The sequence below is a fragment of the Nocardia sp. NPDC051929 genome, from assembly GCF_044548645.1.
Lineage (GTDB): Bacteria > Actinomycetota > Actinomycetes > Mycobacteriales > Mycobacteriaceae > Nocardia > Nocardia sichangensis.
Window position 1 is genome coordinate 1 of sequence record NZ_JBIUCG010000035.1, and the last position, 54,772, is coordinate 54,772.

Consider the following 54,772-nt stretch of genomic DNA (forward strand, 5'->3'; position numbering starts at 1 on the left):
TGGCCCCGGTACTCACGAACCCGCTTCTGCTGCGGACCAATTCCCACCTCGACACCTCCACGATCGAGGTGTTGCAACGATCAGTTGAATCCGGCTTGACTGCCTGCGTCGGTATGAAATATCAGGCCGGGCTCGACCGGATGCCCGTAGCGCTCACGCCGCCACACGGCCATGTTGAGAGCTTTGGACACCAACGCGGTCGTCTTCGTGGCCGCGGCGGTCCAGCCGACGATCGCGCGGGAGTAGGCATCGAACACGAACGCCACGTAGGCCCATCCCGACCACGTCGAGACATAGGTGAAGTCCGCGACCCACACCAGGTTCGGAGCTGCGGCGGTGAAGTCGCGGTTGAGCTTGTCGGTGGCGCGCACGCCGTCCTTGGCCGGGATGGTGGTGCGATGCGTGCGGCCCCGCACGATACCGTTGAGCCCGAGTTTACGCATGATCCGGTCGACGGTGCAGAACGCCACGTCATGACCCTGGCGACGCAGATAGCGGGTCATCTTGCGGCGCCCGTACATCTGCTCGGGCCTGCCCTCGAGATCTCGTAACGCGTTCTCCACGTGAGCGTCGGCGATATCGCGGGCCGAGGGCGGCCGACGGCGGGCCTTGCGGTAGGTCCTCGGCGCGATCTGCACTCCGTGCGCGCGCAACGCACGACAGATCGACTCGACACCGTAGACCCGACGGTATTCATCGATGAACCCGACGATCACCGGTGTCGCGGGTCGAGTTCCCGCGCGAAGAAAGCCGACGCCAGTTTCAGGATCTCGTTGGCCTGCTTGAGGTCTCGGACCTCTCTGCGCAGCTTCGCCAACTCCTCACGCTCGGCCGAAGACAGGCCGGGGCCGGCTTGCCCGCCCGGCCGTGCCCCCTCGGCCAGAGCCTTCTTGATCCAGATCCGCAGCGTCTCGAAATGGACATCGACCAACGGCGCGAGAGCTTGGGCGGCAGCATACGGAGTCCCGTACTCATCGAGACGCTCGAGAGCCAGACGCACAGCCTTCTCACGAACCTCGGGCGGGTAACGCTTCGACATGATGGCGACCATCTTCCTCTAGGAAGAAGCGGCCCCCAACCCGTGACGGTTCATGTTGGCCATCACATACCGCGCCGGAGTCGTCCTGGCCCTGATAGTTGAATGGCTCAAGTCATGGGGAGACACAACCTACCATCAGGGGTGCAATTTGCGTGAACACGCAGAAGGCGCCTCACTAGGGAAATCGCCTCGAACGGACCGGCGCCGTCCGAGGCGGATTTCGTCTGTCCGGGCGGGAATCAGCGGCCGAGCGTGATGTTCACGACGCACCTGTCGACGGCTTGCACGAGCTCGTCACCGGGGGCGATGTTCAGCGGCGCGGCAGATGCCGTCGGAAATGTCGTGTTGTCGCGTGCGCCGCTGGTACTGGCGTACACCTTGCCGCCACGTACCACCCACACATCGGACCGGTCTTTCACCGCACCACCCTGGTCGATGATAGAAGCACCAAAATACGTTGTGCCGCCAACGTTGATTACTGTGCCGTTGATGATCCGCCAACCGGTGCGTGTGAGACCAGGTTGGACGAGTTCGACGACACCGGTCGCTGCGGGTGCGCACCGTGCGTCGGAGGGGCCGAACGGACTCGTTGGAGCATGGCGTGGCGCTGGCTGGTCGGTCCGCGCCGATGCTGACACGGCCTCGCTCCTGGTCGAGATTGCGGCTGTCGGCTCGCCAACGCTTAGCACTACGCCGACGAGGACGATCAGAACGATCGTCGCCAGCACTGCGCCGCCGACAGCGAGTAACAGCGTATTGACACGGCGGCGAGCGGGATTCGGCGAGGCAGGATGCTGTGGTGGCTGCTGAGTCACAGGTCTTCCGTTCTGTTGGTGTAATTAGCGATCGGCTGATGCTGGCTGGCTGCCCCGCCGAGAGGTTGCACTTGGCGACGACGCCGGACCTCCGCAGTCGCGCGGCCTCGCGGTTATATGATCGTGGCTTGCAAGCGCCGCTGGGACTTGCGCACGAACTGCCGAACGCACTGGCGATTTGGTCGAGTAAGCCGCCGAGGATGTCATCGGTACCCTCGGCCGCCGCGGCGCTCGGCGCCGCGATCAGCAGCGCGGCCGTGGCCGTCATGACGGCGAGTGCCTTCAACATCGAGTGCCTTCAACATCGAGTAACCCTTGCTCTCGATCGAGAAAGTTCAAAACGAAGATTCGTACGGACTCCGGCTCTTCCCCGGCACGGATCCATCGCGCGGCTATATCCTGACAGGACCTATATTTTCGCGCAACTAGATCCTGTAAATTTGCCATCAGTGATACTACGTACGTCATCAGCGCATAGCTGCCGATGCGTATCTGTGCCTGCACCCACAAACGGGCTGCAGCGGAAATCAGCTTCGCCCTGGATGCTCGCACCGTCGAGTTGTGGGTAGGGCAAAGAAATGCACCATCTAATAGCGGAGATCATGTATGGACCAAAGCTCCGACTTATCGCATGCACTCGTAAATGTGAGAATGCGATTGGCAATGTACGATGGCGGCCATTTCCATGGATGAGCGCCGCCGACTGATCGTCCTAAGATGCGACGTGCGCACTTCGGGCAATCCTCTCAGTGTCGGCCGTCTACGATGAAGCAGGCGATCTTGGATGCAGGTAAGGCGCTTGCTGACGCTTCCTTGGTGAATGGATCGCGAGCAAGGAGGTACGGCGACTTCATGCGCCGCTCGATCTCCAGATGTCTGGATCTTTGGCGAATCGATGGAGAAGGGTGAAATGACCTGCCATAGCGACTAGCCGACCGTCGGGTGGATATCGGCGGTGTCGGTGCAGGCAGAGTTCAAGCTGCGCCGAAGACCCGAATTTACCATGGGGCGTAGGCAAGTCCTCCCCTGTCGTCTGCCTGCCTCCTGTTGTGCATGATTTTCAGCGCGCCCATCGCTGCCGAAAGATACATGCCACTCTTCAGAAACATGTATTCGAGGAGCATCCACAGGAAATCTGTCATCCGGGTATCTGCCGGGTCGCATCCCAGAGCGCACGACGTGATCAATTCACATAATTGTTGTTCGAGTTTCAATACGTGCGATTCAGAGAACTCGGCCTCCCTGAAGTAGGCGTTCTCAATATCCACGGTGATGAGTTTCGCCAATGCAATGGCATCGACCCCCAGAGGCGCTGCGGTATCGCGGATCAGCTTCCCGTATTCGGTTCTGCCGAGCGATGACTTGCCGGGCAAACCATCGCTGTTCTCCAGCATATGGACCAGCCCTTTACCTGGATCCAAGTCCACGTAACGGTGTTCATATTCGAAGGTGCCGTTATAGATTGACGGAATGATCCTGTGCCTGCCATTGCTCAACTGCCAGAAACAAGTCGCGAGTACAGATAGGCCCGGCGCATCATATTTGTATCTTTCGATTATGTATTGCAAGCCGATACCGAATCTCACATAAGCATTCTTCACCGAATCATCGTCGATTTTTCCGTCGGTCAGCGTAAGAAATAGATTGCTCGGTTCCTTGACGCTGATATCGTAAGCGAAATCGAATACGTCATTCAGCAGCGCCAAAAAACCGATAACTTCGGTCTCATCGTTGGTCCACATGGTATACGGTATGAGTTGGCCAGCCATGCCGTCGATAGCCCGATACTGGAGCATGGCGCTCTTGTCTTTCCAGAGGATCATCCGGTCATTCACGAAACCCAGGCGCCGGGCCGTTTCCTCTACCCTGGCCTTACATCGAACCATTTCTCCATTCATGAGGTTGCACAGAACACCCGTTGCATCCAATGGCGGCAGATGTTCGAATAACGAGTCTACTTTCCTCGCCACCCCGAAGACCCACTCCTTCAATGATTCGCTTCTGCTTTCAATTGCATAATCGTAGAAGAAGATATTCCCAGCAGGCTGCACCAACCTGCCCAATTCATTTCCAAAAACGATAAAATAAGCAACCATGGTGTTGGCGGTTGCCTGAGGGCTCCTCGATATACCGACCAAGGAGTCACGGGGGAACATGTGATCCCATGCTTTCGATCGCAATCGAGGAAGCCCGTCACCTTTCTGGATCGACCGAACTCGCACTGCCTCCTGCGTGCTCGCCGGTCGCGCGTCGGCATCGATCTGTACTACGGAAAACAGGTTCTCTTCCAGGGATCGGATACCACACGCCTCCAAAACCATGCCGACTCCGACCACTGCGGACCATTTTGACAGTTCGGCTACATATTTTCCCGCGCTGGATTGAATATCATACGCGCCGATGGCTTCGAGTCCGACCTGCAGAGCATGTACCGCAGTGTCGCACAACTCCTTTGCTTTGTGATCGGTGGTGTAGGCCGGCAGCGCGCAGAGCCTCTCCTTCATCGTGGCCACAACCGGTCCTGTCGACGTTTTCTGCACCAGAAGGTAGCAGTAGCCCTCGGTCCGGATGCAGATGGGCCACGTACGAACCTTCGGCTCTTCCCATCGAACCGTCAGAACCGCATCGAATGTATTGCCGTCGGCAGCACCGGATGGTGCCTCCTCGACGTTGACACCGACCAGAAAACAGTCCTTCTCCAGATTGTCTCGCCTCAGGTACCGAACCATCCGACACAATTTCTCGAAGCCGACCGGATCGTATCGCACGGCACCCGTGCCGTAGACAAGCATTCGGGATGATCTGTTGCGTCCGGTGTCACCGCCCATGGTGACTTCCCCTGTGTCATGGAGTGTGCCGTCCGCTTCCCTGCGAATCTCCTCGATCTCGTACACGTCAATCTGTAGGAACTGGACATGATCCGGATCAGGGTTGAATGGTGGAAAGGTCACTTCCTCGATAGGGTCGGCCACCGTTCGCGGATATGGCACGGCATCGGTGAATATTCTTTCCGCTCCACGCGTTTTCACGATCTGCGCCGTAGAATCGCCTGGTCCTAGTCGTTCCGGTCGACGTGCTGGATCGCCGCTACATACGATCAGGTCGCTGCGAACGGGTTCCCGACCGAAAACGCTTTCCTGGTCCCGCAGGCGATAATCGTATGATTGTTCGTCCTCGAGTAACGCACTGTCGTCGATACGATTCAAGGCATGATCGACTCGGGCCTGCGCAATGATAATGTCACTGACAGGTCGTTGACAACTGTTCCTTGGATATACACCGACGCGATCGGTCTCCCCGTTTTTTCGATAGACCGGTCCGCTGGAATCCGATGAATAACTCGGTGACATGCTGCCTCATTCCATGTGGTGGCGATGGAAGTGGATCTCCGGATTGATTTTCACATGTAATGTGTTGAATGCAGATCGGACTCTTCTCGAGCAAGATCTGCATATCGAGGAACCCTGCTGGTCATCGGTCTCGATGGGTGATCAGGTCGACCAGACTCAGCAAGTCCGCAGCGGCGCCCGGTTCGGGGCGAGCGTGTTCGAGTATCCGGCGGGCGATCGCGCAGTTCTCCCGGGCCGTGTGTTCGGCCCAGTCCCGGCCACCTGCGCGTTCGATCAGTCGCGCCAGATGTGCCTGCTCCGTCGGATCGAGTGGTTCCGGGTCGGCATAGCGGCTGGCCAGCTCTGCACTGGCGGGAGTCGCGGAGTTCAGAGCGGCCACCACGGGCAGCGACTTCTTGCGCCGCGCCAAATCCGCATGGATCGGTTTGCCGGTCAGCGAGGGATCACCCCAGATTCCCAGCAGGTCATCGACCAGTTGATAGGCCAGACCCAGATGCAGACCGAACTGACGCATCGTCTGCAACCGGTCGCTATCGGCCCCGGCAGCCCACGCTCCCAGTTCGCACGAAGCGCCCAGCAGCGCAGCGGTTTTCCCCTCGGCCATACGCACACATTCACTCAGCGAGACCGTCTGCCGATTCTCGAATGAGAGATCTTCACTCTGGCCTGCGCACAATGCCCGCAGCGCTCGACTGAGAATCTGCACCGCGACGGTATCCTGTGCGGCGAGCACATCCATCGCGACTGTCAGGAACAGGTCGCCGGTCAACATAGCTGCGGAGTGCCCGAATTGTGCCCAAGCTGTGGGACGATCCCGGCGGGTTCGATCGCCGTCCATGATGTCGTCGTGCAGTAGTGAGAAGTCGTGCACCATCTCCACCGCCACGGCGGCGGCCACTGCCCGCTCCCGCGCGGCGTCGGCGGGACCCGTGCTCAGGGCTGCGGTCGTCGTCAATACCAACGCCGGGCGAATCACCTTGCCGCCACCGTTCATCGGGAGTCCATGCGCATCCCACCACCCAATGTGATAGCCCCCGATCCGAGCTATCCTCTCGGGAAGACTGCCGACAATCTCCCGGTACGTCGGTTCGAACACCAGTCTTGCGTCTTCGAGTATTTCGGCAGCCGATTTTCGCCCACGCGCCTCAGCAGTAACCGCCACAGCGACAATCCTCCGAAAATCATGTGCGAGCACGCGGATCCGGATCCGCGTATGGAGGTCAGGCCCTTGCACGCCCGTGATCCGGCCACGACGGATTATGCCATCACCTTCTGGCCAATAGTGTCTGTGCGCGCGACATTCACGCGCATCCGGAGAAGAAGTTGAGACACGTACGTAGACTCTTCCATCGTAACGATGCGAGTTCGGAGTGCGGATCGTCGACCGCCCTCCACCCAAAACGGGTCTTGCCTCAAGATATCGGTTCCCCTCTACTCATCGAGACTTGGCACCGCGAGGAGCTGTTGCCTGGAAGACCCCCGGATTCCAGCGTATCGACATCAGGTGATCCTTTCGCCGAACCATGACACTTGGGCCCTAGAATGAAGGTCAGATCCGCTCTCTTTACCCAGGTGCGGACTAAATTTGCGTACGTATGTCCAGAATACTTCCCGATTGTGCGACACTGCGATTCAGTGAAAAATGCTGCTAAGCGTGCGTGACGCAGCAGACAGGGTAAGCAAGATGGGAACGGTTGCGGCGTGCATGCACATATCACTCGACGGCCTCGTGCGCAGAGGATCACCAGATGTGGTGGCTGGTTACCGGATTATCCGATGACTATGAGCTTCGTTTCCATTCGCGCGCAGCGACCGGCTCATCGATGCGGGAATCATCTTGTAGTTGCCGCTGCACGCGTGAATGGCCTTAGATGTCGGCAATTCTCTTGCTTGGCTTCTCGATTCGCCGATCGAGTACCACCCATCGCCGATTGGAAGATGAAAGGTTGAATATCGGCAATGAAAGCAGTGTTTTTCGACGGGCCGGGACGTATCCGTGTTTCCGAAGTTCCCGACGCTAGAATCGTCGAGCCGACGGACGCGGTCGTAAGAGTCACCTTGTCTTCTATCTGCGGTACGGATCTTTCGGGCTATCACGGGCATCCCGTGCTGCCCGGTCCCGGCGCCGGACACGAATTCCTCGGTGTTGTGGAGGACGTCGGCGAGCAGGTGCGTCTTCTGCGTCCCGGCATGCTGGTGGTTGCCCCGTTCATGTGGTCGGACGGCGAGTGCGGGCCCTGCCGCGCCAGCATAACGTCCGCTTGCGAGCAAGGTGGTATGTGGGGCGGTGAGCAGGCTGGCGGCCAGGCCGAGGCCGTCAGAGTTCCGTTCGCCGACACGACTCTGGTCCAGTTGCCCATGCTAGCCGATGACGAGCGACTGCCCGCGGTGCTCACCCTCGCAGATGTCATGGCGACAGGCTTGCATGCAATTCGAACTACAAGGGTTTTCCGCGGGGCGAGCGTGGCAGTGGTCGGTGACGGCGCTGTGGGACTGTGCGCGACCCTGGCGGCGGCCCTTGCCGGAGCCGAACAAATCATTCTACTCAGCTCACACCCTGGTCGTGCCCGCCTCGGGAAACTCTTCGGTGCTACCGATCATGTTCCCGAGCGTGGCGAGCCTGCCCATGAGCGAGTGCTCGACCTGACCAAGGGTCGAGGCGTCGATGCGGCGCTGGACTGCGCCGGCGGCGGACAACCGTTCCACACGGCAGTCGCAGTGACCCGGCCCGGCGGCTCGGTCGGTGTAGTTGGAGCACCACACCCGGAGGGAGTGGACCTGACCTACCGATTCCTGCGGAACGTCACCGTGACGGGCGGGTTGACTCCGGCACGAGTCTATCTGCCGTATCTGCTAGACGAATTGCTCACTGGCCGACTGGATCCCGCTGCAGTCTTCGACCTGACGGTGCCGCTCGACGACATTGCCACGGGCTACCGCGCCATGGCCGAGCGCACCGCTATCAAAACGCTCGTCCGAGTATGACGAGGTGAGCACGACAAAAGAATCATCCGACGATTGTCGTTATAGCGATACGAATCTTCTCGCAAGCGGGAGAAGTCGAGCACTTCCCTTGCTTGAAATAATCTCGATCGACTGTCCGCAGGCCAGCGTCGAAGAAATCCGCTGTTATGAGTATTGCCACCTTCGATCTGTCTTGCCAGAAAGTTCGTGTCGCATGAGAAACCCGTCAATGCCTGTCGCGTCCAGATCGCTTACGGCCACCATTCGAATACTGGATAGGATGACTCGGAACATTCTGAATCGGTCGGCCGAGCACATCCAAGTCGCGGTCGTCGATCAGACGCTGAAACGCGTCGGCGTGCGTCACGCGTTCCTGTTCGGGCCACTGGTTGCATTCCCCAGCAATGAGGACGCTGCCGACCAATGCGATACGGTCTTCCACCACTCGCCAGCGAGCAAGGGTGCAGAGTTGGCTCCTCGCGTCGTGCGCACGACGGTGTTGGCCTGTTCGCGGTCTCTGGCGCGTGGTCACTCGGTCATTTCTGCGGCAGTATCGCCAGCACTGGTGGCCGTGCTGGGCATGGAGTACGCCCCTACGATGGCCGGAGTCCGAATGCCCGCTGGCGAGACACTTCGAACGGCTGGTCTAGCACCCTTCATATTGGACGGGCTAGACGCGCTCACGTTTGTGAACGGCACTTCGCTGACCGCGGCGGCGGCCGGATTGGCAGTCGCATCGGCTCTCCGGTCGCATATTGTCGCCATGATATCGACTGCGTTGTTGGCTGATCTTCTGGGCAGCGATCCGATCCTCCTTTCCGACGAGTCGCAGGAGCCCTACGGCAAACGCTGCACTCCACAATCGCTCGGCGCAACCCATTGGCCTTCCCGCAACGGGGCACGGTGGAGCATGGGGGAAATTCCTTCGGCGAACCGCAATCTGATGTTGGCGACGAGGCCCGGCAAGCAGGATGGCGTGCAGGGCGTTCGGCCGGCCACGGCGGCGATCGTCGCGGCGATGTGTCGAGCGGCCGCACCCGCTTCCATGCGCAGCCTGCCGACCAACGGCCACGCCGGGGACGTCGTGCCTTCCGGTACGCAGGCCGCATTGAACGCGCTCGACCTGGCGGAGTCGTTGCGCTGGTTACACGGCTCGCTGGCGGTCGGGCTGCGTCAGGCGGTGCACGTTGGCGGACGCGAGCCCACCTCACCCGCCAGCGCAACGATCCTGCACCGCTTGATCGCCCTGGTGCCCGCGATCGACCCCGAACGGCAATTGGAGGTGGACGTGCGCTGCGCGGCAGATCTCCTCGACACGATCGCCGACGAGCACGACGATCCCGTCGACGCGCGCTGAGGCAGGCCTTGATGGTTGTGTACCGACAGGTCCGAGCAGGCAGGAATGTTCGCCGGAATGCGCTCGACCCGCTGTACTTGCCGCCGCCCGCCTCGGCGTTCATCCCCTGTCGGCACACTGACCTGTCGCCCCGCGGTGTGCCGTGGCACACCTCGATTTCCGCGACGGCGTATGCGCCGCCATCAGTGGAGGACGCCGCGGTGTACCGGTGGATTCTCGGTCACCATGCGTCTTTTTGCGTGTGGCGGCTTTTGGCGCAGGCCCTTCGCGACCTGTCCGCCGGATCAAAATCCACCTCAGCGCTGGTCGACCGAACCGCGCTGCTACTCGATGCGTACTCGGTACTGATACTTTACGCGGGCTCTTGTTCCACTGAAATCCACGGGAAGACCATACGTCCCTTGGTGATGGCCGCCGACCCGGCCTTCAGCGATCGATGGGCACGTGATTACGAGCCCGTGCACCCGTTATTACGCGAAATTAGTGCGACGCACCATCTGAGCAAGTTCACTCCACTGTCGAATGCGCTGAAATCCAATCTTATCGTGCACAGGGCAGCGGCCGCTCATCTGGTGCCCAATGGTGAGTCGCTGTTGCGTAAGTACAGCGACGATCCGATGGAACCGCCGACCGAGGCGCAACAGGAGATCAACGACCGGGTTTTCCTGGTTGAGCGTATCCCGATCTGCAGCAACGAGTTCTTCGCACAATTCGCGACCAGGCTGGGGCAGGTGCGATCCGACCTCGTGCACCGGCCGCTTCCCGTGCCCTGCGGATGGGCGGGCCTGCCGAGCGCCCATGCTGACGTCGTCACCCGATTCCACCGCGAGAGCGGTCGCGTTTTGTCGAAACTAGAAGGAAGCTTGTAGTGAACGCATTCAAAACAGTCATGCCCCAGCGACTCTATGAGTACCTGCTGGCGCATTCCGAGCCACCGAATATAGTGCAGCAGAAACTTCTCATCAGCACCTTGGAGTCGAGCGAAATCGCAGAAATTCAGGTTCCACGTGAGCAGGCCGCCTTCCTCACCCTGCTGGTGAGGTTCATGGCCGCCGAGCAGATCGTCGAAATCGGCACGTTTGCCGGTTATTCCACGCTGGCGATGGCACTCGGACTTCCGCCGCACGGCCAGCTGATCGCTTGCGACATCTCGGCGGAATGTAGCGCGATCGCCCGTGACTCCTGGCATGCCGCCGGTGTCGCCAACCGGGTCGAAGTCCGGCTGGGACCGGCAGCGGAGACCCTGCGGGACCCGCCTGAGGCTCCCGACACCGATCTCGTGTTCATCGAAGCCGACAAAGTCGACTACATCGACTATTGGGACCAACTCGTGTCTAGAGTGCGTCCTGGCGGCATCCTCGTCGTAGACAAGGTTCTGTACTACGGCGAGGCGGCCATCGACAACCCGCCGGGCAACGCCAGAGCCATCGGCGCATTCAACGATCGGGTCCGTAACGACGACCGCGTCGAGTCTGTGAGGCTGCCCATCGCAGACGGGTTCGCCGTAGCCAGAAAGAAGGACCTGTGAGAACGCCAGCAGCCGACCCGATACTGGACATGAGAACCGATACGTCGGGGATCGACGCCGACGACTACGTTCGCGCGCTCATGCAGTGGCATTTCCACCCCCGTACCGGCAGCCCGTTCTGGCTACGCCGCGCAGCACAACTGGATTTTGACCCGCTTATCGACATAGAAGGAACCTCCGATCTCGCGCGATTTCCGAATGTTGTCAACGACTTGCGAACCTGCGCCGTCGAGGACCTGATTCCCCGGGGGTTGGGGTCGAACCCGGGTATAGCCGGGGTCTTCGAAAGCGGCGGCACGACCGGCACCCCGAAACGCCTCGTTTTCTACGATGAATGGATCGATACGTACGTGGCCTGGGAGGATTGGACCTACGAGCTGGCCGCAGCGGGGCCGGTCAACATCCTGGCCGTCGTGCCGTCGGGTCCACACATGCTCGGTGAGCTCGCGACCCGGCAGGCCCGTCGTTCCGGCGGAATGAAGTTCTCCGTGGACCTGGATCCGCGGTGGGTAAAATCACTGATTTCCCAGGGGAAAATCGCTGAAGCCGATGCATATGTCACGCACCTCATCGATCAGGCCGCGGCAATTCTGCGTACGCAAAGGGTGGATCTGCTGGTCATCACTCCACCGTTGTTGGAGCGGATGGTGCGGCAAGACGAGTTGGTCGAGCTGATCAACCGGTCGGTGCGCAAAATTCATTGGGGTGGTGCCCACATGGACGCGGATTCGCGTCACCTCTACCGCACGGAAATATTTCCGGAAATAATCTTCCGCGCTGCGTACGGGAGTACCACCATTCTCGGCGGCGCGCGTGAGCGCGTCGATGAGGATTTCGACAGCTCCCCTATTTTCGACAGCTTCTCCCCTTACGCTTTCTTTCGGGTTGTCGATCCGAATACCGGCGCTGACGTCGAATTCGGCGAGCGTGGGCAGGTCGTGATGAACTATCTCACCAAATACGCTTTTCTCCCGAACAACTTGGAACGCGATATGGGCTATCGAGTCCCAGCTCCTGCTGGCGCGGTGGGATCGTCGGTGGCAGACGTCGCGCCCGTGGCATCCTTTGCCGGTCACCAGGTGATCGAAGGAGTGTATTGATGCCCGAACTCGTGGACATCGATGCGCTGGGCGCTCACGGCGTCTACCGCAGCTGCCGCCGCAGCGACATTGTGAGTCTGGCGGGCGATAAGATCGGTGAGATCAGCCAAGTCCCGCCGGTATATATTCGGCGAACTCTGGCTGCTATGCGCGCAGCGACAACGCCGCACCTGGCTGATCGGATCACGATGCTGAACAAGGCAGCCGACATTTATGCCACCGGTACGCTGTTCGGGCTCGCGCCCGGCGACTACGCGCGTGTGGTTTCTCGCGTGTCGGGGGTGCCGCTGCCGGTGGTGATCGAGTCGATCGACTCGATCACCGAGGCATTGCGCACAGTGCAATTCAGAGTGGAATCGGCGATGCCCCGGGGTGCAGTTTCAGAGGGAGCCGAGCCAAAAACCAGGAACGGCGCAGTGGTGTGGACACGCAAGGGGCACCTGTTCGCCGTGCACGCCCCGGGCAATACCCCGGCCGCGCACGGACTGTGGCCCGAGGCGTTGGCACTGGGCTATGCGGTGGCGGTGCGACCATCCAACCGGGAACCGTTCACCCCGGCCAGGCTCGTCGCGGCACTGCGGGAAGCCGGTTTCGACGAGCGAACGATCACGCTGTTGCCCACCGACCACGCCACCGCAGAGGTCGTCGTCACCACAGCGGACTATGCAATCGTTTATGGCGGCCAAGACGTAATCAACACGTACGCCCACAATCGCCGCGTCCTCCTCCAGGGCCCCGGACGGTCGAAGATCCTGGTAACCAATGACGTCGACTGGCGCGATATGATCGACGTCATCGCCGACTCGGTGAGCGGCCACGGCGGCGCAGCGTGTGTCTGCGCCACCGCAGTTCTCGTCGAAGACGACCCCGCGCCGCTAGCCCGCGCTCTCGCGGAGAAACTTGCCCGGATTCCCAGTCTCCCGTCCGACCATCCCGAGTCGGTCCTGACAGTCCAACCGGTGGAGCGTGCGCGACAGATCGACGCTCAGCTGCGCCGCACCGCGCAGGGCACCCGCGCATGGCTGGGCGGCGACACAATCGTCGATGAACTCCCCGGGGGAGGCGCGGTGCTGCGACCTGCTGTACACCAGGTCGCAACCGCGGATGCGCCGCAGCTCCAAGCCGAACTGCCGTCTCCCTGCGTATGGGTCGGTCCATGGCAACCCGAGGACGGTATCGCCCCATTGAAAAACTCCCTTGTCCTCACCGCCATGACAGAAGACCGCCAGCTCATCGAAAACCTGCGTGCCGAGCCGAGTATCACCAATCTCTATCTCGGCGGCACCTCGACGACTCACAAGCAGCCAAACCTTCCCCACGATGGCTATCTCGGCGAAGGTCTTATGCGAACTAAAGCGATGATTGGTTGGTGACTTGGCCGGGACGCTTTACGGAGACGAACCTGCGGCGCCGTGGAGTCACAACCTGCGGCGACGGCTCGCTGCTGCTGTTTCTACCGGGCCCATTCCTGTCACCAGCGACACCGGGGTTTTCCGTTGACAACAAGAACAATGACGAATTGAAAGAGGATAGGTGATGGATTCGAACTGTCGTAGGGCACTTGTCCTTGGAGGTGGTGGCCTGACTGGTACGGGTTGGCTGGTCGGCATGCTCTATGGGTTGGCTGAGGCAGGTGTCGACCTGAGCCAGCCCGATGTTGTCATAGGAACGTCGTCAGGGGCGATTGTCGGCGCGCTGATCACAACCGGCGCCGACCTGGAGCATCTGTATGCTAGGTATCTCAGTCCGCTGCATCCTGAGCCTGTGCGTGAGTTGAATGCCGCTGCGCTGGCGAGCCTCGGCTCGATGATGGCCGGCGAGGCAAACCCACAGCTGGCTCGTGCGCGGGTAGGGCATGCCGCATTGGCTGCAGCACAAACCGCTTCGGCAGACGACGTGAGCGACTCCGTTGCCGCTCGGATACCGGCATCGGATTGGCCGGAGCATCCGACGCTGCTGTTGACTGCCGTCGATGCGAACAGCGGAGAGTTCGTCGCACTGCGCCGACAGGATGGCGTGCCCTTGCAAACGGCTGTCGCCGCAAGCTGCGCACTTCCTTTCGCGTATCGGCCCGTGGAGGCACTCGGACGTCGTTGGATCGACGGTTTCCTCAGATCGCCGGCAAATGCGGATCTCGCCGCGGATTGTGACCGGGTAGTGGTTCTCGCCCCAATGCCCGAGGGATTCGGGCCCGGCAAGGTGGTCGATCAGGCGGCAGACTTGGCCGCAACAACTGGCGCCTCGGTTGTCACGGTGGTTGCCGAGAGAGTGCCGGAAAATCCGCTCGACCCCTCACAGTTGGCTACGACGGCAAAGGCCGGCCATGACGAGGCGGCAGCGGCAGCAGCCGAAGTATCCCGCATTTGGTTCGGATGTTAGGAGTCAGCTATGTTCAGGCCGGTTGAACGTGCCCTCCCAGGCGGTGAGTGGGTCGATGACGTTCTGCTCAGCGGGCCTGGTGCCCAGGAGTGCATACGTGCCACACGTGTGCTGCGCTATGACGGATTGTGGCAGGAGGTCATCGAATCCCAGCGCATCTTAGCGGACTTGGAGGTGGGTCCGGATGCCTCAGTTGCTGTCCAACTTCCACCTTGCGTTGAAAGCACCGCTGTCATTCTTGCCACTTGGCGGCTCGGTGCCAGGCTTGTCATAGTCGATCATCGCGTGCCGCAGGAGCAGTGGGAAGGGATAGTGGACTGGTGCCGTCCACAGGTAACGGTGACTGCAGCCAACCTGCAAGCCGGTCGAGATCAGCTTGCGGTGCAATATCGTCCCCGCCCCGGACAGCCGCGAGACAGCGAGCACGCACTCATTCTTTTCAGCTCGGGCTCGACAGGACTGCCGAAGGGTATCGGGCGGACTGTCTCGGATCTGATGGACGAGGTCGAGAAGACCGCCGGCGTCGACGGCGCACCAGCCAAGGGCGAATGTATCGTTGCTGCAATCTCTTTTGCCTACGCGTATGGGCTGTTCTGGCTCTTGCACGCGTTGCGCTCTGCTTGCACCCTCATCATTCCGGAACAGGTCACCGCGCACGGCCTGCTGCGCTGTGTTCAGGACAGTATCGGTCCCACAACACTTCTAGGTGTGCCCTTCCACTTGAAAATGCTCGCAACGGTTTCGGAACCACCGCAGCTGCCACAATTTCGTCGTGTCGTTTCGTCCGGTGAGGCTGTCGACGCCGAGCTGTGTGAGTTGATTGCCGAGCGCTTCGGAGTCAAGGTCGGCCAAGCATACGGTATGACGGAGGTGGGCATGATCGCCGCTGACCTCGATGGTCGGTTTCGGCCGGCGGTCGGCGTTCTCGCCCCTGGGGTGCGGGCAGGAATCGATCATTCTGGAGAGCTCTTGATCGCCATGGAGAAGTCGCCTTACGTGGACGAATCCAAGGAGAAACGGTGGGACAACGGCTGGTTTCGCACAGGGGACGCGGCTACCTTGTCTCCGGATGGTTTCGTGACGCTGCACGGCAGGCTCGACTCGCAGATTGCGGTCGGCGGCCTGAAGGTTGACCTGATGGCAATAGAACGGATCGTGACCAGCGTTGATGGCGTGCGAGAAGCCACCGTGGTCCACGATGGAAGAAGTATTAAGGCATATTTGGCACTGGCAGAGAGTGGCTCGGTGGATCGGGTCAGGGCCGAGGTTGGGCGCAGGCTCGCCGCGCACCAGATGCCCAGCAACTACCATGTCCTGCCAACATTGCCGGCCACGCCGACAGGCAAGCGGATTCGCGATCCACGTCGCCTGGCGCAAGCAGCGGAGGAAGCTCGATGAGAAGCAAGGCTGAGATTCAGTTCCGCGAAGCGCTACGCGCCATCGGATATGGGGACTCCGCCGCATCAGGGTCGACGGTTCTCGGCGATGCGGGCTTGGGGCTGGCCGCCGATAACCTTATCGAGCTGGTTCTGGCTATGGAGAAACGCCTTGGCGTAACTTTTCCCGACACGAGCGTCGAGCGGCTGGCAGCCATGGCAATCACCGAAATGGTCAGCATTTTCGACGCGCTGGTGGATCGCAACGCCGAGGCGATTGGCGCTCAGTTGCCAACTCGAGCAGACGTCATCTCACTGCTCGGTCAACTGAATGGCGCAGATGCCGAGGTTCCTGAACAGATCAACTCTCTTGCACGGACATGGCTGCTGCATTCTATGGAACAGCGTTACGGACAAGCTGTCCTGGTATCGAGCGATGAGCTCCACAAGATTACCGATGTCGACAGCGCAGTTGAGGTTCTGCGAAGGGCGCTTCGCGCCCACGTGCCGACACCGAGGGCGCCGAGCCCAACACTAGAGTAAGTTACCAACGGTGGAAAGGTTTCTGCCACACCGGGCCATTCGCCGTCAGTACCACCCCGCTGACTACTGTCTCGCCACGTAAACAGCATCCAGACCAACTTCAGGAGACCCGCACCCACCCCAGGCCAGGGCGGTGCGGAACATCGCTTCCTCGGCGGCTTCGTATTCTCTCGGGAAAGTGGATTGAAGGCGAGTGGAACCGGAATTCCACCAACGGAGTCGTCCTTTACGGAGGAGACTCCCAGCTCACCAGCGCCGACCGCGAGCACGCCGAGGTGTCGACGCTCGCTTTGCACCTACTGCAATCGGCACTGAGGAAGGGCTTCGTTCAGCAGTGTTTTCGCGGCGAAAGACCCTGCGTATCACACCGGCGGTTGCGGTAGGTCGTGTCGACGAATTCGACGAATCGCTGAGCATCCTGGAAATTGGACGCGATTCCGAAGGAGACACGGAGCGCGCCGCCGGTGGGCAGGCCGAGTTCGGCAACATACGAATCAATCGTGCCAGGAGGCTTTCTGAGCAGGCGTAGCAACGCCGAGCGGCCGATGTTGAAGGCAGCCTCGCCAGCGCCAGGATTGCAGAAGCAACCCGTGCGTAAAGACAACCCGACCGCAGAGGACTCGCGTGCTACCAGACGCTCGTCGACGACGGCCCCGGAGTAGTCGAGGATATTCAACGCGATCGTCGCCCCGCGGTTGACCATATCGCGCGGGCCATAGATGCGGACCACCGGAGCGCCGTTGTCGTGCACGAGCGACAGTAAGCGATCCAGCAGCCACCCGGTCAGGCAGCGGGTACGCCGATCGATCACATCGATGCCGACTCCGTGCAGCCATTCGAGACCATGTTGAACGTCCGGTATGGCGAGGAAATTCACTGTACCGTCCTCGAATTCAGCATGTCCCGCGGCAGGTGTGTACCACCCGCCCTCCACGCTGGCGGCTTGAACGGTGCCGCCGGAAAACCACGGCCGCCGCAGTCTGGCCAACGTATCGCGGCGGGCGACCAGACAGCCGACTCCAGTCGGATAACCGAAGACCTTATACCAGCTCACGGGAACGAAATCGGCACGTACTTCGGAGAGATCGAGTTCATGGGTCGGCAGGTAGGCGGCGGCGTCGAGCAATACATCGAATCCGTGATCATGTGCGATGTCAACCCATTCGAGTGGATGCTGGACGCCGGTGAAGTTGCTCTGCGCTGGGTAGGCGAACAGCCCACGATGTTTGTCGCGTCCATCCGCCGCAGCGGGCGAGTGCGATTCCCTCACCCGGCGGCCACCCAGTGCGGCGCGAACAGCAGCCTCGGTCACTCTGAGTTCTGTGCCGACGAGAGGGATGTACTCCGTTCGAGCGCGCCTGGAGTGTGCGAATTCTCGAATGCCATTGACCGAATTGTGGTTGTCAGCCGTCAGGACGAAACGGATCGACCGACCGAATGGGTAGGCCTCGCCGACTAATCGGCATGCCGCCGTGGCGTTCGTCGTGAAGATCGCCGTATAGTCCTGCGGTGACGCGTTAAAATGGGCGAGTACGGCAGCCCGGGCAGTCTCGACCCCAGCCGTCGCCGCACGTGAGGTGGGATTGTCTGAATGGGGATTGCCATAGCAGCCCGCAGAGACCCATTGGTTGTGTGCCCGGTGTTGGGCGGCCGCGGCCAGCCCTGCGCCGGTGTAGTCAAGATAGATGTCCTGGTTGCGGTCGAGATAGTCGTATTCGGTGGCACGGAGGTCATCTATTACAGCGGTAGTGGTGTATTCCGGATACTCGGCCAGAAAATCCTCTGTGCTGATCGTTCGCGCGCCCTGGCCGCTCATGGTTAGTCCTCCTATCGTCGTGCGGTTCTGTCGCGTCTCGGGGGCAAGCCACGTTGCCGGATTCGGTGTTATAGAAAGAGTGCAAGTATCGCCGAAGTAGCGCGGGACGTGAATGCTGTATTGATCATCGGGGCGGGTGTGAAGCCAACCCCACCTCGGAAGGCTCGCTCGGCGGACGGCTCTGACGGCTGCGCCACCGATAACAGTCGCAGTGCGACCCGGGCCGCCCATAACCGTGTTGCAATAGCGCTGGGGTGGCACCGTTGCCGAAGCTGCCTGGCCACCCGGCGTACGGCGCCAGCCGGGTCGGCAGAATCTGTTTCCCATTGTCAGCAGAAGAGCTTCGGCAGCCTGCGCTGCAAGCGCAGCCTTTTCCGGTGCCGCGAGCGCGGTGGCGACAGGCAATGACTCGACCCGGAGCCCCGGCAAGCCCGAGCCGGTCAAATCGGCCCCTTCGCTCGAGACCGAATGGTCTCGTGCTTCAGGGGAATTCATGTCGCATGGATGCGACGACAACATCGCCGCCAACTTTCATGCCTCACCAACCTCTTCTGAACTACGAGCTGCCGCAGCCAGTATCGGACGGGTGCAGTTGTCGTCAGTCCTTCTTCCTGGCAAGTGTGAGCCCGTCCGCGATGGGCAGCATCACCGATTCGACCCGGCCGTCGGCGCGGACCCGATCGTTGAACGCGTCGATTGCCGCAGCGTTGCCGACCGGGTTTTCGCCTGCCGCCTCGCCGTAATAGAAAACGTTGTCGGCGAGCAATACTCCGCCGGGTCGCACCCTGGGCACAAGCTGGTCCCAGTAGTCGATATAGCCGACTTTGTCGGCATCGATGAACACGAGATCGATATCGGCGGTCTCGGGCAGGTTCCGCAAAGTGCGGGAGGCGGGTCCCAGCCAGAATTCGATGCGGTCGGACACACCGGACGCATGCCAGGCGGCGCGGGCGATCGTGATCCATTCCGCCGAGATGTCGCAGGTGATCAGCCGACCGTGCGGCGGGAGCCCGAGCGCCATCGCTAGCGTCGAATAGCCCGTGAAGGTGCCAACCTCAACGATGCGTTCGGCTCGGGTCAGCCTCACCAGCAGAGTCAAGAAGGCGGCCTGCTCGTGTGGAATCTGCATCTCCGCGACGTCGCCCAACTCGGAGGTACTGGTGAGCAGTTTCCGCTGCACGGGGCTCGGCGGTCCGACGTGCGTAAGCAAATAATCGTAAATCCTCGGAGTCATGACCACATTTTTGAATTCGCTCATTCCAGACTCTCTTCCAGTCGGGACAATACGACGGCGCTCTCTCTGTGAAATAGCGCGACCACGCCGGTCTGCTGCGCCGAAAGCCCCGGCCATTCACAGGAAACAGGCAGCGGTCTATGGACGAGGTCGGATCTCACCTGGCCCAGCTTGGTGACGAATTGTGCAAGGAACTCCTCGCGGCAGATCGTGATTCGTTCGACACCGAAGAACCGGTCACTGACTTGCCGTTGCGCCTCGGTCGGGGGGGCCAGGTGATCGTCGCTGTGCTCACGCAGCAATGATTGGCCAATGGGGACAAGATATTTGGCCACCGCTCCGTGCACGATGTTGTTTAGCTTCAGCGCCGTCGACAGCGGGACCAGCGTGTTCGGATGATACGTCAGGCGGATTTCGCGCAACAACGGATGGATGGGCTCGTAGTCGCGCGCCCATGTACCACTGAAAGCGGAGTCGGCGGCCATCATCGAGGGCCGAATGGTTTCGCCGTAGACTTCGGCGGAACAACTGCCAGCATAGAGCATCAGCACCGAGTACGCGTCGAATAGCAACGTGGCCCTGCTGACCAGCACCGAAGCCCGAGTCGATCCGGCGAGCAGGACGCGAAGTGTCTCCGCCATCAACCGCCACACGCAATAGGCCGCATGGTGGCCAACCCGCCATCGGTACGCCGCAGCGCCCCCGACTGTGCGCGACGGGGGCGCTGCCGGGGAGACCACGGTGTGCCACGGCACGCCGCGTGGGGACAAGTCGGCGTGCCGGCACGGGGTGAACGCAGACTCGGGCATCGGCAGGTACAGGGTGTCCACCCCGGCCCCGCGAATCCGTCTGCGAGCCAAATGTTTTTGGAGTTTGAACATGGCAGCTCAGTTCTCACCGCTGGTAGCCCAGATCGGAGCACTCGTCAGCGATCGTATCGAGCAGATCCGCTGCGGAGCGTACGTCGGCGTCCAATGGCCGGTCGGGGTCGATCGCGGGCACTAGGTCGATCAAGCGGTCCAAGATCGCCGCGCATGCAGGCGAGGTGGGCCTTCGGCCACCTATATGCGCCGCCTGACGCAGCGCAACCGCCAGCGAGCCGTGTAACAACCGCAGCGACCCCGCTAGATCGAGTGCGTTCAGCGCGGCCTGCGTGCCGAAAGGCACCACGTCTTGGTTGTGAAGGTTGGTCGGCAGGCTCTGCATCGACGCTGGTACAGCGGCTCGACGCATCGCCGCGACGATCGCCGTCGCGGCCAACTGAACACCTTGCACGCCATGCTGTTCGCCTGGCTTCGTCGCCAACATCGGGTTGAGACCGCCGTTGCGATGGGGATCGACCAACAGATCGAATTGGCGCTCAGCTAGATTCCCCACCTGCACGGTACTCACCGACAATAGATCCGCTGCAAACGCCACCGGCTGCCCAAAAAAGTTCCCCCCGTGCACCACCGCGCCCTGTTCGGGGAAAAACATCGGATTGTCGCTGATTCCGTTCAGGTCGTCGACGACAACGTGCTCGACATGCTCGATAGATGTGCCGACGGCACCGAGCAATTGCGGAGTGCAGCGTATGCTGTACGGCTCCTGCAGCGGACGGGTACCCGTCGGCGCAGTGCCGTCTAGAAATTGGCGCATCCGGCCAGCTGCTGCGCGCGCCTGTGAGTGGCCGAACGCATCCAGCAACTCATCTGCCAGAAACCCCGCATCGCTGCCGAGAACATCGGCCAGCAACGCGGTCAACATCATAGCGACCAGATGCGACCGACGAACCGACATTACGGCTAATCCCGCCGCCGCTGCGGTGAGCGATGTGCCGTTGACCAGCGCGAGCGCGTCTCGCCCGTCCAACACCAGCGGTGTCAGCCCTGCAGATCGCAGCGCGTCGCCAGCGGGCATTCGAATTCCTGACAGATAGGCGCTGTTTTCGCCACGAAGCGCCCGTGCGACATATGCAAGCGGAATGAGGTCGCCGCTCGCGCCGACCGAGCCGACCCGCGGCACAGCAGGAGCGAACTGCGTACCCAGCATCGCTACCAGCGCAGGCAATACTCCAGGGGAAATGCCCGAGTGGCCACGCGCCAGAGACCACAAACGGGTCAGTACCGTAGCGCGCACTACGTGAGGCGGCAAGTCCTCGCCTTGGCCAGCCGACAAGTGCCCGACCACGTTGTTGCACTGATCTGCGGCATCCCGGCGACCAGAAAACACGACCAGCGGGCCGAACCCGGTGGTCGTCCCGTAGATATCAACTCCAGCGGCGATGCGGTCCAGCAGAAAAACGTGACATGCGTCGACGCGTTTCAGGGCGTCATCCGCGATCCTGATTTCGACCGGGTCGCTCACCCGTTCCAACATGTCCAGAGTCAACCGCCCTGGGATTTGAATGGTGACTCCACGCGATCCAGCAGCTATAGCATTAACAGACATTGACAACCCTTCGATGTGATCACATATTAAGAACGTGATACTGCCCGCAAGCCGACCGGTCGGGTCGAGCCGGTGGCTGGATACAGTGTCCTACACCGGATAGATGTCAACATCCGTGACTACACCGGAGCTACGTATGCATCTGATTAGTATTTCCATTTCTCGATTTCTGACGGTAAGGAGTCTTCTTTTCCATACGGCCGTCGAGCAGCCGACGCAGCCGTGAATTTTCGGCAAAAAGGGAGGCTCGCCATGCCTGTCATCGCTGAGATATTCTGCGATTCGGTGCTCGTACTCAGTCCGTTCTATGACGCGCTTCCACCGATGTTTCCGGCCCTCCTGCCAGAGCGGCGAGGGGGTGATATTATCAGGGGTACTTCCACGACCTGACCCGACCCCGCAGCGGTAAAGCCGGAGGCACCCAAACCTCTTTTGAGCCTTCCTCATCGGCGAGTGCGGCGTGTCGATATATCTGATCACCTACGGCGGCGCCCATCCCGCTCTACTGATGGCGGCAGGATCGACGCTGCGGCGGGTTGCGCCAAGAGCAGCGGCTTTACCGCCTGTGGCTCATCTAAGAGGTCAGCACCGCCCCATTCGGTATGCGTCCGTCGGGGCGGGGTTCCCACTTCCGTGGTGAGGTCGGCGTCAAGCCCTGGTGAGGTGGTTCCCGACCTCGCCCAAGTGCTGCTGGGTCTCAACATCAGTGTCACCGAGGTACCCGGCGATGCCACCCAGGACTCGTCTGCCGTTATTGCCGTGATCGGATCGCCGGCAGCGACAGATTCCGCTGCCTCAAGCCGAAATCTGCCGCAGCGTTAAACGGTCACCGACTGTTTGTCACCTCTGTAGCGTGGCACCTCGTCCGCGAACGTGGACTCGTTCCGCGCCTGCAAGGTTACTTTCCAGCGAGCTTTCAGTTCGGCGATCCCTTGGATGACGCGCCCGGTCCGGTCTCATCGATTGATGGTCGACCATCAGCTCGGCTCACACTCGCCGCCCGCGCAGTTCGGCCGCGCTCGGCGGGTCGGCGCCAGAGCGGGTGCAGGTGATCGCGGAGATCAGCACCGCCTGGTCGAGAACAGCCGTCAGGTCTGGTTCCGTCATCGTCCGCAACGCATCCCGGCGCGCCGCCCCGAGCAGGTCGCGATCGCGCAGGCCCGCCAGCAGGCCGGAAGTGAACGCGTCGCCAGCACCGATGGTGTCCACCACCTCGATACGCCTGCCGGGCACATGGATTCGATCAGGGGCAGCCGTGGTGGCAGCCAGGCATCCCTCGGAACCGAGGGTGATTACCACCAGTGCCGGGCCGCGAGTAATCCAGTCGCGCAGCACGGCCTCCGGACTGCACTGTGGGTACAGCCAGGCCAGGTCCTCCTCGCTCGCCTTGACCACGTCGGTGAGGGGGAGCATCGTCTCCACGCGTTCGCGGGCACGAGCGCGAAGCATCAACTGTCGGCGCGTGTTCGGATCGAAGGACACGGTGACCGCCGAACGGGCGCGTACCGCTAGGCGCTGTATCACCGCCGCGCCCGGCGGCAGCATCGCAGCCAGCGAGCCGACATGCAGCGCGACAACCCCGCCGTCGAGCGCACCGTCCAACTCGCTGTCGGTCCACTGCCAGTCCGCAGTGCCATCGATCTGAAAGTCGTAGCGGGCCGTGCCGTCAGCATCGACGTACACGATCGAGAGCGAGGTCCGCTCGACCGCCTGGACAGCGCAATCCAGCCGGACATCATTGTCCTGCAAATATTTCCGCAGCCGGTGCGCGAACGGATCGCTCCCGATTCTGGCCAGCAGACGGACCGGCACAGCCAGCCGGGCCAAGCCCACCGCCACATTGGCAGGGCTACCGCCGGGCACCGCCTGATATCGGCCATCCGATCCTGCGGGCACCAGATCCATCAGCGCTTCGCCAGCCACCGCGATCAGGCCCACTCCACGGTCAGGCGCGGACACGGCTATTGATGACTTCCTCCCCCGCCATGGCCCCGGTCATGATCGCGACGGCGTCGGACATCGAGAATTCGTGCGGCTCGATCACCGCGACCCGCCGACCCAGCCGCTGGATATGCACACGATCTGCGATCTCGAACACGTTAGGCATGTTGTGGCTGATCACGATCACCGCCAAGCCACGGTCGCGGACCTCACGGATCAGGTCCAGCACCATGCCGGTCTCTTTGACGCCAAGGGCAGCGGTCGGCTCGTCCATGATCACCACGTGCCGCGCAAACGCCGCGCCGCGCGCCACGGCCACACCCTGGCGCTGGCCACCGGACAATGTCTCCACCGCCTGCTTCATCGACCGGATGCCGATCTTCAGATTCGCCATGTGCTGCTGGGATTCGCGCACCATGCGGTCTTTGTCGAGCATTCGGAACACTGAGCCCAGCACGCCCTTGCATCGCAATTCCCTGCCCAAAAACAGGTTGTCGGCGATGCCCAGGGCCGGGGCCACTGCCAGATCCTGATAGACGGTCTCGATCCCGGCGCGTCGGGCGTCGACGGGTCGGCGGAAATGAACCCGCCTGCCGTCCAGCCGGATCTCACCTTGGTCCGGCTCCAGTGCGCCGGACAGCGCCTTGATGAGTGACGACTTCCCAGCGCCGTTGTCACCGATCACCGCGAGGATTTCATTGGGGTACAGATCGAAATCGGCACCGTCGAGCGCGGTGACGTGCCCATAGCGCTTGACCAGGCCCCTCGCCTGTAGCACCGCCATCGGTGTGCTGGCCGCGAGCCCCGTACCCGACTGTTCCGCATTCGCTTCCATAGCCCGCTCCACGTCGTTCACCTCTGCCTCCCACGGTTGAACTGGTCCCCCGCGACCGCCGCGATCACCAGGATGCCGGTAATAAGAGTCTGATAGATCGACGGGACGCCGATGAGCTGCAACCCGTTGCGGATGATGCCCACGATCAGCGCGCCCAGCAGTGTGCCGATCACGCTACCGCGGCCGCCGAACAGGCTGGTGCCGCCGAGCACCACCGCGGTGATCGAATCGAGGTTGTCGGTCTGCCCGGCGTTCGGATCGCCAACGCCGGTGCGCGCCACCAATAGCAGCGCGGCCAGGCCGTAGAGAAGGCCTGCGGCGGTATATACGCCCAGCAGCACACGTCGGGTGCCGACGCCGCTCAGCCGCGCGGCCTCCGGGTTGTTGCCGACCGCGTAGACATGCCGGCCAGCCGAAGTCTGCCGCAGCACGTACCAAGCGATCGCGAACAACACCAGCATCGCCACCGAGCCATAGGTGATGTCGGTATTGCCCAGCGGGAATGTATTGTCGAAGAAGGTCAGCTGGCCCGGCAGGCCCGAGATGGTCTGCTCCTGCGAATAGAGATGGGTCAACGCGAAGGCGATACCGTAGGTGCCGAGCGTCACGATGAACGGCGGAAGCTTCACAAAGCTCACAAGGGTGCCGTTGAGCAAACCAAATCCAGCGGTGATCAGAAGCCCGAGCAAGATCGCCAGGATCGGCGGCATCCCGCTATTTATGGCCAGCTTGGTCATGGCGATATTGCCCAGTGCCATCACCGCGCCGTTGGACAGATCGATGCCAGCGGTCAGGATGATCAGTGTCTGGCCGATCGCCAACGTGCCGACCACCATTACTTGCTGGATGATCAGCGAGAAGTTGCCGCCGGTCAAGAACCGGTCGGACTCTGCGCCGAAGAACACGCCCGCGATGATTATCGCGGCGATCGGGCCGAAATTCGAAAAGGCCAGTACACGTGCGAGCACCGACGGATTGGGCTCCAGTTGCGACTGAGAGGTGATTGTTGCGGTCATGTGATTTCCTGCTCCGATGCTCTCTAAATAAGCCGGGACGTAGCTATCCCCAGCAGTTGTCCAGGCCGTACTGGACATCTCTCGAATCGACGCCGACCTGCGGCTTACCGGTGATCAGGGTGACGCCGGTGTCGGTGTAGCCGGAGGTATTCTTGCCGTTCCTGGCGTGGTCTACGATCGCCTGCACACCATCGCCCGCCATCTTCAGTGGGTACTGCTGAGAGGTGGCCGCGATCTTGCCGTCCTTCACCGCTCGCACGCCGGCGCAGCCGCCGTCGATGGAGACGATCAGTACATTGTTCTCCTTGCCAGCGGTCTTCAGCGCGGTGTACGCGCCCAGCGCGGAGGGTTCGTTGATGGTGTAGACCACGTTGATGTCTGGATCCTTTTGCAAGCATGTCTCCATCGCGGTTTGCGCCTTTGCTTGATCACCATGGGCGGGCTGCGCACACACCACATTCGAGGCGATGATGTCTCGAGTCATGTCCTGAGTCGTCTGGGCGGCGCCGTAACCGGAAAGAAAACCGTTGTGCCGCAACACCCCAACGGTCACGCCGGGGCTCAGATCGATCATGGCTATCTTCACCGGCTTGTCGCCCTCGACCGCTTTGACATACTTGCCTATCAGGACGCCAGCGGTGAAGTTGTTGGTGGCGAATAGCGCATCGACCGCGCTCTGCGGATCAGTCGGGGTGTCCAGCGCGATCACCTCGACCCCCTTGGCGCGTGCCTTCTCGATCGAGGGCACGATCGCCTTGGCGTCGCTGGCGGTGATCATGATGCCCTTGACACCCGCGTTCACCATGTTCTCGACGGCGGTCACCTGGCTGGCGTTGTCGCCGTCGAATTTGCCTGCGGCGGTGATCAGCTCGATCCCTGCAGCGTCGGCGGCCTTCTGCGCGCCCTCCTTCATCTTGACGAAGAACGGGTTGGTGTCGGTCTTGGTGATCAAACCGACTCGGAATCGCTCGTTGCCGCCGGAGGATCCCTTGCCGCAGCCACCGGCGGCGATTACGAGGGCGGAGACGGCCAGACAGGCTGCCACGACCCGGAGGACGCGGGCCGAAGTGACACGGGAAGACATCGATGTTCTCCTGCAGAGACGCTTAGACAACGTTGTCAAATACCATAGGGCGTAGCTCGTTTGACGTCCAGAGTACTTCTCGGCCATCTGACTGGCATGGGATAATCATGTGAGGCACCTGATGCAAGAAGGAGGTCACGACAATTGACAACGTTGTCGCTGCCCGACGACCGCGACCGAACGAAGCGCCGGGGCGCCACTATGCGCGAGGTGGCCGCCCTCGCCGGGGTAAGCATCAAGACGGTCTCTCGCGTGATTCGGGGAGAGGGCGGCGTTTCCGCCGAACTGGCCGCACGGGTCAGTTCAGCCGCCGCCATGCTCGACTATCGGCACAACCTGGCGGCCAGCACGCTGCGCAGGCACGGCCAGAAGACCGCCGCGATCGGCTTGGTGCTCATGGATGTCGCCAATCCGTATGCCGCGGCATTGCACCGGGCGGTGGAGGATTTCGCCCACGAACGTGGCACATTGGTATTCGCGGTGAGCAGTGATGAGGATCCCGTCCGCCAACGGGAGCTGCTCAACGCACTGTTGTCACGCCGTGTGGACGGCCTCATCGTGGTGCCGGCCGGTAGCGACCACGGCATGCTGCTGCACGAGCATCGCCGCGGCACGCCCATCGTCTTCGTCGACCGCAAGCCTGCCACCACCGAAGTCGACAGTGTCACAGTCGATAACCGCGACGGCGCACGCAAGGCGGTGGAACATCTGGCCGCACACGGACACCGCCGGATCGCATATCTCGGTGACTTGCGAACTATCTGGACCGCCGCCGAGCGCTATGCCGGTTATGTGGAGGGCCTAGCCCGCGCTGGCATCACCCTCGACCCTGCCCTCATCTGCGCCGACCTTCACTCCGCCGCGGCGGCAGAGGCCGCAGCCGCCGACCTGTTACACCGCAAGGACCGCCCGACCGCACTGTTCAGTGCGCAGAACCTCGTGACTGTGGGGCTGCTACGCGCGCAACAGAAGCTCGGATTGCAATCCGACATCGCCGTAGTGGGCTTCGACGATCTACCCCTCGCCGAACTGTTGCACCCCGCGCTTACCGCCGTCGTCCAGAATCCTGCCGCGGTCGGCCGTACCGCTGCCGAGATTCTTTTCAGCCGACTGGACGGCGCACATCACCCACCACAACACGAGGTCATCTCAACCCGTTTGCTGATGCGTGGGTCGGGGGAAGTCCCACCGGCGGTCGCACACTGATCGCTCCCTCACTTCCAACTGCCGGTATCCACAGCCACCGCGGTCACGAAGACGCGGGCAGGGCCCGCGATTAGTCACGAACATTCGTAAAGCCCGACATCGGTCCGGCGCAGCCGCAGGAGGCCGCCGTCGCGCAGTTGTCAATCGGTCGGCTAGCAAGAAGCCTTAAGGCGGGTAACTGATGATTTGCTCATCACAGTACGAATCGAGTTTCCGGCCATGCCGAGGGTTGCGCTCGGCAGATCTGCACGCATGACTGCCGGGACCGGACGGCAGGCACCGCCGAGCTGCGCACCCCGTCCCGGCGGTGGCAAATCAGTCTGCACGCCATGCGTGCCGAAGTAATCGAGAAGTCAGCGAATGCGGCAAACTGCCATAACTCCGCCACCCAGTTCCCCGATTGCGCGCCTTCCCAGCCGCCGTGGGGCCGGGGCGATCCAAAACGGCAAGGCCGGAGTTCCACTCCGGATTCCGCTGGTACGTGCCCAACACGTGCGCCAACACACCTGCGTGGAGTCCCGTACCCCACGGGACGAACTGGCAGTTGCATGCGGGTGGCATCCGGGAAATCGACATGGGGACAGCTGCCGAGGCCGTGCGGGACGGGTGACTCACGGCAGCGGCACGTCGGCGAGCCTCCGAGAAGTCCAGCCAGGCGGGCGACGACAGAGCGCGAGCCCACTTGGAGGTGGGATAGGCGTCTTTGTCCTGGTTGACGATCTTATTCGCGGTGTATTTCGGATCCGTTCGCCCACGAAGCCGAACAAATGCCAGGACACCGGCCGCCCCCGCATGTAGAGGGGTATTGCATTACCGGTTAGGCAACACCGCAGCAGCTGCCAGCGACCGTTCTCCGGGAGGAATCCGCAGGCTGTCACCACGGACATCGGGAAGCGAGGTAGCCGGTCACGACGCTGGTGTGCCCAAATCAAGCCGCCACAGCCACCTGACCCACAGCTATAAATGTCGTTATCCCGCGATGTATTGCGCCGATAAGTAACGGCCCGTTTAATGGTGTAGTCAACGGCGACGTAACCAAAATGTAACCTGACATTCCCGGTTCGCGCGAGGTGAAGCCACATGCGACAGCACTTGCCGAGACTTGATCCCGACTCCGGCCTGTTCCACGCATGGGATCCGATGCGCTGGTCGCCGCGGGCCGCAGTCGGGCGATGTCGGGTGTGGATCGCCGCCACCCGTCCCAGGCGAGTCACCGCCGGTGTACTCATCAACTTGCTGTTTCTGGCTTTGATCTGGCCTCTCTCGGGTAGTGCCGCCGCCGGGCGATCGGACACGAATACCAGCAGCCGGAGCACGTCAGCGATCGACGGACTCGCCTGGACGGATATCCGTGACTCCTCGGGAATTCCGTTGTCCAACTACCTGTTCGCCACCGACAGCAGCATTCTCAACCCCCTCGAGACTTCGATCGCGGTCGTGCTAGGACTCCTGTTTACAGTATTCATGGTCGTCGTAATCAGTGCGATCTGGCTGACCGGCTTCGTGGTGAGCTTTCGCTGGCTCGATTGGCTCAGCACACCGTTGAATGCACTTGCGGACGGCCTGCGGAATCAGATCGCCACCCCCATCATGCTGGCCGTGGCGGCATCGATCGGCGCCTTCTTCGTAGCGTGGTTCATCGTCCGCGGATACCATGCCAAGGCTGTACTGCAGGTCGTGGCCATGCTGGTGGTCGCCGTGACTGGGGTCGGCTATCTGGCGCATCCGCTGGCCGCTGTTTTGTCGCCGAACGGCCTGCTGGCCCAAGGACGCGATGTCGGGATCTCGGTGGCGGCGGGGCTCAACGGCGACTCCCGCCCGGATCCTAGATCCATTGTCGCCGACCTGGACACCACCTTGGCCGACAATTTCGCTCGACATCCGCTGCAGGTATGGAATTTCGGTCATGTGATCGACGATTCACCTCGGTGCCGAACGGCCTGGTCGTCGGGAATACTGGCGGGCAGTGAAGCGCAGGTCACGAACGGGATGCGTGACTGTGGCGACGCCTTTGCCCACACCAAGATCATGAATCCGAGCCTAGGGCAGGTCGGCACCGGCTTGATACTTCTGATTTTCGGGACCATTCTCCTGCTGTTCATGTCCTACCTTTCTATCAAAATATTCCTCGCCGCACTGTCATCGATCTACCACGCGATCCTCGCCATTTTCGGTTTCGCAGCCGGCGGATTCATATACGGCCCCACCCAGGAATTCCTGGTACGCAACCTTGTCGACACGGTCGGTGATGCCCTGGCACTGGTTGTCTACACCACGTACCTCGGTTGCTACACCCTTGTGCTCGACCATGTATTCCGATCGGCACCGGACAGCGGCATGGCCGCGATCTTCGTCGGGGGGATTGTGCTGATCGCGGGCTTCATACTCCTGCGACGTCTCGATCTTCACCTGCTCGGCGGCCAGCGCGGGACCGCAGAGAAGATTCGTGCGGCGCTCGAGGGGAAACCGGCACCGGCCAGCGGCCCATCCAGCGGGATCGGCGAGGCAAGCCTGCGCTACTCGCTGTCACCGGGCCACGTCATGGGAACAGCTTTGCGTGATGTCGCCGAATTCAATGCGAACCCCTTGGCATCCTTTGTGTTCCGTCGCTCATCACCGTTGACGCACTTCTCGAAGCGCATGCAAGAAATGAACTACCTGAATTATGAATTACTTAGAGGAACCGTTCCACAGGGGGCCGCAGCAGGCTGGATGGGACGACTCACCTTGGGAAAGAATGCGCACGATGCGGCCGCCAGAGCTGCCGTGCGCGACTTCGACGGCACCCACGCCCGCGCCGCCGCGGCAGCGATGACTACTATCCTCAATCTCGGCGCCGACCGCGCCGACGTCATGGGCGCCCTCGCTGTCGCACGTTTTCCCAGAGAAATACGCAGATGGGCGGCCGAGGCCCATGCTCGGACCATGCAGTCCGCCGAGGACAACCCGATGGAATATGGCCCGCTGAAACGAGTTGCCGCCGCCTTGGACCTGGCCGAAAATTCTCGACAGTTCGGCATCGTCGAGCGAAACGCCCACAATGCTCAATTCGCTGAATCGGCGGCAATGTTCTACCGCCTCACTCCCCGACCCGTGCGCAATCGCAGTGATGCGAACTGGGAAACCGATCCGTTGATCTGGGATACCGTGCGGCGAACCTATGCGACGTTCGATGATTTCCAGCGCGTGGTAACACCAGAAAGGTTTGCGAAAGCCGATGAAGACACCCGCAGATACATTGCCTATAGGCTTTCCAGAGATCTCGCCGAAACGGCAGAACGGTATTACCACTCCCCGGACGAACCAAATATCCGAAAGGAAGCGATGCGGCGAAAGAATAGGGCCATGTATGTCGATCTTCGGCTCGCGGGCACCAATATAGGCCCATGGACTAATTAGCGTTCCTCAGCAGTTGAGCGATCCACACAAAACGATCCCACACAAAACGAGTAATCCGAAGTCTCGTACCCACCCAGATGAAGTGGCTCCACGAAAAGAAGTTGCACTGACTCATTGTCGTCGGTTTTGCGTGCGTCTTGAATTGTTTTCGACGATATCAAGATCCGGATCGGCAGTAGCCTGGGCGGGCCCTGCGGCGGGCCACATGGTCGACGCGCTTGTCTTCCGTACCCGCAGCGGCGACTGAGCCCCGGTACTCGGACAGCCCGAGATCACCGCGGTCCCATTGACCTGTGCGGATCCGGCGGCCGATGGCCTCTCGGGTCGGGAAATCGGCACCGCAGTGGACGAGCACATCGAGCGCGGCCAGGTGATGGCCGCGAAGCTGGATGCCGAGGCCCCACTCAATTCTGGGACGGAGATTTGGTCGTCGCGGTGCACACGTCGGTGATCGCGCTGACGGCGGTCCGGGCATCGGCTGGGGCGGTCTCGGGCGCCGTGCCGCCGGAGGTCTCAACATCGGTCCAGCAATCGGAGCCTCGGGCAAGCCGCACAGTAGAAGATGGTCGTAGAGCGTACATTTGGCGCGCTCATGCGCGGCTGTGGCCTCTACGACCGGGCCCGCTCATCAGAATTCGGCGCGGCACCTCTTTCGCCTCGGTGGTCAACCGCGCCGCTCATTGACCACATGGCCGATCACCGTGTACCCCATACGGGTATCGGAGCGACATCACCGGTAAACACCCGGTCCGCGCGCCACACCGATTCCGATAACGAGTCCGCCGGTGGCGATGACCTCGTCCCGGATGCGCCAGGCCCGCCCGCAGCGCCGGTGCCGCATTGTCCGGGAGAGCAATCGGCGCACCGAAGATGCATAGCACCGCACCCTCGAACTTATTGACCAGAAACTTTGTTCTCCTCCGTCGCCGCGACGACGAGCGCGAGCAGTCGATTGAGCTTGGCGACGAACTTTTGCTGAGGCGGACCGTTAGACAGCTCGACGGATCCGATGACGTGTCAGCGTTTACGAAAATCCGCAGGTAGCCGTTTTCCGTTCACGTATTCGGGCAGGGCTGCGTTCACGTAATCCCCCAGCGGGAAGGCCGTCGCGGCTGGTGTGGTCCTCGCAGGAGTTGGCTGCTCCCATCGCTCGATGGTGATGGGAGCCCGTATTGGCGAGGAGAACGTTAGACGTGGTCGATATCGTCGAGATCTTGGTTCACTGGCATGCGGGTCGTTCGCAGAGCCAGATCGCGGCCAGCCTCGGGCTGGACTGCAAGACAGTGAAAAAGTATGTGAACCCGGCGATCGCGGCCGGGTTGTCGCCGGACGGGCCGCAGCGCTCGCCCGTGGAGTGGAGCGAGCTGGTGCGGCAGTGATTCCCGCAGATTGCCGATTCGAGGTGCGGCAGACAACGTGGCCGGAGATCGGGCAGCCTTGCGAGTTCATCGTGGCAATGACCAAGGCAGGTGTGACCAGGCAGACGATCTGGCAGCCGTTGCGTGATGAGCACGGCTTGACAGCGTCGGTGTTGTCGCTGAAGCGGTATATGGGCGCAGAAACAACTAGCTACGTGTGGAGAAAAACACCTTGCCGCTTGCGGGGCACCGGAGAACTCACTTGCCATTAGATATCAGCCCCCCTGAGTCCGGCGATATCTATGTCCGAGAAGGGAGAATTCATGCCGGGCCGTCGACCCCGGCGACGAGATCTCAGCTTTACGTGGCAGAAACGCGGAGCCCGACGTGGTGGCCAGAATGCAAGTTAGTCGGTGAGACGGTCGATAGATTCGGCCGCCCCAATTGTGGCGGCGCCGGAGTGGCTGGCAGGATAACAGTGCCAATTGACATCAACTCCTAGAGAGTTGTATTTGGCGTAAAGTTCTTGTCCCATAGATGCCGGAACGATTGAGTCTTCCGTGCCGTGATAGAGGTGAACGGGCGCACGAACAAATTCACGGCCGGCGGTCTCATTGGCCAGAATGTGGTACCATCTGGGGTCGTTCCACGGGTCAGGGCGATTGCACCAGTGCCCTAGAGGGGCGTTGTAGGAGACGAGGATTGTGGCGGCATTCAGGCTCCCCGCCCGCTGCACCTCCCATTGGCCGGTCTGATTAAGGATCTGGTTGAGAGGAATCTGGGTATAGGCACGACTAAGTCCAATTAGCCCAGCCAAACCAAGTCCCGACCAGATGCCGCCGTCCAGTCGTGGTAGAAGGCTACTCAGGTTGGCGATGACTGCTCCCGCGGCGACGCCGGACAGGTGCAATTCTGGGGCGTATCGCGGTTGTTGTTCGGCAGCCCAAACTGCCGTTCGGCCGCCCACGCCGTAACCCCAGAAAGCGCAGCTTGTGACCGAAGACTCCAGTAGCAGTAGATCCTGCGCTGCGCGCACGAGGTCGAGCACCGTGTGAGCGGCCGCACGCCCGGCGAGGAAATGATGCGGTCCCAGACCTGTCACTCCTAGGCACAGCCCATCGGGCACACCCACAGTCCAGCCGCGTTCGAGTGCCATCGAGACAAAACCGGCTTCCGGTTCGCTCCCGTCCGCCAGCAGCTGCGACGGCGCGCAACGGCCGCCGAGGCCGTGGAATGCGGGACAATACGCTAGCAATGAGTTCAAACTTTTGGAACTCGGAGTGATGACGATGCCGGAGGCGGGAACGGGTTCACCGAGACTAGTGCGAGTAGAATACACCACTTGCCACGCACGCTTCACACGCTGGAGTTGCGGCACGCGAATGGTGCGTACCCGCAGTATTTTTCCAGGCGAGGTGCGCGGACCAATTGGAATGTAGGCATAAAAACCGTCATCATCGGCGGGTGCTGGTTCTGTCACGGTAATCCTAGGTCGGGACATGTAGACGGTGAAGGTTCTTACAATCCGGGCATCAGCCACTAGAGCTGACCGCGCGCGGCAGAGGGGGAGCCGAAATAGCACTTGCACCGAGTAGGAGTGCGCATCCTTATTTGCAGATTCGTCAGACTCCGGCGTGGCCCTTAAGCCGTGCGCTGGGCGGGTTTACTCGGGTCGGACACCGCAGATGAACAACCGCCCCCGGTTGGATGCAATCATGCTATCACGCTTTTTGAGGTGCTGGGTTCATGAACCTGCATTCGCCGATAGCCGTAGATAAGCAGACTTCCACAAATGCAACACAATTGTCTGCGGGTACGATCGTGTCTCACATCCGTGATTAGGGTGGACATACGTATGCAGAACAGCGCTCCGCTCCCCATTGCAGAGGCATCGCCACTACTGCCAGCCGGTCGCTTGCGTGTCTGGCAGCGATACTCACGTCGCTACTGCGCGTTCCTGCTCGGGCACTCCCTCTCACCGCCGCGCCAAGCTCAACCCGAGACAGAAAGCGAGGCCCCGATTTCGAAGTCATCTAAGAGCAACCTATCGGGTTCGGTTGCGGAGTCTTCGCCAGCAGATGAGGGCGGCGGCGAGGTAGAGGAGTCCTTGATGGATGTCGGTGCGTCGTTCCCAGCGGGTCGCCTGGCGCCGGTACTGGTGCAGCAGGGCCAGGGACTGCTCGACGATCCATCGCCCCGTCACCCTGTCGCGGGTGCCGCGACGGGGGATGTAGCTGGTGATACGACGTTGCCGCAGGTCGGCATACACGCGCGAATAGGCGTAGCCCTTGTCCGCGATCAGTGCCTTGATCCGGTGGCGTGGCCGACCCGCTCGGCCGCGCAGCGGCCGGACCCGGTCGAGCAACTCTGGCAGCATCAGGTGGTCGTTGACGTTGGCACCAGACAGCGTGACCGCGAGAGGTAGCCCGTTTCCGCAGGTCAGGATGTGGTGTTTCGAGCCGGTTTTGCGGCGGTCGACTGGGCTCGGACCGGTCGCGGCGCCCCTTTTTTCGCCCGCACGTGCGAGGCATCGGCGATGACCCGGCCGAAGTCGATCAACCCGGCGGTATGGCAGTGGGTGAGCATCGCCTGATGCATCGCCTCGAACACCCCGGCCGCTTGCCAGTCCCGCACTCGTCGCCAGCAGGTCATGCCGGACCCGAAGCCGAGTTCTTGGGGCAGGTCTTCCCACCCGATCCCGGTGAACAGCACGAACAGGAATCCCCTGGAACACCAGTCGGTCGTCCATCCGCGCCGGCCCCGGCGTCCCCGGTGCCCGCACCGGCAGTAGCGGTTCGATCACTGCCCACAACTCGTCATCCACGACCCACGGCGCCGCTACAGCGAAACATACTGCACCGCAACGAGAGTCACCGCCACTCAACAGAACCTGTTGGGAGCTCTAAGCCTCGATCGCCGAGATCGCCGCCGCCCAGCTGACCAGTCGGCTCTCCGGCCGACTGATCGGCACCAGCAGCGCGGACCGGTTCACCATGTCCGCCAGGGGACTTGGTTTGTCCGATGTCCGTCTCAGCATCGAAACCCACGACGGCGCGCTGCTAATCATCCGCTACTTCGGCCGATACGCCTCATCCCTCAACAGCTCTCGACCGCGATCGTTGCTTCGTCCGACACCGCCGACCCCCGCTACGACTGGCTCAACGACATACAAGCTGCCGGCAAAGGCATCTTCAAGGCAGACCGCAGCCGACTGGACTACGAACTCTACGAACTACGGTGAACAACCACGACCTGCCGTCGGTCTGCGTCGGGCGCCGCGCCGATGTCGAATGTCGGCCAACCATTTCCTGACCAGCCCCGGTCATTGCTGTGTGCATCGAGTCGCCGAAGACGGTACCCAGCGGCTGTTGCTGCTCAGCAACGGTCTGCTCTTTGCCGCATGTCATCGGGTGCTGCGAGCGTTCTGTCTGACATAGTGCGGCGCAAGCAGAAGCATGCCTTCGGTCGCTGGTGGACAAACTTCTACTCCCTGTCGTCGGCTTGTGCGCCGGTGCTGCTCGTCGGCGCTGCCTTGCCACCCGGCCCGGCAGAGAAGAGATCTGGCGGGCGGCCGTCGTGGCAACCTGGGTCGGGCCTGCGCCGTTGGACAATCGGAGCAGGGCCATCGGGTTCAGCTGGTATTCGACGAGGAACCGGTTCCGCGCTCATTGCCGGTTCGTGCTGTCGATGGCGGAGTCGTCCCGCGATTGCTTCCACAGTGCCTGGTAGTCGGGGTCCGACAAGGACTGGATGAGCCTGCCGACGAAGGCGTGTTCGGCCTCGAGGATCGCTATCTGGTAGTCGTCCTCGATCAGGAATATCCAGGGCAGCCCGTTGGCTCGAGCGGTCGTGCCCTCGGCACGCAGTTCCGCGAGGGTGGCGGCCAGGGCGTCTTGCCGGGTGGTCAGCAGGTCGGCTGCCTCGGCGGGTGGCAGGCCGGCCAGCAGCGACAGGGCAACCCCGAATCGGGGGTACTCGTTCTGCGGGTGCGCCAGCAGCATACGCATCCAGTCGAGGTATTCCGCGCGGCCGGCCTCAGTAAGCGCGTAGACGGTCCGCTCCGGCCATCGGCTGTCACGGACGGTGCCCTGTTCAGCGATGAATTCCGCGCGGGTCAACTGGTCGATGACCATGTACAGGGACCCGCGGGTGTATTTGACGTGCCGGTCGGCTCGAGTTTCTTCGAGCCGTCGAGCCAGCTCGTACGGGTGCGCGGGTCCGTTCAGCAACCACGCCATGACCACCAGTCCCAGCGGGTTGGACACCTTCCGCCGATGCGCCATGAACCTGTCTCCTTCCGACCGAAGCGTGCCTCTCCATATTGGGGACCACAGTAGTTGACATCGACTACCCACAGTCGTCTAGTATTAGTCGATATCAACTGGTTTGTATTGGCTAGTTGGGATGAACTAATAGACGGGGAGTTCGATGACAGGCGCACGGACGGCCATCGTGGCCGGTGGCGGTATCGCTGGTGCAGCAACCGCGATTGCATTGCAGAAGGCGGGCATCGAGGCGGTGGTTTACGAGGCGCACCGCGACAGCGCGGAAGGGATTGGAGCGTTCCTGACGTTGGGCAGCAACGGCATCGACGCATTGCGGACTCTTGATGCCGCACACGTCGCCATGGATCTGGGCTTCCCCACCCCCGGTATCGCGTTGCGCAACAGCGCAGGCAAACTCCTCGGCTACAGCAGCACAGGGCTCCCGCTGCGCGACGGCACCGTCTCCCGCACGCTGCGGAGGGCCGACCTGTACGTGGGCTTGAATCGGGAAGCGGCAGCCCGCGGCATCCGGATCGAATACGGCAAGCGACTGGTCCAGACGGAGCAGATCGGCACCGAGGTACGGGCACGGTTCGCCGATGGCACCGAAGCGATTGCGGACGTGCTGATCGGTGCCGACGGGGTGCATTCGACGGTGCGGGGAATCATCGATCCCGCCGCGCCGAACCCGGTGTACTCGGGCCTGCTCACCACAGGCGGATACGCGCAACACGCCGGAATCACTGTCACCGACGGCAGTTACGAGATGATCTTCGGTCGCCGCGGGTTCTTCGGATACGCCACGGCCCTCGACGGTGTCACCTGGTGGTTCGCCAATGTGCCGCACCGTCGCGAACTCGATCGGCGCACGGTGGCCGCCGAGACCGAACACGAGCGCCGCACACGGCTGAACGAACTGTTCGCCGACGATCGCGGACCGGCGTTGTCGCTGATCGAAGCCAGTCCCGAGATCGGCACACTGACGGCAATCCACACTGTGCCGAAGCTACGGCATTGGCACCGCGGGCGAATCGTGGTCATCGGCGATGCGGCCCACGCCCCGTCTCCCACCTCGGGGCAAGGCGCCTCACTGTCAATCGAGGACGCCGTCGTGCTTGCCCAATGCTTGCGCGACAACCACAACGTTCCGGCGGCGCTCGCCCGATTCGAGGCCGAGCGCAAACCCCGCGTGCAGGCGATCGTCCGATGGGCCGCTCGCGTCAACAGCAGCAAGGCCGCCGGCCCCGTCGCCGCCGCGATCCGGGACGCGATGATGCCGCACCTCCTGCGAATGACGGTCCGCAGCAAAGCCTTCGGCGACATCTATCACCACCACATCCACTGGGACGACCGACAAGCTGCCCGCTGAGACCGAACACACCGACCTAGCGCCGATCCGGAACCTCGAAGTTGGAGAGCGAGACATGTCCACACTGCCCCAGCCGTCGACCGACCCGACTGCAACCGCGCCCCGACAGCGGATACTGCCATTGGCAGCCGTCGCCGGCCCGATTCTGTTCACTGTGGCCTGGATCGTGCTGGGATTCCTGAGCACGGGATACACCCTGTTCGACCACACTTACACTCACTACTCTCCCGTCACCCAACCCGTCAGCGGGTTGGGTATCGGCACTACAGCCCCCTGGATGAATACCGCATTCGTCCTTTCGGGCACGTTGCTGATCATCGGCGTGCTCGGCGTTTTCCGCGCCATTCCCGATCGCACATCTAGCAAACGAGCCTGGTCGATCGCCTTACTCTCCGCTGCGGGGGTTGGCATGATCATCGACGGCGTCTTCACCCTGCGATTCGTTATTCCTCACACCCTCGGATTTCTCCTCGCGGCGGGGGTGCCGGTCATCGGCTTCCCACTCGCCGGCAGTTACCTACGTCACCACCCACAGTGGCGCGCGATCGGGGCCTGGCTCCAACTCGCAGGGCCACTGACACTGCTACTCATAGTCGCCTTCTTCGCCACCTTCACACCGACCGCCGACGGCGCCGAACATGGTATCGCCGGGCTGATCGAGCGAGTTCTGGCAACTGAAGTATTACTCAGTTTCGCCGTGCTCGGCATACACGCGGCTACTCAACGTCCACGGGCCATGACCGCCGCCGCTGCCACCCCTGATCGCCGCTACCGTATGCGGAACCGCCCGCGATAACAGGTGGACAATGCGCTACCCAACAGGGCGATAAGAGCCTTCGGTGACCGCAGCAGCGACACGGTCAACACCCTGATCGCGGACAAGGGCCACGACTACCCCAGCATCTACATCCAACTGCGGCAACGACGTATCACCGGTTACACCCCCGCCGCAGCACCTGCGACAAGGTGACCGCCGGACGCTGGATCGTCGAACAATCCCTCGGATACCGGTGAGCGCAAACGGTTCTCCTCGGCGATCCTGCCCGCTTGGTGCCGGTGTTCACCGTAGATCAGCGAGGTGCTGCCGCTGCCGTATCTGCACGGGCTGTCCACCGGCGACTTCGCACCGGCACTGCAGCAGTTCCTGGCCACCGGATCGGGCCTGTCGGCCTCGGCAATCAACCGGCTCACCTCGCAATGGCAGGAGGAGACGAAAGGCTCTGCTGTCCCGGACTTTTCGAACGTAAACTACATGTATTCGTGGGTAGACGGTATCCACGTGAAGGTCCGCCCGGAACAGGAGAAACTGCGCCCGCTGGTGATGACCGGCGTGCGTGCGGACGGCCGCAAGGAACTCATCGCCAGCAGCGACGGGTTCCGCGAAATCGCACGAACCGTGGGCCGACCTGCTGCGTGGTGCCGCCCTCGAGACCTTCATCACGCTTGCTGAGCAATCCTGGGAAGGACGGACATCGTCACATCTCGGTCGGCCGAGGCAAACGAAACCGTAGTCGCCTCACCAGCACTTCCCACAGCGAAATCGTGCCGTATCAACGAAATCGAGTTGGTCATTGGAAAACAGAGCCATCCAGCTACTCAGGCAAATCCAAACGGCTCTGACCGATATGTTGACTAGGAGAGCGAGGGTTGACGCGAAATCCATCAAGCGTCTCAGCGCAGCAGCCGAACAGGTGGCAAAGACCAACAACGAGGCCGATATCCGGGCCGCGGAGATGATCACCAACACAGCAGAGCCCGGAGCAGCACGGCCGACGCTCTCTGCCGGTGCACCTTCTCGGCCGGCGATCGCCAATATCCCCGATCGACTGCCAACAAAATATTTGAACACGAGCCTGGACGAAACCGGGCTCGCAACCGTCGGGCCCGTGCACACAAACGACGGCCCCGGCATCGCCCGTGCGCATGTGCTGGCATCAAGAGTCGCTTACCGTGATCTCCCTGGGGCTGCAGAGCACCTCGATGACTTCCTGCTGGGCGATCTGGGACCGCGGAAGATCGCGGACTGGTCCCGACTGGCCACCTCGGGCGAGCCGGGACTGTTGGTGGCACGTACCTCCGACAATACGGTCGCAGGATTCATCTGGGTCTCCACACGCGGCGATGGCGCCGGAGAGGTGAATGCTTGGTACGTACACCCGAATTGGCATGGCACCGGAGTCGGTCGAGACCTGATTCACGCGGCGCTCAACCGGCTGGGAGACGTCGATGTCTACGCCCAAGTCGTCGCCGGCACCACAGCGGTCAAGCACTATCAGCGGTACGGATTCAAAACATTTGGCGAGCTGGGAGAAACGCCAGTCCCACTACGAGAAGCCGGGATTCACGCACCCCTGATCTCGGTCAAACGCACCTCAGAAGCGGCCGGTCAGTAACGCACGCAAATCTGCCAACTCCTCACCCACAAGTTTCGACAACATCTCCTGACACCTCGATCACCGGAGGCCATGTGTTCCGGGCCCGAACGTGCTTTACATGCCGACTTCCTCGGCAGCACAAGGGCGAGTGCGAACTGCTCGGGGCGTCACTCGCACCTAGAGAATTGCGCGTCAATTTCCTGAGCATCGGGCGACGGGAGCCCGATATTCGCCCTCGTCACGAGGCCAGGTAATCGACCCACCATATGAAAAGATTTGTCACGCCCTATCATCGCGGGCCGGAGCGCGCCGGCTCGATTGCTCGCGGTGTTTTTATTTCTAGTGGAGCTTTTACAGGCGGTCTGCGGGCCACTGGGTGTCGGATCAATTATCATTTTCGCTCGAGGTGAACTCGAGGAATCAACCGCAATGCCGGGTTCTAGTCTCTTTCTTTACGTGGTGGGTGCCCGGTCCAGCGGATATAGGCTCGGCGGAACCCTCGGGCGTCGCCGAAACCTACCTCCCGGGCGATCGCCTCGATCGTCAGCGTCGACTCATGCAGCAGATACGTCGCTCGCCGCGCGCGCACACGGTCACGCAAACTGTGGAATCGTTCTCCAGCACTGGCGAGTTGCCTGCGCAACGTGCGTTCAGTGATGTGCAGGCGCTGAGCGATTTCGGCCATGGTCATGGGATGCCGCAGATTGTGATCGAGCAGCGATTCCACGGCCATGACGACGTCAGGGCGAGTGCTGTCGATGTCCAGCAGTCGGCGGCACGCGTCGATCGCGACGGCGCGAATGGGATCGTTGGGGGTGGGGAACGGCCGATCCAGGTCGGCGACGGGAAAGACCAACCGATTGGCGTCGGCGCCGAACCAGACCGGGCAGTGGAAGAACCTGCGATAGTCGTGCGCGTACTTCGGTGCGGTATAGGAGAGTTCGATCCTCGTGGGCGACCAGCCCGCGCCCAGCATGGTGCGTAGGAAGACGACTGTGCTGCACAGGACCTCTTCACAGAGGAACGCGATCAGACGTGGCTCGGGCGCGCGCTCGCGCAGACGGAGCGCGACTTCATGATCGAACAGTTCGGCTTCGAGATCGACCAGACTGCCAGAGGCTTGGTGCAGTTCCAGTCCAACCGCCATCGCGTCAGCGGTAGTGACGCACGAGCGCATCGCCATACCCAGCATGCCGAACGTCAATAGTACGTCGCGCATCCCAACCTGCATGCCCAATGGCCTATCCGGCATCGCACGCACGGCCCGGCGCAGGATCGTCGCGGCTTGCTGGTACGACACCTTCAACTCCGGGGAGGTCACCAGCAGATTGGGATCGAGGCCCGTACCCGCGAACCAAGACACGGTGGACAGCCCTTCACGCTGTCCGATCTCCACAACCCCGGTCAGCACGAGGGGCGGTATGACCGCCTCATGCAATCGCATATCGGCACGGTTTGCCACATCACCCATCCCTGTCCGGTTTCGCCCCCATTCTAGCCGGAATGGCCCTCCTGGCCCTTGCCAGCGCTGGCTTGAATTCATTTAGGTCTGCGACGGCGAAAGAAGGATGTATGACCTCCAAAACAGATTGTTCCGAGCCCGCTCGTATGTGGTCGGTTCACGCCGAAGGTGGGGCGCCTTCGTGTGCTTGGGATCATTTGGGTGTTGGTTCTGCTGTGGAGCTGGATGGTGCGGGTGCGCCTGCTTTGACCAGTGAGTTTGTGGGGCGGCACGTGGAGTTGCGGCAGATTGATGATTGGTTGCGGTGTGAGACGGCGAGGTTGGTCACGCTTGTTGGGCCTGGTGGTATTGGTAAGACGAGGCTGGTGGTCGAGGCGTTGCGCCGGCACGGGCGTCGTCCGAATCCGGTCTATTGGGTTGGGTTGGCTCGCTTGGTGCGTGGCGCGCATGTCGATGTGATCGCTGAGGAGGTGATGCGGTCGACCGGGGTGGTGGATGTTTCGGGTCGGTCGGTGCGGAAGTGTGTGGAGGGGGTGTTGGCTGGTGATGATCGGCCGCGGGGGCGTGGGGCGGTGCTGGTGATGGATAATTGCGAGCATGTACTGGATGCGGTGGGGCCTCTTATCGTGGGTTTGCTGCAGGCGGTACCTGGGCTGACGGTTATCGCGACGAGCCGGGAACCGGTGGGGTGGGTCGATGAGCATATTCTGACTGTTCGGCCGTTGACGGTGTCCAATGCCGTGGAGTTGTTTCGGCGGCGGGCGAAGATCATCGGTCGGCCGGTTTCGGATGATCCTGAGCAGTTGGCTGTGACCGAGGAGATTTGTCGGCATAGCGACAATAATCCGTTGTTTATCCGGTTGGCTGCGGCGCGGTTGCGGCATCGCCCGTTGGGGGTGGTGCGTCGGGAGTTGAGTGGTGATTCCGATGACAGGCGTATGCAGTGGTCGCACGGGGCTAAGATGGGAGTTGAAGAGCGTCATGGTGGTGTTCGTGATGTGATTGCCTGGTCCTATGATTTGTGTTCGGGCGCTGAGCAGTTGTTGCTCGACCGTATGTCGGTGTTCGCGGCGGGTTTCGAGGTGCATGACGATGTGACGCGAAGCGGCGGCGCCGAACCGGATGCCATCGTGGCGGTGTGTGCGGATGAGTACCTGCCGGCGGAGGAGATCGAGTCCTTGCTGGAGAGGTTGGTGGAGCGGTCGCTGGTGTCGGTGAATATCGCGTCCGCCACGGTGCGGTATTTTCTGCTCGAAAGTGTGCGTGTGTTCGTCTCCGGCCAGCTGCGGCTGCGTGGTGGGGGGCCGAGCGAGGCGGAGTTGCTGGCACGGCTGCGGCGGTATTATCGGGACAGGGTCGTGTCTGGGCGAGCGATTTGGTCGGGGCCTGGGCAGCGTGACTGGCTGGAGTGGGCGCGTGGTGCTTGGGACAATATTCTTCTCGGTATCGAATCCGGCCTCACCACACCTGCTGAAGCTGTTATCGGTGTCGAGACCGCGAGTGCGTTTATCTCGTTGCGGGCTCCGTTCGTGATTTCCCATGCGGGTCGTGCGATGCCTGCGTTGATCGAACGCGCTGTGGAAGCTGCTGGCGGTATCGAGGTGATACCGACGCGGTTGCGGGTCGCGGCGCTCGCGGATGTCGGCCACTTCGCGTTGTGGCACGGGCAATACGACTACGCGGCAAAGTTGTTGGATGATTGTGTGGCTACCTGTGTGCCGGATTCGCGACTGGCCCGTGGTTGGCGTGATACTCCAGGGTCTGACATCGGCCTGCCGGCAGAATTGGAATTCTTCTGGGGTGTCGAACTCATGCTGCGCGGTTCGGATCCCCACGCGCCGTCTGTATTGGCTCGTGCGCGAAAGAAATTTGCTGAGGCCGGTGACCTCGCGGGCCAGCGGCGTAGTGACATGTTCGAGTCGCTGGCGTGTTCTCTCACCGGTGATGGACAGCACGCGCTGGAAGTCGCCCGGCGGCACCTTGATCGGGTCTTGGAATCGGAATCGGAGAACGCTGATTGGGTGAATCCCTGGGCGCGGTTGGCGTGGATGCTCGCGCTGCTGTTGCATGGTGATCCGCATGAAGCATTGAAGGTCGGTCGCACCGTGCTGAAGCGGTATAGAGCGGGCATCGATCCGTGGACGACCAGCTGGATATTCCGCTTCGGTGTCGCAGCACTCGCCCGTGTCCTCGCCGACCGCATCGCCCGAGAAGACGCCCACCGCGACGACTGGGAGACCGCCGCCACAGAAATCGCGCTCCTGCAAGGCGCCGTGGCCGAATCGTGCCGGTCGATGGGTATCACCGTCGAAAACATAGCCACCGTCGCCGCGCAGACCAAACGCGTTACCGAACTCGTCACATCAATAATCGGGGCGGATGGGTTCGCCGCCGCAATGGAACTCGGCGCGCAACTGAGCGTGGATTCGCCGGACCTGCACGCATTGATGCTGGGCACCCGATCCGCCGACGACCTGCTCCACGCCACCACCACCGACCGGCGCGCGGCGACCTCGCGCTGGCAAGACCTCTCACCCGCCGAACGCGAGATCGCCGTACTCGTCGCCGCCGGCTGGGCCAACAGCGCAATCGCCGCACGCCGCGGCAGCTCCATCCGCACCGTCGACACACAAGTCTCCATCATCCTCCGCAAACTCACACTCACCACGCGGTACGACATCATCACCCTGGTCCCACAAGAACTCATTAAACGCATCCAACTCGAAGCCCGAGAACGACCCACCCGCCTCCGCCATCTACAGCACTGATAAAGCCGTGAATCGCGGCTCTGTCTCAATTTCGGTGGTGATTGCTGGTGTGAGGCACGAAGTGCCGTGGGTGATGTGAATGTGTCTGTAAGCCTAATTTTTTCGGAGTTGCCACCACTGTTGGTGGAGGAGGTGAGCGACGAGGGCTCCTGGATCGGGATACGCGCCCGGACCCCCGATGGCCCGGCGGCCTGCCCGGGCTGCGGTGCTGTTTCGGGCAAGGTGCACAGCTACCATCAGCGCACCGTCGTCGACCTGCCGCTCGACGGTCGTGCAGTGCGCGTGCGAGTGCAGGTGCGGCGGCTGGTGTGCCCACCCATAGGCTGTCGCAACACCTTTCGTGAGCAGGTGCCCGGGGTACTGGAGCGCTACCAGCGGCGCACCACGCGCCGCGGTACTTCGCGCACTGGGCCTGGGTGAAACCGGTCGCCGGATGACCAGGCCAACAAGAGCCGTATGACGGGAGACTGTCACCACGGATCTGTGGGAGCCCGGGGTTGAGATACCCCGGGCCACCCGACCGTTGTATTTACAGTCCCCGAAACCGGGGGAACATCATCACCTCCAAGGAAGCGGGAAAACCTCAGTGTGAGGCCCTCGGCCGACACCGACGATCGTCTTTGCTGGCTGTTGCGGTGTGAGTGCTGGCGTAGGCGGCGAGTGTGCACATCGCGCCGAGCACCGTCCATCGTGTGGGGGTGATCCCGGCTGCGGTGAGCAGGTAGCCTGCGGTCAGTGCGCCGAGTGCGACCGCGCCCTCACACACAAGTGCCATCGCCGCGACAGCGCGCAAGAGCGTGTGTTCGGGTATCGCCTCGACCCGGTAGATCGTCAACGCCACATTGGTAAGTACGCCTACCCCACCGATTCCGCACCAACATGCTGCCAACACAGAAGGGTTGGTACTCAGCGCCATCGGGACAAGCAGGACGGTCCATGCCCACAGCGATGCCCGGTAGAGGCGTCGAGGAGAAATGCGTGCGGTGAGCCACGATGCGGCCGCCGCACCGAGAATTCCACCGATCCCTGCCGCGCCGAGTACCAGCCCGGTAGTCCATGCGGGGTATCGGTTGCTGTGTAGTTCTACCAGGATCAACAACAGCACGACCTGGATGACGATGTTCGACAACCCGCTGATCAACGTCGATGTTCGCAGGAACGGTTGGGTCCACACAACGCGTATACCGTCGAGGATATTGGCGCGGCCGCCTGTCTCAGCGCAGACTGGTTCGGGTGCGGGCACGTTCGAGCGGATTACTCTCAGTGTGACTAAGCAGCACAGGTACGAGGCGGCGTTGGCGAGGAACGGTAGCCAGCGGGTCACACCGTAGACCGCTGCACCGGTGGCTCGCCCGATCAGGATTGCGATCGGTTGTTCGGCTTCGAGGAAGGAGAACGCGGTGGGGCGCTGGCCGGTTGACACCACATCGCGGATCGCGCCGAGTTCGCACAGACCGCCGAAGACATAGACGCTGCCCTCGATGAACGCGGTGGCAAGCAGTATCAGCCACAGACGGGGCAGGTGCGCCGCGGCCGAGATGGCCGCGACGCCGGTCGCGGCCAAACCGATGTACTGGCATCGGATCAGCGTGTGTATGTGGTGGGAACTGTCCGCGACCGCTCCGGCGGGCAGTTGAAAGATCAGCCCGGGCAGGTTCAGGGCTAACCCGATCCACCCTGCCGCCATCGGCGAGCCGGTATCGGCGAGAACTAGCAGCGGGTAGGCGATCCGGACACCGTGGAATCCCACCAGCGACGTCGCGCTACCGGACCACAGCAGGATGAAGTTCCGGTTGGTGTGCAGCCCAGAGCTATTCATCACGCCCCGTAGTGTCGGAAAACCTGAGATCCGCACGGACGGCCGATTCGATGTGCTCGATCAACTTTTTCAGATCGGCGCAGTACACCGACGGGTTACGGAATCCGGTGTCCTCGCGATAGCGGTGGACGTAGTGTCCACCACCGCACACGGGCTGCACCGGGCAAGAAAGGCAGGTGTCGCTCAACGCGGCAGCACCGATCTGGCGAGCGACGATCGACGGCTCCGATAGAGCCAGATCGAGCGGGTTGCCCTCGCCTTTTGTATGGAGTTCGGTCGCTCTCGCAAATGCCGACTTCAATTCGTCGACCTGCTCCAGGATGCCGTTCGTCTCGATCACGGCGAGTCGAATCGGTGCCAGTCCTACAGTCTCCGATACCGCGACACCGCCGAGCAGGAGGTCAATGATGTCTTCGAAGAGACGTACTTTAGTTTCCAGTACCGGCGCTCTGTACCATCGGTCGAATATTTTGATCAGCCAGTCGGCGTAGGGTGTGGTGTTGTCGTAGATACCTGACGCGGGCGGCGGTGTCACCCAATTGCCATGTGGCATTAGGAAGTCAACGGCTGGCGGATCGAACTTCGCGAGCGCCTCATAGGTCTGTACCGGGTCGTTGTGAGTATCGATCGTGCACAGTAGTCCGGAGAATAGGTGACGCCAATCGTCGGTAGTCAGCTTCGCCAATCCCTCGGCGACCCGGGAGTAGCTTCCCGAACCTCGCCGATCGCGGCGGTGTCGATCGTTCGCCTCTTCGTCACCGTCAATACTGACTCCAATCTGGATGCCCCATCTATCACAAATGCGAAGGAATTCTTCATCGAGCAGAACACCGTTGGTTTGCATTCCAACTCGCACCTCAGTGGACGGCTCGATCAGCTCTCGCGCTCGTCGGGCGAAATGCCCCAGGTCCCGATGTCCGACAAGTAACGGTTCACCGCCGTGTAATACGATATCGACAGCGGGCAACCTGAAGATGCGAGCATGTTCACCGATCATTCGGCATGTGTCGTCGAAAACTTGTCGAGACATTGTTTTCGGCTGCTCGCGCCAACTCTGGTCTGCCATTTCGTAGATATAACAGTAGTCACACGCCAAGTTGCACCGGCTATGGATCTTGATGATGAACTCCGTGAATGGCAGCGGTTTCCAACCGCCGCGACGTAATTCGGCAACATCTAACCCAATCGCAGGCCACGGAGCTCGCTCCCGAAAAGGACTCAACGATAGCGAAACTGATCCCATTTCTCACTCTCTTGGGCAGTGTGAACTATCCCGGTGGACTCAGCTCACCGAGCCCACCGAGTAGTCGACGCTTATCGCAACCGGTTACTTACCGGAACCTATGAAGGAGTTGAACGAGCGGCCTCGATCACTCCGATTCAGGCGACGCTCGAGCGCGGCACGCAGCGCGGGACTCACCCCCTCTGGCAGCTGCTCCGAGTTGGTCATGGCGAGCTGGGGAAGATTTCCCATGGTGATACCTCCTGATACAACCCCCGCATTTCAGCATTAGAAACGCAGCCTCAGGCGGACCCTGGCCGACTATTCTACGAATCGAACGGGGGATAACCTGATGCCGTGACATGTCGTCCACCCGGCCTCTGAAGGATATTTCGCCACAACACAATTTCCAATTCTCCAAATATGGGAAGCCCAGAGCCCGCCCTTAACGGCGCCCCGCTGACCGCGTGGGGACCCCCAGGCCACAACCGCTCAGCGCCGCCTCCGTGCCGCGGGGTCGGTTTGGGACTGCCACCAGATCAGCGCTTCCGCCTAGGGGCGTGGGTACTTGCCGAGGAACCGGACCGAGGTGTGCCCGCTCATGCGCATCAGCATCGGTGTCGACGGCCCCGTCCTCGGCGGCGTGGGTGAGCTTGGAATGTCGGAGTTGGTGCAGCGTGAACGGTCCGCTATGGCTCATTTTCGGTGCGTTGTGAGGCGCTGTGATTCGCATGGAGGTGAGAGTGATACCATCAGGAATAGACGTACCGACGGTCGAACGGGCCAGGCGGGGCGGAGCCGCCGTAGTAGTCCGAGGCCGGGAGAGCCGGTCACATGGCGAGGGGTAACATCGGTTTTCGAGAAGGGGCGGAGACTGGAATGCCGAAGATGCGCCACCGAACGGTGACGCCGCGCCGGGCGGCCCTGTGGGGCCGCGCCGGCGGGTATCGGGAATGCAGGCCAAGCTTCACCGTTGGGCGGCGGCCGATCCCGGCCGCCGGTTCGACGACCTCGCTGCGCAGCCGATCGACCATGCGGTCCTGATGGACCGGGTGCATCGGCGGGTCAAGGACAAGCGGGTGCTGGTGAGCAGCAAGCTCCCACAGAGCGGGCAGCGCCCGTCCTGCAGCTTGAGAATCCGCAGGCTGAACGCGTCGAGTAGCGGTGGTGTCGCTTTGCGTCGCCGTTCGGACCAGTACTCGGTCAGGGCCGGGTCGTCCGGAGGCGATGCGCCCGTGACTATTCGGTGTCGGACGTTCGTCGTCCAGGCGAACTGGCGCAGGTGAGCGCCGGTATCCCGGTCGCCGAAAACCCACCGGTCCTGCCTGGACTGGCTGAACCGGCCGAAGTACCAGTTAACGGCCCAGTACCTCGACTTATTCTGATGGCCGTGCTTTGGCGCACTTGTAGGTGAGCTGCCACATGTAGTCGTCCAGCGCGACGAATGCCGTGCTGGACACCACCGTCCGGTAATAAATCCGACCACCCCCGTACGCTCGGGTCGATCTTGTCCGGCACTGCACTTACGTCCGACCCGTGCAGAGCCTTCGTCTCGGTGCGTAGCTGTTCCCCGAATCCGTTTCATAGCAGCATAACTCGGCTCGGTCAACAGCATGCCGCCATAACGGCGGACATTGAATCCGAGGAAATCGAAGCCGATATCGACGTGCACGATTCGCGTCTTGTCCTCCTTGAACACCAGCCCTCTCGGCTCCACCCAGGGAGCGAGCCGCGCTTTGACCTGTTCGTCCTGTTCGCGAATGACACAGAGCGACAGAGTCGTCGGCATATCTGACCAGCGCGGGAGAACCCTCCACCGACTCGGCGGCATGAGTCCCGAGCTGCGGTAGCGAACTCCCCCTGCTGCTTCCATCCCGTGCAGGGCGACGTTAAGCAGAAGGACTGACGACCCGCCTTGGGGCATGCCTCCCCGGTCGGGGCGAACGACCGTGATCGAGTACTACCGCCGGATCACAACCATCTGCTCGCTCAGCTTTCCATGTTTCCCGCTCGGGGACTGGTGACCGGTTGGCTGAAGATACGGTCGAACGCCGCTTTTCAGGTCCGCCGCTACGACGCCTGGTACCGGCACATCACCCTGGCCGCGCTCGTCCACACCTACCTCGCGTCACCGCAGCCATCGCCCTGAAAGTGTTGGCAGCGAACTCATCCCGCTCATCCCCGGCGAACTCCGTGCCTTCCGGCACACCTCATTACCTACCGGTCCGCCCTCACCTCCATCCAACGATGGTCGACCTGCCGCCCACGCCACCAGTTACACAGCCCAAAAGGCGCGACTAACACACCGATTACATCACGGAGTGCGGATGAGTGCGAGAACGAACGTACTCATAGCGGAGATATACGGACTCAAACTCCTGCTTGTCACACATATTTACAAGCTTGGAATGCGACGCTAAACTACGTACGTATGCTGTTCATCTCCACGGATGAGGGACATCGACTTGTTCGCGTATACTAAATCTATGTGGAGCTCCGAGAAACTATTTCAATGTCGGCTGCCCATCATGAAGTTTGCGAGCCTGGATGCCAGTCAAACACCCGCTGCCAATTTCTGGCGAATAGATCGGTGAGCAAGGAGGCGGGGCGGCTTCGTGCACTGCTCCGTTGAGCAGCGCAGCGAGAGCTCCCCTGCTGCGGAATGGTTATTACCAGTAGCCGATTTCTGGCACAGCAATTTTAGCAAAGGTCTGCTGTAGTATAGAAACTAGGCACTTTTGCCAATGGTGGATATCTAGGCGCCGTGATGCCATTATCGAACCTTGCGGTAGTGCCGTTCCGGATATAGACACCACCCGGCTCGGCGGACCAACTTCCGCCACGACCCTCCGATAATCGACCAGTATTCGAGGTGGAATTATTATGCCCCGGACCGGGTGCTGCCAGTATGCCGAAATATGCGCGGGATCCGCCGGGTTGCTGCTGCGGAGGACAGTCCAGTTCAGTGACCATGTTCAGGCTGGTCAAGACACTCGCGATCAACGCGGCGGCACTCACTGTGGACAACTGCTGGCTTGCACCAAATGCGGCGAACGACGCGTTGGGCGATACCGCGCAAATCGCTGCGGATTCCGACATCATCACCGGCATCTACGAAGGCAACTCCCCGCTCATGTCCTCGGACTCGAAGTCGGGAAAGTCCAGAAGGTCACGCCGACAGGCACACTCATCGAGATGCGCCTGTCGATCGAGCCGCGCGTGAATATACCGAAAGACGCTATGGCACGGACCATCACCTGGGTCGAGTCCGACACTGCGATCAAGACTATCGATCAGTTCGCTGCAGCGTGGAAACCGCAGGGAGGCGCCGCGAGGCTCGGCCCGATGTCGGGGTGGGTGCTCTAGCCCATGCTCGAAAACAACGGCGCGAAGATCTGCGGCACCCTCGGAGCGCTGTCGGCCGCGCTGAAGGTCGGCGGCGAGGACAAGGACGCGGTATGAAAAGTCATCCTCCGGCTCAGCGAACTCACCACCGCCATCCTCTCCGCGAACGACCGGGCTATCCGCGATTTCAGCGACTGGCTGACTCAGATCTTCGCACTGCTCCCCGAACAATCTCCGGCTTACAGGTGACACTCGACCATACGCAGCTGACCACCTTCCTCGCCAACACTTCCGGGGCACTCGGGCAGTACCGGGACCAGCTCGCAGGCACCTTGACCGAACTCACGAATGTGACACCCCAGCTTCGCGACTACCCCTCCGAAATCGCCGACCTCGCGCCGAGGGTGTTCCAGAATATCGACCACCTATCGACCGCGAGAACCAGCGAGCGCGAGTCCATTTCATCGTCCCCACCGCTCTCATGATCCGGCCGAGGTGGAGATCCGAGGAGGATCCGCGGGACGACTGTCGGCGTCCCGTCATGTTGTCGCGTCGGTTCTGTACCAGCCGTTGGCGGCGGCCCGTCGGCCGACTACTGATCGTAATCCTCGCGCTGTTCGTCCTTCCCGGACTCCTCGGTGCGGTGGCCAGTGCCCAGTACCAGGCCGCGACGACAGGCAGCGGTGTCTCCGAAATCGACGGGATCAGCTGGATGCATATCCGAGACTCCTATGGCGTGCCGCTGGCGAGCTATGCGTTCGCGACCGACCATGGCGGTGTGCTGAACCCGAGCTCCACCATTCTCTGGTCCGTCCTCGGTTTCGAATTCATCGGTTACATCGCGATCGTAACCACCGCGATCTGGTTGATCGGCAATGCATTGAGCTTTGAATGGCTGAATATGTTCGGCTCGGCGCTGACTGGGGTTGCGGACCGGCTGACCGTTCAGATCGCGACGCCCATGCTGCTGACCACCGCGGCTACCATCGGCGCGTTCTGTGTTGCCTGGTTCTTGCTGCGTGGATATCACGCCAAGGCGGTGCTACAGATCGTGACGATGCTCGGGGTGGCGATCCTGGGCCCAGTGTTCCTGGCCGAACCGCTCGGCGATGTGCTGTCTTCTAACGGATTGCTCGCCAAGGGGCGGGATTTGGGAATTTCGGTCGCAGCCGGATTGAACGGCGACACAAATCCGAATCCGAATCAAATGGTGACGACCATGCAGGAGGCTCTGGCGGACAACTTCGCCCGCCGCCCGGTGCAGGTGTGGAATTTCGGACATGTGGTCGACGAGCAACCGGCCTGCCGAGCCGCCTGGTCCGCAGGGATGGCCGAAGGCGATGACGATCGCGTTCGTAAGGGCATGCAACGCTGCGGTGATTACGCCGCCTACGCCAAAGCGCAGAACCCGAGCATGGGGCAGGCCGGTACCGGACTGATGTTGTTGATCTGCGGCGGCACCCTATTGGCGTTCGCAGTGATGCTCGGGATCAGGGTCATCAAGGCCGCACTGGATACGATCTATCACGGGTTCATGTCGATATTCGGCTTCGCCGCAGGCGGATTCGTCTACGGACCGACGCAGACCTTCCTAATCCGCAATCTCGTCGACGGCTTTGTCGCGGCCGCCAGGATGACCGCGTACACCATCTTCCTCGGCATTTATGTGCTGTTCATGGGCAATCTGTTCGCGCAGGCGAAAGGGCAGACCATGGCGGTGATAGTCATCGCGGGCACCGTCGAGATCGTCGCCACCGCCCAGCTCAAGCGTCTCAGCCGCAGTCTGGGCAGGGGCAACGACTGGATCGCCAACCGGTTCGCGCTCGCCGTGCAGGGGTCTGGAGCACGCTCCGGCGGTGCAGGTGGCGGTGGATCGGCACTAGGCATGGGTAATGCTCGCGCTGGCGATTCGCTGCACGCCGGGCTGATATCCGGGATGAGCATGCTGAACACGATCAATGCCTCGCCTGCGACCGCGTGGCTTCTCGGGGCGACGGTGGGCCCGTTGAACCCGCTGTCGCGCAGGAAGAAGCGGATGGATCTCAACAACATCGCAGCCTCCCCGATGGCGCGGCAATCGCAGGAGTACAACGATGCTGGCCGCCGGAACTGGCGAGTCAAGGTTACCGGGCGGTTGAACGGAATAGATGGCGGAATCAACTCCGCGCTCGGTGTCCAAAATGTTCTGGACGGTCTGGGCGACAGCAAGGTCCCGGACTCGATGATCGCTCCGATTCTGCTGGCGACGGGTGCGAGCGATCAGCAGGTGATCGATGCCCAGCGTGCGCTGGCCGTGCAGAAGGCCACCATGAAGAACTACGACCCCAACGGCTTCGCGCCCTTACAGAAAGCGCTCGCCGCAGGGTACGCGGTGGAGAACCACCAAGACGCCGCCGCGCTGCCGGCCTTCGCGGCGCAAGCCGTGGTCGCCGCGGACAGTTTCGTGCGGCACTCCACCGCGCCCATGAACCCGAACGCAGTAGATCACCAGTTCGTGCAGCGGATCATGAACATTTTGGACCGTCCAGACCATGAAAGCCAGCTCAGAACCATCACTCCAGACGAGTGGCGCAACGCCGGGCGCGATACTCGCCAACACATCGGACGGCAACTAGCGCTCCGGCACCAAGACGCGGCCACGAACTACTACCACAATCAACACAACCCGATTCTGCTTCAGGTCTTGCAGCGGTCGAACCGGCAACTGGCCGACTTCAACGGCTTCGATCCGAATCGTGGGCCCGTACCCTGGTCTTCGTAGGCGAGCGTGGGCAGACCCACCCTATTCGCCGATCGGTGAAGTGAAAGAACCGATCACCTATGCTTGACAGAACTTTCCTACTCCATCCTGGTCGCCCATTAGGGACTGTAAATACAACGGCTCTGTCTCAATTTCGGCTCTGGCTCACTTCCGGTGGCTCAGCGTGATGGTCTGACGGCACGATGCCTTGGTGAGCGTGGTGAATATTGCTGTTGGACTATCGTTCTCGGGTTTGTCAGCGCTGGTGATCGACGACGTTGTCGATGACGGTTCGAGGGTCGTTGTTCGGGCCAGGACGGCGCCAGGCCCTGCGGTGTGCTCGCGCTGCGGCGCGGCGTCGGCGAAGCTCCACAGCTATCATCGTCGGACCGTCGCCGATCTGCCGGTCGATGGCCGCCTGGTGGTGCTGCGGGTGCGGGTTCGGCGGCTGGTCCGTCCGACGCCGCACTGCTGGGGGACCTTTCGTGAGCAGGTTCCCGGCCTGCTCGAACGGTACCAGCGGCGCACCACCCGGCTGACCGGTCAGGTGCGGGCAGTCGTGAGGGAACTGGCCGGACGAGCCGCGGTCCAGCTGCTGGCTGCCTTGCCGGCTCGGTTGTCCCGCCACACCACAGTT

At 61.8% G+C, this 54,772-nt stretch carries 38 protein-coding genes, 3 pseudogenes and 1 other annotated feature; of the genes and pseudogenes, 22 read left to right on the top strand and 19 right to left on the bottom strand.

Annotated features, from left to right (window positions below):
* Positions 1 to 80 precede the first annotated feature (80 nt).
* The 5 genes from ACIHAX_RS35190 to ACIHAX_RS35210 all read right to left on the bottom strand — a co-directional run bounded on the left by ACIHAX_RS35190 (position 81) and on the right by ACIHAX_RS35210 (position 6,399).
* Positions 81 to 716 carry an IS3 family transposase gene (locus tag ACIHAX_RS35190; protein WP_397281950.1) on the bottom strand — a complete coding sequence of 212 codons (636 nt, stop codon included), beginning with the start codon at positions 714 to 716 and terminating at the stop codon, positions 81 to 83.
* Positions 624 to 752, bottom strand: a sequence feature (AL1L pseudoknot). (Overlaps the previous gene by 93 nt.)
* On the bottom strand, positions 713 to 1,039 hold the full coding sequence (locus tag ACIHAX_RS35195; RefSeq protein WP_051021519.1) for a transposase: 327 nt from the start codon (positions 1,037 to 1,039) through the stop codon (positions 713 to 715). It overlaps the preceding feature by 40 nt. The genes ACIHAX_RS35190 and ACIHAX_RS35195 overlap by 4 nt, the downstream gene beginning before the upstream one ends.
* 239 nt (positions 1,040 to 1,278) lie before the next feature.
* Complete coding sequence (locus tag ACIHAX_RS35200) at positions 1,279 to 1,854, bottom strand: hypothetical protein (protein ID WP_397281952.1); 576 nt, start codon at positions 1,852 to 1,854, stop codon at positions 1,279 to 1,281.
* A gap of 998 nt (positions 1,855 to 2,852) precedes the next feature.
* Positions 2,853 to 5,204: a hypothetical protein gene (locus tag ACIHAX_RS35205; protein ID WP_397281955.1), complete on the bottom strand. Its 2,352-nt coding sequence runs from the start codon at positions 5,202 to 5,204 to the stop codon at positions 2,853 to 2,855.
* A gap of 121 nt (positions 5,205 to 5,325) precedes the next feature.
* Positions 5,326 to 6,399: a polyprenyl synthetase family protein gene (locus ACIHAX_RS35210; RefSeq protein ID WP_364438775.1), complete on the bottom strand. Its 1,074-nt coding sequence runs from the start codon at positions 6,397 to 6,399 to the stop codon at positions 5,326 to 5,328.
* A 764-nt stretch (positions 6,400 to 7,163) separates the two neighbouring features.
* Here ACIHAX_RS35210 and ACIHAX_RS35215 point away from each other — a divergent pair.
* The 9 genes from ACIHAX_RS35215 to ACIHAX_RS35255 all read left to right on the top strand — a co-directional run bounded on the left by ACIHAX_RS35215 (position 7,164) and on the right by ACIHAX_RS35255 (position 16,451).
* A complete protein-coding gene (locus tag ACIHAX_RS35215; protein WP_397080541.1) occupies positions 7,164 to 8,189 on the top strand; it encodes a zinc-binding dehydrogenase in 1,026 nt (341 codons plus the stop codon).
* Between the two features lie 259 nt (positions 8,190 to 8,448).
* The gene (locus ACIHAX_RS35220) at positions 8,449 to 9,525 is read left to right on the top strand and encodes an aromatic amino acid lyase (RefSeq protein WP_397281957.1); all 1,077 of its coding nucleotides are present in this window, start codon (positions 8,449 to 8,451) and stop codon (positions 9,523 to 9,525) included.
* An 11-nt stretch (positions 9,526 to 9,536) separates the two neighbouring features.
* Positions 9,537 to 10,394, top strand: a complete 858-nt coding sequence (locus tag ACIHAX_RS35225) for a hypothetical protein (protein WP_397281959.1) — start codon at positions 9,537 to 9,539, stop codon at positions 10,392 to 10,394.
* On the top strand, positions 10,394 to 11,053 hold the full coding sequence (locus ACIHAX_RS35230) for an O-methyltransferase (RefSeq protein WP_397281961.1): 660 nt from the start codon (positions 10,394 to 10,396) through the stop codon (positions 11,051 to 11,053). Before ACIHAX_RS35225 ends, ACIHAX_RS35230 begins: the two co-directional genes overlap by 1 nt.
* Positions 11,054 to 11,082: 29 nt before the next feature.
* A complete protein-coding gene (locus ACIHAX_RS35235) occupies positions 11,083 to 12,153 on the top strand; it encodes a phenazine antibiotic biosynthesis protein (RefSeq protein ID WP_364438760.1) in 1,071 nt (356 codons plus the stop codon).
* Positions 12,153 to 13,526 carry an aldehyde dehydrogenase family protein gene (locus ACIHAX_RS35240; RefSeq protein WP_364438757.1) on the top strand — a complete coding sequence of 458 codons (1,374 nt, stop codon included), beginning with the start codon at positions 12,153 to 12,155 and terminating at the stop codon, positions 13,524 to 13,526. The genes ACIHAX_RS35235 and ACIHAX_RS35240 overlap by 1 nt, the downstream gene beginning before the upstream one ends.
* Before the next feature lie 163 nt (positions 13,527 to 13,689).
* Positions 13,690 to 14,532, top strand: coding sequence for a patatin-like phospholipase family protein (locus tag ACIHAX_RS35245; RefSeq protein WP_364438754.1), 843 nt, complete (start codon positions 13,690 to 13,692; stop codon positions 14,530 to 14,532).
* Positions 14,533 to 14,640: 108 nt separating this feature from the next.
* Positions 14,641 to 15,930, top strand: a complete 1,290-nt coding sequence (locus tag ACIHAX_RS35250; protein ID WP_364438751.1) for a long-chain fatty acid--CoA ligase — start codon at positions 14,641 to 14,643, stop codon at positions 15,928 to 15,930.
* Positions 15,927 to 16,451 (top strand): hypothetical protein, encoded by a 525-nt coding sequence (locus ACIHAX_RS35255; RefSeq protein ID WP_364438748.1) that lies wholly within the window; start codon positions 15,927 to 15,929, stop codon positions 16,449 to 16,451. The genes ACIHAX_RS35250 and ACIHAX_RS35255 overlap by 4 nt, the downstream gene beginning before the upstream one ends.
* 328 nt (positions 16,452 to 16,779) lie before the next feature.
* On the opposite strand, the gene ACIHAX_RS35260 is transcribed toward ACIHAX_RS35255, so the two are convergent.
* The 8 genes from ACIHAX_RS35260 to ACIHAX_RS35295 form a co-directional block, all read right to left on the bottom strand.
* The gene (locus ACIHAX_RS35260) at positions 16,780 to 18,267 is read right to left on the bottom strand and encodes an aminotransferase class V-fold PLP-dependent enzyme (RefSeq protein ID WP_364438745.1); all 1,488 of its coding nucleotides are present in this window, start codon (positions 18,265 to 18,267) and stop codon (positions 16,780 to 16,782) included.
* A 598-nt stretch (positions 18,268 to 18,865) separates the two neighbouring features.
* The gene (locus ACIHAX_RS35265) at positions 18,866 to 19,501 is read right to left on the bottom strand and encodes an O-methyltransferase (protein WP_397281964.1); all 636 of its coding nucleotides are present in this window, start codon (positions 19,499 to 19,501) and stop codon (positions 18,866 to 18,868) included.
* A 20-nt stretch (positions 19,502 to 19,521) separates the two neighbouring features.
* Positions 19,522 to 20,382 carry a hypothetical protein gene (locus ACIHAX_RS35270; RefSeq protein WP_397281966.1) on the bottom strand — a complete coding sequence of 287 codons (861 nt, stop codon included), beginning with the start codon at positions 20,380 to 20,382 and terminating at the stop codon, positions 19,522 to 19,524.
* 13 nt (positions 20,383 to 20,395) lie between these two features.
* A complete protein-coding gene (locus ACIHAX_RS35275; protein WP_397281968.1) occupies positions 20,396 to 21,859 on the bottom strand; it encodes an aromatic amino acid ammonia-lyase in 1,464 nt (487 codons plus the stop codon).
* A 1,059-nt stretch (positions 21,860 to 22,918) separates the two neighbouring features.
* Positions 22,919 to 23,890, bottom strand: coding sequence for a carbohydrate kinase (locus tag ACIHAX_RS35280; RefSeq protein ID WP_397281970.1), 972 nt, complete (start codon positions 23,888 to 23,890; stop codon positions 22,919 to 22,921).
* Positions 23,877 to 24,656: an ATP-binding cassette domain-containing protein gene (locus ACIHAX_RS35285; protein ID WP_397281990.1), complete on the bottom strand. Its 780-nt coding sequence runs from the start codon at positions 24,654 to 24,656 to the stop codon at positions 23,877 to 23,879. The genes ACIHAX_RS35280 and ACIHAX_RS35285 overlap by 14 nt, the downstream gene beginning before the upstream one ends.
* 68 nt (positions 24,657 to 24,724) lie before the next feature.
* Positions 24,725 to 25,723 (bottom strand): ABC transporter permease, encoded by a 999-nt coding sequence (locus ACIHAX_RS35290; RefSeq protein ID WP_364438730.1) that lies wholly within the window; start codon positions 25,721 to 25,723, stop codon positions 24,725 to 24,727.
* A 43-nt stretch (positions 25,724 to 25,766) separates the two neighbouring features.
* Positions 25,767 to 26,807: a sugar ABC transporter substrate-binding protein gene (locus ACIHAX_RS35295; protein ID WP_397080555.1), complete on the bottom strand. Its 1,041-nt coding sequence runs from the start codon at positions 26,805 to 26,807 to the stop codon at positions 25,767 to 25,769.
* 210 nt (positions 26,808 to 27,017) lie between these two features.
* On the opposite strand from ACIHAX_RS35295, the gene ACIHAX_RS35300 reads away from it, so the two are divergent.
* The 3 genes from ACIHAX_RS35300 (at position 27,018) to ACIHAX_RS35310 (ending at position 32,791) form a co-directional block, all read left to right on the top strand.
* Entirely contained in the window at positions 27,018 to 28,013 is a 996-nt protein-coding gene (locus tag ACIHAX_RS35300; protein WP_397281972.1) for a LacI family DNA-binding transcriptional regulator, read from the top strand.
* A 1,080-nt stretch (positions 28,014 to 29,093) separates the two neighbouring features.
* Positions 29,094 to 31,412, top strand: a complete 2,319-nt coding sequence (locus ACIHAX_RS35305; RefSeq protein WP_397080558.1) for a hypothetical protein — start codon at positions 29,094 to 29,096, stop codon at positions 31,410 to 31,412.
* 1,193 nt (positions 31,413 to 32,605) lie between these two features.
* Positions 32,606 to 32,791, top strand: a complete 186-nt coding sequence (locus ACIHAX_RS35310) for an integrase (protein ID WP_397080560.1) — start codon at positions 32,606 to 32,608, stop codon at positions 32,789 to 32,791.
* 385 nt (positions 32,792 to 33,176) lie between these two features.
* Here the strand turns inward: ACIHAX_RS35310 and ACIHAX_RS35315 are convergent, their stop codons facing one another.
* The 3 genes and pseudogenes from ACIHAX_RS35315 to ACIHAX_RS35325 all read right to left on the bottom strand — a co-directional run bounded on the left by ACIHAX_RS35315 (position 33,177) and on the right by ACIHAX_RS35325 (position 37,053).
* On the bottom strand, positions 33,177 to 34,250 hold the full coding sequence (locus ACIHAX_RS35315) for a lipase family protein (protein ID WP_364439946.1): 1,074 nt from the start codon (positions 34,248 to 34,250) through the stop codon (positions 33,177 to 33,179).
* Between the two features lie 564 nt (positions 34,251 to 34,814).
* Positions 34,815 to 35,654, bottom strand: a pseudogene (locus ACIHAX_RS35320) (IS5 family transposase).
* Positions 35,655 to 36,435: 781 nt separating this feature from the next.
* Complete coding sequence (locus ACIHAX_RS35325) at positions 36,436 to 37,053, bottom strand: PadR family transcriptional regulator (RefSeq protein WP_364439582.1); 618 nt, start codon at positions 37,051 to 37,053, stop codon at positions 36,436 to 36,438.
* 145 nt (positions 37,054 to 37,198) lie between these two features.
* Here ACIHAX_RS35325 and ACIHAX_RS35330 point away from each other — a divergent pair, with 145 nt between their 5' ends.
* The 5 genes and pseudogenes from ACIHAX_RS35330 (at position 37,199) to ACIHAX_RS35350 (ending at position 40,797) form a co-directional block, all read left to right on the top strand.
* Complete coding sequence (locus ACIHAX_RS35330) at positions 37,199 to 38,404, top strand: FAD-dependent monooxygenase (protein WP_364439579.1); 1,206 nt, start codon at positions 37,199 to 37,201, stop codon at positions 38,402 to 38,404.
* A gap of 55 nt (positions 38,405 to 38,459) precedes the next feature.
* Complete coding sequence (locus ACIHAX_RS35335) at positions 38,460 to 39,200, top strand: DUF998 domain-containing protein (protein WP_397281975.1); 741 nt, start codon at positions 38,460 to 38,462, stop codon at positions 39,198 to 39,200.
* A gap of 3 nt (positions 39,201 to 39,203) precedes the next feature.
* Entirely contained in the window at positions 39,204 to 39,374 is a 171-nt protein-coding gene (locus ACIHAX_RS35340; protein ID WP_397281977.1) for a hypothetical protein, read from the top strand.
* Positions 39,375 to 39,404: 30 nt separating this feature from the next.
* Positions 39,405 to 39,819: pseudogene (locus tag ACIHAX_RS35345) on the top strand (transposase); the annotation flags it as partial.
* Positions 39,820 to 40,095: 276 nt separating this feature from the next.
* On the top strand, positions 40,096 to 40,797 hold the full coding sequence (locus ACIHAX_RS35350) for a GNAT family N-acetyltransferase (protein WP_397281979.1): 702 nt from the start codon (positions 40,096 to 40,098) through the stop codon (positions 40,795 to 40,797).
* Between the two features lie 421 nt (positions 40,798 to 41,218).
* On the opposite strand, the gene ACIHAX_RS35355 is transcribed toward ACIHAX_RS35350, so the two are convergent.
* The gene (locus ACIHAX_RS35355) at positions 41,219 to 42,241 is read right to left on the bottom strand and encodes an AraC family transcriptional regulator ligand-binding domain-containing protein (protein ID WP_397281981.1); all 1,023 of its coding nucleotides are present in this window, start codon (positions 42,239 to 42,241) and stop codon (positions 41,219 to 41,221) included.
* A 110-nt stretch (positions 42,242 to 42,351) separates the two neighbouring features.
* On the opposite strand from ACIHAX_RS35355, the gene ACIHAX_RS35360 reads away from it, so the two are divergent.
* Both ACIHAX_RS35360 and ACIHAX_RS35365 read left to right on the top strand, forming a co-directional pair.
* Positions 42,352 to 45,009 carry a LuxR C-terminal-related transcriptional regulator gene (locus ACIHAX_RS35360; RefSeq protein WP_364439567.1) on the top strand — a complete coding sequence of 886 codons (2,658 nt, stop codon included), beginning with the start codon at positions 42,352 to 42,354 and terminating at the stop codon, positions 45,007 to 45,009.
* Positions 45,010 to 45,075: 66 nt separating this feature from the next.
* Positions 45,076 to 45,399: pseudogene (locus tag ACIHAX_RS35365) on the top strand (transposase family protein); the annotation flags it as partial.
* 193 nt (positions 45,400 to 45,592) lie between these two features.
* On the opposite strand, the gene ACIHAX_RS35370 reads toward ACIHAX_RS35365, so the two are convergent.
* Positions 45,593 to 46,828 carry an MFS transporter gene (locus ACIHAX_RS35370; RefSeq protein WP_397080760.1) on the bottom strand — a complete coding sequence of 412 codons (1,236 nt, stop codon included), beginning with the start codon at positions 46,826 to 46,828 and terminating at the stop codon, positions 45,593 to 45,595.
* Positions 46,821 to 48,071, bottom strand: coding sequence for an FxsB family cyclophane-forming radical SAM/SPASM peptide maturase (locus tag ACIHAX_RS35375; protein ID WP_397281984.1), 1,251 nt, complete (start codon positions 48,069 to 48,071; stop codon positions 46,821 to 46,823). Before ACIHAX_RS35375 ends, ACIHAX_RS35370 begins: the two co-directional genes overlap by 8 nt.
* 1,894 nt (positions 48,072 to 49,965) lie before the next feature.
* Between ACIHAX_RS35375 and ACIHAX_RS35380 the strand changes: the two genes are divergently transcribed.
* The 3 genes from ACIHAX_RS35380 to ACIHAX_RS35390 all read left to right on the top strand — a co-directional run.
* On the top strand, positions 49,966 to 50,199 hold the full coding sequence (locus ACIHAX_RS35380; protein ID WP_397281986.1) for a hypothetical protein: 234 nt from the start codon (positions 49,966 to 49,968) through the stop codon (positions 50,197 to 50,199).
* A gap of 1,839 nt (positions 50,200 to 52,038) precedes the next feature.
* Entirely contained in the window at positions 52,039 to 54,156 is a 2,118-nt protein-coding gene (locus ACIHAX_RS35385; RefSeq protein ID WP_397281988.1) for a hypothetical protein, read from the top strand.
* 190 nt (positions 54,157 to 54,346) lie between these two features.
* A partial coding sequence (locus ACIHAX_RS35390; protein ID WP_364439915.1) for a transposase family protein occupies positions 54,347 to 54,772 on the top strand: 426 nt, incomplete at its 3' end.

Coding starts and splice junctions, on each gene's coding strand:
- ACIHAX_RS35195 (WP_051021519.1), bottom strand. CDS start 1,039: ATGTCGAAGCGTTACCCGCCCGAGGTTCGTGAGAAGGCTGTGCGTCTG.
- ACIHAX_RS35205 (WP_397281955.1), bottom strand. CDS start 5,204: ATGTCACCGAGTTATTCATCGGATTCCAGCGGACCGGTCTATCGAAAA.
- ACIHAX_RS35215 (WP_397080541.1), top strand. CDS start 7,164: ATGAAAGCAGTGTTTTTCGACGGGCCGGGACGTATCCGTGTTTCCGAA.
- ACIHAX_RS35220 (WP_397281957.1), top strand. CDS start 8,449: ATGACTCGGAACATTCTGAATCGGTCGGCCGAGCACATCCAAGTCGCG.
- ACIHAX_RS35225 (WP_397281959.1), top strand. CDS start 9,537: ATGGTTGTGTACCGACAGGTCCGAGCAGGCAGGAATGTTCGCCGGAAT.
- ACIHAX_RS35235 (WP_364438760.1), top strand. CDS start 11,083: ATGAGAACCGATACGTCGGGGATCGACGCCGACGACTACGTTCGCGCG.
- ACIHAX_RS35240 (WP_364438757.1), top strand. CDS start 12,153: ATGCCCGAACTCGTGGACATCGATGCGCTGGGCGCTCACGGCGTCTAC.
- ACIHAX_RS35245 (WP_364438754.1), top strand. CDS start 13,690: ATGGATTCGAACTGTCGTAGGGCACTTGTCCTTGGAGGTGGTGGCCTG.
- ACIHAX_RS35255 (WP_364438748.1), top strand. CDS start 15,927: ATGAGAAGCAAGGCTGAGATTCAGTTCCGCGAAGCGCTACGCGCCATC.
- ACIHAX_RS35260 (WP_364438745.1), bottom strand. CDS start 18,267: ATGAGCGGCCAGGGCGCGCGAACGATCAGCACAGAGGATTTTCTGGCC.
- ACIHAX_RS35265 (WP_397281964.1), bottom strand. CDS start 19,501: ATGACTCCGAGGATTTACGATTATTTGCTTACGCACGTCGGACCGCCG.
- ACIHAX_RS35270 (WP_397281966.1), bottom strand. CDS start 20,382: ATGTTCAAACTCCAAAAACATTTGGCTCGCAGACGGATTCGCGGGGCC.
- ACIHAX_RS35275 (WP_397281968.1), bottom strand. CDS start 21,859: ATGTTGGAACGGGTGAGCGACCCGGTCGAAATCAGGATCGCGGATGAC.
- ACIHAX_RS35285 (WP_397281990.1), bottom strand. CDS start 24,656: ATGGCGGTGCTACAGGCGAGGGGCCTGGTCAAGCGCTATGGGCACGTC.
- ACIHAX_RS35290 (WP_364438730.1), bottom strand. CDS start 25,723: ATGACCGCAACAATCACCTCTCAGTCGCAACTGGAGCCCAATCCGTCG.
- ACIHAX_RS35295 (WP_397080555.1), bottom strand. CDS start 26,807: ATGTCTTCCCGTGTCACTTCGGCCCGCGTCCTCCGGGTCGTGGCAGCC.
- ACIHAX_RS35305 (WP_397080558.1), top strand. CDS start 29,094: ATGCGACAGCACTTGCCGAGACTTGATCCCGACTCCGGCCTGTTCCAC.
- ACIHAX_RS35325 (WP_364439582.1), bottom strand. CDS start 37,053: ATGGCGCATCGGCGGAAGGTGTCCAACCCGCTGGGACTGGTGGTCATG.
- ACIHAX_RS35330 (WP_364439579.1), top strand. CDS start 37,199: ATGACAGGCGCACGGACGGCCATCGTGGCCGGTGGCGGTATCGCTGGT.
- ACIHAX_RS35335 (WP_397281975.1), top strand. CDS start 38,460: ATGTCCACACTGCCCCAGCCGTCGACCGACCCGACTGCAACCGCGCCC.
- ACIHAX_RS35360 (WP_364439567.1), top strand. CDS start 42,352: ATGACCTCCAAAACAGATTGTTCCGAGCCCGCTCGTATGTGGTCGGTT.
- ACIHAX_RS35370 (WP_397080760.1), bottom strand. CDS start 46,828: ATGAATAGCTCTGGGCTGCACACCAACCGGAACTTCATCCTGCTGTGG.
- ACIHAX_RS35375 (WP_397281984.1), bottom strand. CDS start 48,071: ATGGGATCAGTTTCGCTATCGTTGAGTCCTTTTCGGGAGCGAGCTCCG.